Genomic DNA, 50837 nt, shown 5'->3' on the forward strand with positions numbered 1-50837 from the left:
GTAAGCGATTTGTTTGTTACTTTCACTACCGAACCCCGCGAGGGACCTATAGCGATCGCCAAACCGCAGAAATCAGACAGGAAGTACGGAATAATACTTGAGAAGGCTGTTGTTTCTCAATCTGCAAAGATTTCGGTAAAAACACCCGAACAGGTGCAAATTACCCTTATTATTTATGACAACATCGGCAATGTGGTGTTTGAATCCAAGAGCGGAAACAACAAAGAGATATTTTGGAATTTGACGAATAACGCGGGCAGAAACGTAGCGAACGGCACTTATCTGATAATCGCTGAAGCCAAAGGTGCAAGCGGAAAGACATATAAGTATTCAGTGAAATTAGGTGTGAAACGATAATGCGATGGCTGAATTGCTTCGCTGCGTTCGCAATGACGGAGAAAAAAGCGGGTGACGACAATTCGTCATTGCAAAAAGTGCAACGACTTTCCGCCTAAGGGCAAAAGTAGAGCAATCCATAAAACAAGCAATGGCGGATAGAAATATCCGGCTTTTAGCTTACTTTACTTCGACAATTTTGTTTTCGCTCAAATACCAAATATATCCGATAACTTTTTTATATCCCATTCTTTGCAAAATTTCGGCGTATTTTTTTACTTGACTTTTGTGCATTTCGTCTTGTTTCCCGGATTTATAATCGACGACGATAACAGAATCGCCGTTTTTATTCATCATAATTCTATCGGGACGATATACCGTTTTATCCGCTATAATGCAAGATTCGTTAAAAACCTCAAAATCTTTGGCAAACCACCGCTCTTTATTTTGCTCTTTTATGTAAGTTTCTATTTTTTCTATAGTTTTTATCTTTTCTTCAGCATCAATTTCTCCGCTTGAAACAAGTCTTTCCACCGCATTCTCAATGTCTGAAAATTCAATAACGTTTTCAAATATTTTATGTATTAAATTTCCCTCTTTCGTTTTTTGAGCGAAATTGCCGCCGACGGCAAGCGATTCGTTTATAGTTCGCGCAATAAATTCTTTATTATCCGAAGTTCTTTCTTTTTGCACAAAAGCGATATTGGAGATTTTTTCGCAGATTTCTTTGACTTCCGTTTGATTTTCATGCGGCGCGATATCGTCAACCGAACAACTTGCTTGGACATTCAGAAATTCTTTTACATTATTAGGAACGGTTTTCGGCTTATCGGACAATTTTTGGGCGATAACGCAGAGATTATTTTTGGCTCTGGTAAGCGCTACGTAAAGAATATTCAAATTATCCATCTGAGAATAAATTGTCTCTTGTGCGTATTCGTCCGCAAAGTCCGAATTTCCCATAATCGCGCTGTATTCAATAGGTAAAAGTGCGAAATTAAACGGCTTTTCTTTGTTTTCTCTTTCACACCAAACGATATTTTGCTTAATACCGTTTGAATGTTCTTTTAATTCCCAATCGCAAAACGGGATAATAACCGAATGAAATTCCAATCCTTTCGATTTATGAATAGTCATCGCCAGAATCTCATTGTCTTTTCTTTCTTTAGTCGGCAATGGAAGTGTTTTTTTTGATAACTTCTCTTCCCAGAAATCTATAAAAGCCCCGACATCAGAAACGTTTTTTGAAACAAAATCCAAAACATTATCCATGAACGCAAACAAAAACGCCGAGTTTTTTTCCGTCTCAAACTTAAAAAACGCACACAATTTGACAATTAAATCGTAAAGCGGCAAAGATGAAAATTCTTCTCTTATTTCCTTTGTTATTTCCAAACATTTTTCTGCATTGACGTCTTTTGCTTCCAATTTTCCCAAGTTTATACATAAATTAGCCATAGAGACGTAATCCTGCGGATTTAAAATAATTTTAAGCGCAAAAATAATCATTTTCAATTCTTTTGAATTGGCGAACAAATATGCATTTTCGGAGACGATTTTAACGCTTGACAATTTGTCCGGCAGTTTTTTCGGCAATTTTCTCGCAATCGTTTCTATCTGTTTATTTTTTCTGCACAAAATACAAATATCATTCGATTTGACGCCTTTATCCAAAAGCAGCTTTATCTTTTGGGCTATCATTTCCATAACAATATCGTCATAGTCCTTGTCGTTTTCTCCGTCTTTGGATTTTCCTTTGCCGCTTCTTTCCGTAAAATCTACAGAAAAAAAGCCTTTTTTTACACAATCGTTTTGGTATTTAATGCCTTTGATAACATCGCCGTAAGCTTTTTTGAAAGGTTTGGCGTCATTATCCTGTAAAATTTCCGCCGAATACGAAAAAACTCTATTGTTAAACTCTACGATATTTTTCAAACTCCTGTAATTCACGTCCAAAGATTTATATTCTATACGCTCATTCTCTTTATAGCCGCGTTTTTCAAATTCATCTTTAATATCGTTCAGGATTCTCCAATCTCCGTTTCTGAATCTGTATATCGACTGCTTAACATCGCCTACCAGCATTGCAAAATTCCCCTGCGGCAAAATAATCCCAAAAATTAAGTTTTTAAAAATTTCCCATTGTAATTGCGAAGTATCTTGAAATTCGTCGATAACAATACTGTGAATATTAGCGCCTATTTTTTCAAAAATAAAAGACGCGTCTTCTTCTTTTACAAATTTACTCAAAAGCTGATTTACATTCCCCAAAATAAATCGGTTCATATCTTTGCTTTGTTCGTTTATTTTATTGGAAATATCGCTCAAAAGTTGTAATTGATAAATAAATTTAAGAAAAAGTCTTGACGAGTTATACTTTTTTTCATTTGTGTATCTGTAATTTTCTGTTTTTTTTAGCAGATTAAAACACAACATATCCGCATCGTTACCGTTTTCACCGTTCAAAACCTTACCGACATAATTGTTAGGCGCGTTGAAATCTTTGTTTTTTATTTTTTTAAAGAAACTTGGAACGCCCCTTGTCTTCTGATAAAATTCTTCATCGGGTAATTCCATTTTAAAAAAATCATTTGCAAAATTTATCATAGTTTTTTCATATTGCGATATAAATTCCCTGCAATTTTTTATCGTTTCTTTAATTTCCCAGTTTCTTTCTTGTAAATCGGTATTTATTTTATTTTCATATTTTTGGAATTGTTCCTTGAAAATATTTTCGGCAAAATTTCTCAAATCTCTTTCAATAGACCATTTGCTGTTTTCTAATTTATACTCGACAAAATCTATAAGCCGTTCAAACGTTTCATCGCCGTCTTTCACTGAGTTTATCATCGTTTTTACGGCGTTTCTTATAGGAAATTCGCTGTCTATTTCTATATCGAATTTTGAACTTATACCTAATTCTACAGTTAAATTACGCAGAACTTTTTGCAAAAATCCGTCTATTGTGCATATGTTAAAATTTCCGTAATCAAGTAAAATAGCTTTTTGGGCGACTTTCGCCCTTTTGGCTATTTCATTTTCGTCAATATCTAATTTCTCAATTAAAGGTTTAAGATAATCGCTTGGTTTTTTGTTTGTATATTTCTTATGAGCCAACTCGTCGAGTTTTTGTAAAATCCTCTCTTTCATTTCATTTGCGGCGTCATTGGTAAAAGTTACCGCCAATATGTGGCGATAAGCGTATTCCGGCGTATTATTCGTTTCAAGCAATTGTGTTATATAATTAAGAGCAAGGGTAAACGTTTTTCCGCTTCCGGCGGACGCATGGTAAACCGTAATTTTTTTTCCGTTCATTTTGTCTTCTCCGTTATTTTCAAAAAATACGTCTCGCTGCAAGTAATTCCGCATTTTCCCGTCAATATATTGGAATTTACTTCGATACCGAATAAATTAAAGGAAAAGAATTTAGCGAGAGGGCGGGAGAAAGGTTTGAATCCGTTTTTGTTTGAGCAAAATATTATTTTATGGTAAAACGGAGAAAATTTATGATGGATATTTCACGCTCGCTTATTGATTTAACGCTGGATTTGGTCGCAACAAATTCCGTAATCGGAAACGAAAAAGAACTTGCCGACACGGTTTTTGATATTTTTTCAAAAAATGAATTAAAGATCGAACGGGTTGGAAATTCGATAACCGCACGGCTTGATATGAAAAAAGAAAAAACTATCGCGCTCGTAGGGCATTTGGATACCGTACCGCAAAATTGTAAACAAAGCGCGGTAAAAATCGAAAACGACAATCTGACAGGGCTTGGTTCTTGTGATATGAAAAGCGGAATCGCCTGCGCTTTAAAAATTTTATACGAAATAAAAACGGGAATTATAAAGCCGTCAAAAAATATCGTTTTTGTGTTTTACGACGGAGAAGAAGGACCTCTCCCAAATGGGATTACGCGGCTAATTTCTCAAAATAAACTTCAAAATATTGATTTTGCGTATGTTTTAGAGCCGACTTGCTCTAAATATTCCGTCGGATGTCTTGGAACATTGACCGTAAAAGTAGAGATTTGTGGAATTTCGGCGCATTCGGCAAATCCTAAAATCGGCGAAAACGCTTTGAGTAAGGCGGCTGAAATAATAAGAAAAATAGAAAAAATCGACGCAGGTTTGAGCAAGCCCCAGAAAATCGACAAAATGTCGTTTTATGAAACTATAAACGTAACGCAGATTTCCACCGAAAACGCTTCAAACGTTATTCCGCAGAAAGTGAATTTAACGATAAACTTTCGGTTTTCGCCAAAACGTTCGTCAGAAAACGCAAAAGAATTTATTTATTCAATAATCGACAAAAATTCCGTTTATTTTATGGACTGTGCAAATTCGTGTTCGGCTGATTTACAAAAAACAGCAGAGTTTCTGCAAAACGGAGTGGAAAGAGAAATTATGCAGGCGTGGACGGATATTGCACAATTGAATGCGGCTGGAATTTCGGCGGTTAATTTCGGTGCGGGCGACATAAAATTCGCTCACAAACCCGAAGAATTTGTGTCGATTTCTGCGCTTGAAAAATTTTACGAATTACTAAAATTACACGTTTGAGGAGGAAATATGAGTTTAAGCAAGACGCTTCAGTCTCCGGAAATTTTTTTGCAAACCGCAGGGAAATCCTTTGACGAAATAAAGAAAATCCTTACGGTTAAAGGCGGCGAATATTATACACAAAATCCGCAGGAAAGCGAATTGATAAAAAACAATCTTTTGAGTTTCGGACTGCCTTGCGACGCGAAAACGGTGAAAAAAGTACAGGAAAACATTATTTATCATTACGTCGAAAAAATATTTCCGTTTACCGGAACTCCGGCGCAGCTTGCAGAATTTATAGAAAAGCGAATTGATTTCTTTGATGCGAGAAATTTAATTTCGGCGGCGCTCAAAAACGGTTCGGTTTTAATCGCAACGCCGCACTTCGCAGGAGTGGAATGTATTACGCCTACTATCGCTTATATGAAATTTTTAGTGAATGCAGTACTGAAATTCAAAACGCAAAATTTATCCGATAAATCCCATAATTTTGCAAAATCAATGGAAGAAAGCGGCTTATTCGCGCCGATAAATTTTATAGAATTAGGCAAACCCGGTTCGCAAGGCGCGCTTTTGATGGCGAACGCCCTCAAAAAAAAGGAAGTTTTGTTCAGTGTTTTCGACGAAGAAACTCCATATTCGAAACCTGTAAAATTGTTTGGCAAGAACGTTTTGGGCGGTGCGGGACTTGATAAAATACTGAAATTTGTGGACGATAATTTTTCTGTTTTCACGGTATTTATGATAAGAAACGGAGAAAATTACGAAATGAAACTCCTGCCGATAGACGTAAAAAGTGAAAATCCTATTCAAAAAATGTATGAAAATTTGGAAAAAGTTTTAGAAAAAAACTTTGTTCAATGGTATTTTTTGCACGAAGAAATTCCGTTTGTCGATTAGCGTTTTGCTAATACGTTCAAATACGAAATCGCTTGCTGCGATGTTTGCATTTCTTCGTTATCGACTCCGGCAAAAGCTAAAATTACGGGAACGTCGTTATATACAACCCAACTTTTACACAATACGATTTCATCAATAAGTTGATTTATTCCCCAACTCGCATAACCCATAAAAAGCCGATTTTCATATTCGTCGGAATCCAGCATTTCGTCAAGTGTTTTCCAATGTCCGCCGAGACGTATTCCCTGAACTATCTCCCGTCCTCCTACAAGTGAAAACGAAATTATATTCAAATCGGATTCTTCAACAGGACCTCCGGCAAAAATTCGCCGCTTTGCAGAATGAAAACGCTTGTCGATATTATCAAATAATTCTTTAACCGGTACGATTATAGGACGGTTTATTATAAATCCCAATACCGAATCCGGAGATATTGCCGAAATTAAGATAAGTGAATTTTTGAAATACTCGTCGTCTATTTCCGGAGACGCCACAAGTATGGTTCCCAAATCTATTTTGAACGGATTTTCGCCTTTTACCCAAATCATTCGCTTCTCCTTTCAAAAAAACTACAATTTTTCTATAATTTCCCGCAAATTTTCAACGTCATAATTTTCAAAACAATACTCACTTTTGACAATATACGATTTAAGTCCGTCAATCAAAATCCTGTCCGATTTTTTATCGCCCACCATAACGGACCGCGAAAAGTCGATGTTGAAATCTCTTTGCGCTCGCAAAAGCATCCCCGGATTAGGTTTTCGGCAACCGCAGTCGGCTTTAAATTTGTCAATCGCCGCATTAGGATGGTGCGGACAAAAATAAAATTTCGATATTTCTATCTCTTTTTTCGCAAACTCTTCTCTTATGTAATTATGAACGTTACGCATCTCTTTTTCGCTATAATTTCCCATTGCAATTCCTCCCTGATTCGTAACGACAATTATCAAGAATCCTTTCTCTGTAGCAATTTTGCATAAATCGAAAATTCCGTCCACAAACTCCACGTTTTCAACTTTGTGCAAATACGCGGTGTCTTTGTTAATTACCCCGTCGCGGTCAAGAAATAACGCTTTGTTCATTTTTGCAAATCAAAATCAAAACCGCCCTTACCGTTGTCAAGAATCCTGCCCATCCCCGGCATAGGAATATGCATTCCCGCTATCAGCCATTTGTTATCCGCCGCCATTTGCATCAGTTTTTTACGTGTTTCGATCGATTTTTTTCTATCCAAATCATAAATAGCGCATTCGTCCGGATGAGAGAATTGCAACGCAGCCGCATGTAAAAAATCTCCGGCTATAAGCAATTTTGTTTTGCCCGTACCGATTAAAAAGGCGGTATGCCCTGGCGTATGTCCCGCCGCCTCAATAGCAATTATTTCAGGCGCCAGGGTTTCGCCGAAAGAAAATGTTTTATAACGTCCGGCATAAGCCTTTGCAACGTTTTTCTGCAAATCGGAATTTGGAGTTTTGGCATCCAGCCAATAATTATTTTCCTGCTTGGAAATGAATACCGGAGCGGAAAAATTCGCTTCGCCGTTCTCTTTTAAAAGTCCCGAAACATGGTCTGCGTGAGCATGGGTAAGAAAAATTGCGTCTATTTTTGAAACGTCTATTTTATTGTTTTTTACCGCGTTGCCGAAACCGGCGTCTATCAGGTAAGTTTTATTACCGGTTTTTACCAAGAAAACGTTCACGGAAGACGCCGCTTTGCCGTTAGGCATATAAACAAGTTTTTGCTCTTTTGAAAGTAAACCGCCGTCAAACAGTTCAATCCCCATTGTCCCGCCTGAAACTTCTTCAACTGCTAAAACCTCGATCGCTCCGTCCAAAATTACAAAATCAGCGCAAAAGCAGATACCCGCTATGAACAAAAATAAAAAAGCGGACGAAACCAAACGATTCATAAATTTTCCTTTTCTCAAACTTAAATAAAATAATTTGTGCGATAATAAAATGGGGACATATATACTATTTGTAAACGGAATATAGTATTTTATTAAAAAGGCAAAGAAAATGAGAAAACACTAAGTCTTTACGCTTAATTCATTAGGAAAAAATTAAAGTATGGAAATAAAAAATGCCGAATTTTAAGGAAGAAATAATTTTTTTTGCCATAAAACACAGAAAATTTTCTGCGCTTGTCATTTTGCTTATGACGGCGTTTTTTGCGTATAATCTCAAAAATATTTCGGTAGATAACAATGCGGCGCATGCGATTCCCGACACATTGCAGCAAGTACGCGATGTTGAAAATTTACGTTCGAAATTTAATTCGCCGTATTCAATTTTTCTTATGGCGCAGTTTGACAAAGATTCGCCTCTATACGAAAAAATAGAAATATTCGATTCATGGGCGCAAAAATTTTCCGAAATACAAATAGACGGCGTCAAAGGTTTTGAAAGCATCGTACATATAGGAACGCTTAAAGTCCCCGTAGAAGGCGGAATTATAGGCATAAAAAGCGCATCTATTTCCAAAGAAAAAAACGATGAAACGCTCCGTGAAATCATAAGAGATAATTTTGCACTGACCGGAAATTTTATTTCTACAGACGAGAAAACACTGTTAATGATTCTATATACCAACGACAATGCGGAACGTCCTAAAACGATTTCGGCGGCAATGAAAATATTGGATGGAATACGCGCCGACGGATATGAGCATACGTACATAACCGGTGCGACTACGACGAGTTGGTATATGAGCCGCGATATGAACCGTGATTTGTCTATTTTACTGCCGTTTTCAATACTTATAGCCGCTTTGCTTTTATTCTGGATGTTTGAGAATTTACGCTGCGTAGCCGCTCCTCTCGTCATTGTCGTATTTTCTGTTATTTGGACGTTGGGAATTATGGCGCTTGCCAACGTTCCTCTTAACGTTTTAACGTCTGTAATCCCGTTGATTTTACTGCCTGTCGGGCTTGCCGGTTCGCTTCACATAATAAAAAGTTATAGGCAGAACCGATTTAACGGTTTGGATTTTGACGACGCATTTGCAAAAACTTATCGAGATCTTTTAGGTCCGATTTTTATAGCGGCGGCGACAACTTTTTTCGGGTTTTCATCGTTTACCGTCTCTTCGCTTTCGTGGACCAGATATTTTGGTTTTTTCACAGGATTAGGTATTGTTATCGCTCTTTTTCTTTCAGTGTTTTTTCTGCCGATTTTCTTTACGCGTTTTGAAAAAGGTGCGACAGACAACGAACCGAAAAATTTAATTCCCCTTTCATTTTTCAACAACATGGTTTTCAAATATCCGTTTTCAAAGATATTGCTTTTACTTGTAATTGTTTTTTCGATTATTTTCGTTCCAAAAATAAAATTTGACAGCAATCCGATTAGTTTTTTTGACAAAAACCACGAACTCCGCAAAAGCGACGATATTGTTCAGGAACAGTTTGGCGGAACGCGCTTTTTCGATATAATGATAGAGTCGGATACGGAATTTTCGGATTCGGCGTCATGGCAAAACTTGTCTGATATTATTGATTGGATAAAAGAAATTCCTGAAATAGGTTCCGTAACCTCGGTCTTTCCGGTTTTGAATCGTGTCAGTGAAATTCTAAAAGGAACGCCGATAAGTCAGACGGCGGTTTCGTTAATGTTAAACGGAAACATGACGAAAAACGAGGACGGTTCAAATTTGCTGGACGCTTGGCTTACATCGGATAAAAAGGCGGTAAAAATTACTTTGGCTTGTAAAAATATCCCGCTGTATAATTATACAAATTTATCTAAAAAGATAACTTCGCGCATAAATCAAGAACATCCGAATTGGAAAATTACCGCGTCAGGCGAAGTTTTGCTTATGGATTCTATGATTGACTTGCTTATAAGAACGCAGACGTACAGTTTGTTAATTACGTTTTTGCTGATTGCATTGTCTCTTGTGATTTTATTCCGCAGTTTTTTTGTAGGTATTTTTTCATCGTTGCCTATAATAATCGGCGCTTGTTTTATTGCAGGAATCATGGCCGCTTCAGGAATAACTATCAATATCGTAACAGTTATCGTTGTGAATTGCTGCATAGGAATAGGCATTGATTACGCCATTCATTTTACTTCAAGTTTTTTGAGATTAAGAAAAAAAGGCGCTGTTTCCGTCGAAGCGCTGCTTGGCGCATTTCAAGACAAAAGCACGGTAATAATTTTCAATACGCTTGCGGTCGGAATAGGTTTTCTCGTTTTATGTCTCTCAAATTTTCCGCCGGTACGCGCACTTGGTTTTTTAATATTCCTGTCAATGACTGTCGGCTCTATTTTCTCGCTTCTGTTTCTTCCCGTGTTTTTGAATAGAAAAGGCAAGTAAAATTATAAAACTAAATACTTCTGCGGACTACCGGACTATTATATAGAATTATGCTTGAACACAAAACAATTCGTGAATTTCTTAAAGAAAAATTTGGAGAGAACGTACTTAAAATACCCGTGAATCCGGGATTTTCGTGCCCCAACAAAGAAAACGGCGATACGGGCTGTATTTTTTGTGACAACAATTCTTTTTCACCCGCCGCCTTAAAAACCGAAAACGTTGTTTCACAGTTTATTGAAAAACGCGACAAAATGAAGTATAAATTTAATTTATTTATGCCGTATTTACAGCCGAATACGAACACTTATGCGCCGGTTGAAAAACTACGGGAAATTTATGAACCGCTGATAATACAGGACGGCGCCGTTGGACTTGCAATCGGCACTCGCCCCGACGCCGTTTCAGATGAAACCATAAATTATTTGTCTTCAATAAATTCAAAAACTTATCTATCTTTGGAACTTGGACTGCAAAGCGCAAACAACAAAACCCTTGCGTTGATAAACCGCAGACACAGCGCCGAATGTTTTGCGGAAACCGTAAAAAAACTTGCTGAAAAAAATATAGAAATTGTAGCCCATGTAATGATTGGACTTATGCGGGAAACTAAAGAAGACGTTATAAATACCGCAAAATTTATTTCCGCTTTACCGGTAAAAGGCGTGAAAATTCACCAATTAATGATAATAAAAAATACACCGCTTGAGAAATTATTCGCCCAAAATGAAGTTTCGGTTTTGACTCTTGAAAAATACGCTGAAATTCTTAAAGAATTTCTGAGAAATTTGCGGCAAGACATCATAATTCATCGGCTTATGGCGGATTCTTCGGTTCGGAACGGATTAATCGCCCCGTTTTGGAGCTCAGAAAAAAACAAGTCGCTGAATTTTATAAAGAATTATTTGGGAAAATTGTAGTTGTTGCTGTGTAAATTTTTGACAATAAAGTATTTTTGCGTAAAATTTATAAAAGACGAAAGGGATTTATCTTGAGAATTTCCGTTGTCATTCCGTTATATAACGAAGAAAAAAGTTTAAAAGAACTTTTTGAATCAATTAAAAAAATAATGACGGAAAACGAATATGAATACGAAATTATTTTTGTCGATGACGGCAGCGACGACAACTCGCTTAGCGTAATAGAAGAAATGGCTGCAACAAACGCCGATACGGTTAAAGTAATAAGTTTTGGAAGAAATTATGGGAAATCTGCAGCTTTAAGCGTTGGGTTTGAAACGGCCGTCGGCGATTACATTGTTACAATAGACGCGGATTTACAAGACGACCCGTCGGCGATTCCCGAACTTATAAAAAAAATCGAGCAAGGATTCGACTTGGTTTCCGGATGGAAAAAAATACGTCAAGACCCTGTTTTCACCAAAAACATCCCGTCTAAAATATTTAACATTACAGTTTCTATGATGTCCGGATTAAAACTGCATGATTTTAACTGCGGACTTAAAATATACAAAAAAGAAACGGCGAAATCACTTGAAATATACGGTGAAAGGCATAGATTTCTTCCTGTCTTAGCTTATTGGAACGGATATAAAATCAGTGAATATCCGGTTCCTCATCATAAACGGCTATACGGAAAATCAAAATTCGGGTTAAATCGATTCTTTAACGGAGCGCTTGATTTCGCAACTCTTTTGTTTTTGAAAAAATATATGAGAAATCCAATGCATTTCTTTGGCATGATAAGTTTTTTCCTTATATTTCTTGGCTTTACAATCCTCACGTATTTCGGCATTATCTGGATAATAACTTTTGAACTGCATATACGTCCGCTTTTGCTTTTGGGAGCGACCTGTGTCATTGTAGGGGTGCAATTTTTTTCTATCGGGCTTTTAGGCGAAATGATAACAAACATGAACAGAGAAAGAAAATATGCGATAAAGAAAACGGCAGGTTTTAATAAATTATGAGAAAAAACGATGACGAAAAAATAAATATCCCTTTGAGCAAATTTCTGATGATAGGTTTCCTTTGTTTTTTTGCGTTTCATTTTTTTGAAAAAGGAAAAGAAAACAAAATGTCGTCGCAAAAAGACAGTACTGTCGTTTCGGTGAAAGAAAAACCTGTAAAAAAAATTTCTTCCGACGTAAAAATTCCGAAAATGAACTTTGATGATATATGCAAAACACTGCAGCAAAATCATCCCGACTTTACTCAAAATTGCGATACGGTAAAATGGCAAAAAAGTCAAATTATTCGTTATTTCAGTATAGACACCGCACTTCAAAAGAAAACATTGTCGCTTGTCAAACGCTCAAATCCAAAATACGGAGCGGCGATTGCCGTTAATCCGAAAACCGGACAGATCTTGGCTATGGTTTCTTACAACGACCCGGAACTTCCAAAAATCGCAGATAATTTATGTTTATCAAATAAATTCCCGGCCGCATCTATTTTCAAAACAATTACCGCCGAAGCGGTTTTTGAAACTACAAATATTACCTGTTCAACGCAAATATATTATGTAGGAGAAAATACGACTTTATACAAGCGGCAATTTCTTCCAGAGAAATTCCCTGAAAATTCAAACAGCGCATCTTTTGCCGAAGCCTATGCAAAATCAATAAATCCGGTTTTTGGCTGGCTCGCGATTCATGAAATAGGCCGTGATAATTTGTACAAATCAGTTCAAAAATTTGGATACAATACGAAAATTCCGTTTGAAATGCCTACAGATATTAGTTATTTCCCCGAAACGACAATATCAAATACAAACGATTCCATAAATCTTGCAGAGTTAGGATGCGGTTTCAACAGTGAAACGACATTGACGCCGCTTTTAGGCGGACTTATTGCGGCTACGATTTCCAACGGCGGAGTAATGATGACGCCTATGATTATTGACAGCGTGACCGATATGTCGGGTAAAAAATTGTATTCCGCCGCGCAAAAAAAATGGAGAATCTCCGCCGCTCCCGACATTTCAGACAGTATAAAGTATATTATGCGGCAGACGACAAAAATCGGTTCGGCGAGAAACGCGTTTTCTGCGATTAAAGATTTTTCAAAACAAAAAGATATAATTTTCGGCGGAAAAACAGGGACAAAGGACTCCGACCTTGGTAGAAACGAATGGTTTGTCGGATTTGCGCAAGACGTTGAAAACGATTTTTCAATAGCGACAAGTATATGTTTTGTGCAAAAACCAATGTTTATATTGCGACCTTCGCAAGTTTCTGCAGACATGATGCTTGAATACATAAGAAAAACAAGAAAACAAATAAATGAAACAAAGAGGCAAGAAAATGGATAATGAAAATAGTTATTCCGCATTTTTGGCTATTATAGGACGTCCGAACAGCGGAAAATCTACGCTTATGAATGCGGTTTTAGGTGAGAAACTCGCCATTGTTTCGCCTATGCCGCAAACAACTCAAAAAACTATGCGGGGAATTTACACTAAAGAAAATATGCAGATTATTCTCATGGATACGCCCGGAATTCATAAAGGGAAACATCTTTTGAATAAACTTCTTTACGAGCAAAGCGTCTCTATTCTCAAAGACGCCGGAATCGATATTATTTGCTATCTTGTCGATATGTCCAGAGATTTCGGCGAAGAAGAGGACGATATTGCACAAAAAATAGAAAAATCAAAAACTAATTCGAAAATACTGGTTATTTTCAATAAAGTCGATAGAATCGCCATAGAAAAAGGTATGAAGAAATTAGAAGAATTTAACAACCGTTATCCGTTTCTTTCGAACGCTCCAAAACTTCATCTGAGTGCGTTGGCGGAAAACGCCGCCGAAAAATTTATAGAATTTGTAAAACCGTTTGTTCCACAAAATCCAATGTTTTACCCGCCCGACGAAATAATCGACTGTAATATGCGTTTTATGGCGGCGGAATGCATAAGAAAGCAAATAATAGACTTGACCGAACAGGAAGTCCCGCACTCGGCGTTCGTATCGATTCTACAATATAAAGAATCTGAAAATTTACACGAAATCACCGCAGACATACACGTTGAAACAAGCGGGCAGAAAGCGATAATTATCGGTGAAAACGGGCGTATGATCTCGCAAATTCGGACAAACGCGCAAAAACGTATGAGAGGCATAAGCGGCATAAAAACAAAATTCTCGCTTTTTGTGAAAGTTACTCCGAATTGGCGCGAAAAAAAGGATTTTCTTGCCGATGCAGGATTCTGAGAAAATGAAGTTTTTATTCGTTTTTGTTTTTGTTTTCGTGTTGTCTGTTTTTGCCCAAAATTTTCGCGATAACGAAGTAAAAATTTCCGATTCGCTTTACCAAAAAACCGTTGAAAAAGAAAGCAAATATTTTTCTATAAATCAAACTGAAGCCGTAAACAGATATTTCGTTTGCAACTGTGAAAATTTTGAAATTTCATACGAAAACGGAATCAAAATTCTGAAAGATTACGAAAATTACGAAAATCGGTTCAAATATATTCTAAAATCGCAAAAATCAAGAGAAAGTTGGTTTTTCGTACTTGGAATCCCGCTTGTCAAAACTTGGCTTTGGGGAAACGTTTTGGAAAAAACCGGCGAAACTTTTGCCGAAATTTCATTTGTACAGACTAAATCCGAAATAAATTATTCCGATTCCGTAAAATCAATGGCAGTAATTGAGTTTGACAAGTTGGTTTTGCAATGGAATTTAATAAAAATAGACGAAGCGAATTCTCGATTTTGTTTGACTGCCGCAGCGCAACCGCAAAAGCCGGTTCCGCAGTGGCTTATAAAGACCGCGTTAAAAAAAATAATCCCTAAGACGCTGCGTGGAATAAAAAGCCGTGAGAAGTCGTAATTTCTCAAATTTAACCTGAAATACAAACAAATACTTTCTATGCAAAGAAAAATATTATTTTCAGAATAGAATTTATTTTTGGAACATATTTTGGACGATAAAAAACTAATCGAAAAACATTCTTGCGCGATAACGCTTTCCGATATGGAAATTTTTATCTTTCCTGAAATTTTATATGCTTTAGTTTTGGCTAATTCAATGTCAAGCGTTATTTGGGAGTGGAAAAAAGACGTTTGGTTTGCAGATTTGGCGTCAATGAACGAACACCGTAAAATTATGCGCGTAAAGCAGTTTATTATGGACAAATTTATTTTCAATTTAGATTTGGACACTTGGGGACTTACGACAAAACAGACGGAATTGTCAAGATTTTCGGAATTTATCGACAGAGACGTTTTGGCGAAGAGCAACGCACTTTTCGGCTATGAAGGCGACAAATATTATTTCGATATCGATATTCGTAAACACTTCGGGCTGGAAAAATACGACAACGACGTAATTCCATACTGGAAAACGGAAACCGTCGAAGCAATGGAGGCTTTTAAGTTTCGTAAAAACTTTTTGACGGGCGCCGGCGAATGTGTTTCGTTATCGACCATGTATGCGGCGGCGCTTTTTGTAATCGCCGACATCTCTTTAGAAAAAATCCACTTGCTCGCCACTCCGCTTCATTCGCAAAATTTCATAGATTTACACGACGGGATCATTACAAACAACCGAAGAACCATAACAAAAACTATGTGGTTTAACGGAACCGAACAATCGATTAAAGCGCGGCGAGCGATTGAAAATGAAAAGATTACTATTTTGGTGAATAATTACGGCTACGTACATACTATGTACGATACCGCCACGATGCCTAAAGAAAAATTTGAGGAAACGGCGAACGCTCTACGAAAATATCTGACCGTACAAATAAATTTTGAAATTTTTGTGAGTTTTTTGCGGGAAAATATCGACTATCAAAGACATTTTCAATTCTGTATAAAACATAAAGACAAGATTTTGTTTATAGAATCCGAGACGGTTTTTTCACAGGAATCTTTAAGTAAATCACGCGCCGGAACTACGTCTCATAAATCTCTTTTAGGTGAGATAGACGACGATAAATTCGTTGAAACCAAAATAGAAAATCGTTTGGTTTTGGAAGATTTCGAGGTTTTGCTCAAAAAGAATAAATTAGACCCAAAAAGCGCGCAAACAAAACGGTTCTTTATTGAAAATCTACAAAATTTTGTCGGGAATCCCCAAGTTTTTGCCGAAAAGATTGTAAACTTTTCTCATGTGGAACCGAAACTCCCCAATATTTCTAAAAAGAAGTTTGTGCAAACCGAGCCGATAATTTTGTCCGCCGCAAGCGGCAGACAAAATCTGATTTCGCAGATTTATGAGGCGGCGAAAACGAGTACGGTCGCAAATTTGGCGATAACCGCCTTTCGCGACATAAAAAACAGCGGATGGAAGCCGTTTTTGAAAGCGGCTTTCGAAAGAAATCCGGTTTGTTTTGACGGACTTAAATCGCATAATTTCGATGAGATTTACGAAATTCTCAAAAAATTTGAAAACGTTTCCATTTACAAAGAAGATTTTCGTCTCGCTCAACCAGACGAAGTCTGGAATTTTACACGCGGAGACGGTCTGGAAAAGGCGATTTTGCTCGCTTGCGTAATTTTCAGGAAGACGCGTGTCGTTGCGAAAATTAAAAATTATGATAAAACGGTCGAGGTCGCTTTTGAGCAAAAAATATTTTCCTTTGAAACAAATAAAAAAGTTTTGCCGATAGAAGATTTTTGCATCGGAGGATTTTTATGATAAAAAAAGCGATTAGGATTTTTCGCAAAACGGAAGACGTACTCATATTTTTGTGTATAATCGCAATGTTTATTCTTCCGGTTTCCGACATAATTTCACGGATATTGCGCACGACTGGAATAAAAGGTTCTGCAGATTTGCAGTATCACCTTGTTGTATGGATTACAATGCTTGGAGCGATGATTGCAAGCCGTCAAAAACAACATATATCGCTTTCGGCGCTTGCCGGCGTATTTCCCAAGAAAATAAAACGCATGAGTGATTTTTTTTGCGCGACAGTCTGCGGAAGCATAGCGTTTTCTATCGCATTCTCATCCGTCTCGTTCGTTCAAAACGCATTTTCTTCCTCGCATAAACTTGCCGGCATAATTCCCGTTCAAAATTTTATGGCGGTTATACCCGTAGGATTTTTCGTTATTGGGCTGCGAAGTATCGTACGTTCAAAAAAAATATTGACGGCGTTCGCATTTGCCGTATCTCTATGTGCGCCCGTTTTGCTGGCGTTTTGTCCGTTTGAATTGATAAATGGAATAACGATTCTCTTAATAGTCGTAATTCTTGCGGCGACTGTTTTGGGGTTGCCGATATTTGCGGCTCTTGGCGGAATTGCCGCACTTTTGTTTTTTGCAAGCGACGCTCAGACTTTCAAATTGTTCGGAATTTTGTCGCTTGCAGATTTCCCCGTAATCGCAAACGAAGCGTATTCGGTCTTAACCTCTCCGATTTTTCCGTCAATTCCACTCTTCACTATAGCGGGATTTATACTTTCAGAAAGCGACGCCGGCAAACGATTAGTCAATTTTTTCCGTTCTTTTTTGGGATCTATCCCCGGCGGAACGGCGATTATGGCGGTTTTGGTATGCGCCTTTTTTACCGCTTTTACCGGAGCGTCCGGCGTGACAATTTTAGCGCTCGGCGGAATATTGCACATAGTTTTGACAAAACAAAACTACGGTGAAAAATTTACTACCGGCTATCTTACCGCAAGCGGAAGTATCGGACTTTTATTCCCGCCGTCACTACCGATAATCCTTTACGGAGTTCAGTCGCATACTAACATAAAACACCTGTTTGCCGGAGGGATTTTTCCGGGTATAGTGTTTATTTCCGTCCTCGCCGCGTACGCGATAATATCGCAAAAGAAAAGTCTGCGGGAAAGAATTCCTTTCGACGCAAAAATTTTTGCAAAATCCTTATGCGACGCCGGCGGAGAAATAATTCTGCCGATTATTATTCTGCTTCTGTTTTTCAACGGAATCGCCGTAATTGTAGAAACAGGCGCGATTTCTGTACTTTACCTGCTTATCTTAATTGTTTTTATCCATAGAGATTTTTCACTGAAAGGATTTGCGAAAGTAATAATAAAATCCGCTCCGATAGCGGGAAGCGTACTTATTATTTTGGCGATGGCGAAAGGTTTGTCGTATTATATCGTAGATGCGCAAATTCCGGAAATCCTTACCGATTGGTGCAAAGAAAACATTCAATCGAAATTGATATTTTTGCTGATATTAAACATAGTTTTACTTATCGCCGGATTTTTTATGGATATATTTTCGGCGATTGTCGTTCTTGTTCCTCTAATTTTGCCGATAAGCCAAGCGTTTGGAATAGATTCGATTCATCTTGGAATAATTTTTCTTGCGAATATGGAATTAGGGTATTTAACACCGCCTGTCGGACTTAATTTATTTTTGGCGTCCGTGCGATTCAAAAAACCGCTAACCGAAATCTACAGGTCGGTTTTGCCCTTTATAGTCGTTATGTTGGCGGCTGTTTTACTTATAACTTACGTTCCGGAGATAACGCAATTCGGCGTGGATTTGTTTACAGGAAAATAAGTTCGTGGAAATTAAAATTAAAGGAGATTTTTATGCGTTTTAACGAAGCGTTTATTTATACACTGCGCGAAGATCCGTCAGAAGCGGAATTGGTAAGCCACAAACTTATGACGCGCGCCGGAATGATTATGAAAGTGTCGGCCGGAATTTACAATTACCTTCCGCTTGGGTATAGGGTGATTAAAAAAATTGAAAATATAATCCGCGAAGAATTGGCAAAAGAACATTGCGCAGAATTGCTTATGCCGACGGTTGTTCCGGCGGAACTTTGGCGGGAAAGCGGCAGATGGGGTTATTACGGAAAAGAATTGTTGCGTTTTAAAGATAGAAAAGAAAACGATTTTTGTCTTGGTCCGACTCACGAAGAAGTAATTACGGACATAGCGAGAAGGTCGATGAAATCGTATCGTGATTACCCGCGAAACTTATATCAGATTCAGGGTAAATTTCGTGACGAAACGCGTCCGCGATTCGGTCTCATGCGCGGTCGAGAATTTATTATGAAAGACGGATATTCTTTTCATACTAACGAAGAATGTTTGGACAAAACGTATTGGAATATGCATGCGGCATATACGAGAATCTTTACGAAATTGGGACTTAAATTTCGTTCGGTGGAAGCTGATTCCGGTGCGATCGGAGGAAGCGTTACGCACGAATTTCACGTGCTTGCCGACAGCGGAGAAGACAAAATAATATTCTGCACAAAATGCGATTATGCCGCCAATTCGGAAAAAGCGTCAAAACAAATAAACGATAATTTTGCGCAGGCAAATAACGAAATCGCACTTCCTCAAGACGTCGAAACGCCAAATAAAAAGTCAATTGAGGAAGTATCGCAGTTTCTGAAAATTCCGCAAGAGAAAACCATAAAGACGCTTCTTTACGTTATCGACGAAGATAAATTAGTTGCGGTTCTGATTCGCGGCGATTTGGAATGTAACGAAGTAAAATTGCGTAATTTCTTCAAAGGAAACATCATAGAAGCCGCCGACGAAAACCGTTTGCTTGCGGACGGATTCGCAGTAGGATTTTTGGGACCTGTAGGCTTTAAAAGCGATGTGAAAATAGCGGCGGATTATTCCGTTAAATCGGTAATTGACGGTGTTATCGGGGCAAACAAAAAAGATTTTCATACTATTCACATTTTGCCTAAACGCGACTTGCCCGATTTGGAATACGACGACTTTTCGTTTGCGGACAAGGGTGATTTGTGTCCTGTTTGCGGCGGCTTGTTAGACGTTTGCAGAGGAATTGAAGTCGGGCAGGTATTCAAATTAGGAACAAAATATTCCAAAGCGATGAATATGACGTATATTGACGAAAGCGGCGAAAACAAAACTCCTACGATGGGATGCTACGGCATCGGCGTCGGACGAACGGCGGCGGCGGCGATAGAGCAAAATCACGATGAAAACGGAATTATTTTTCCTATTGAAATAGCGCCTTTCTCTGTTTCGATTTTGCTTTTGGACGCCGAAGATAAACAAGCCGTAGAAATAGCCGAAAAATTGTATCTCGATATTGAAAACGCCGAAACGGGAATCGACGCGCTTTTTGACGATCGCCAAGAACGCCCGGGCGTAAAATTCAAAGACCACGATTTGATAGGAATACCGATACAAGTGATCGTAGGAACAAGGGGAATAAAAAGTGGAACCGTAGAGGTGAAAATCCGCGAAAACGCAACGAAAGAATCTGTCGCAATTGATAAAATTTTTGAATACGTCGTGAAAAAAATCGAAGAATTAAAAAGAAAGATTACATAAAATGCTTGTCGCCTTAATTGCACGACAAGCACGTATGTAATTTCCAGAAAACTTCTTTCTACAACACAAGCGATTTCAACGTCGTCTTCATCTGCTTGTTGTGAATGCGAATCATATACATTCCTTTCGCGACGTTGCCGAGAGAAAGAGTGTTGAGACCGGCGCGCAGATTCTCGTTCTTAAACGACTTAATAATACGTCCGTTTATGCCGATAACGTCAACGGTGTAAATTCCGGACGCCGAAAGATTGAGTTTAAGCGCGTTGCCCGACATCGCTTGAACCGAAATTCTCTGCATAACCGCTTTTTGTCCGTTTGCTATACCGACCTTTATTCCCTGCGTCTGTTCGCCGCTGTAAAGAGTAAAATCCTTTATAGAAAGCAAAGTTTTCGGGTCTATTTTCGGAAATTCTTTTCCGCTGGGTTCGGGAATTTGGATTGCGACCTCAATACCTGTAATCGTTTTTGTAAAATCGGTTCCTTGCGCGTGCAAACCGACCAAATCCGGATAATCCGTACCGACGTACTGATTTCTCTGGAAAGCGCTTATCGGAATTTGTCCGCTTTCGACTTCGCGGCTCAAATTACTCAAAGTTATTTCATACGGATAACCTTTATCGAACTCGTCGTTTGTAATCAAGCGAATCGTGAGCGGAGCGGTAGTTTTGTATGTTAAAGATATATGGTCAAATTCAAATTCACCGGCATCGCCGTAAATAGAGTAGCCTGCGTCTTCGGATTGATCCTTGATTAACGTCGTAGTGATTTCCGCATCTGTAATATTGCCGATAATTTTGGGCTTGTTTGTAATCGATTTATTTTCGTACGTAAAAAATTCCCAATCGCCGATATCGGTAATTTTTTTCTCGTCTTTACCGACTTTTACTTTCGCGACAAGCGATTTCACGTATTCGATAGTCTGTTTTCCACTGTAAAAAAACGCACCGTTATTAAGTCCGTGATCACGAATTTTTTCCCAAGTTTCAATCCTGTCCTCCCAACTATTCCAATTATTCTTTACTACTAAACCGTAAGCGTCTTTGTTGGCGTCGTTCATAAGCGTCGCGTAATCGTAAATCGGAGTAAAATAATCGGTGTGACAGCCGATTTGAAACGGCGCTTTCCCCCCTCTCATGCGTTGATCAAGCGAATATTCCATCGTTTTTATAGCGATGTTTTTCGGCGTCCCGTAAAGAATAAACAAATTGAAATCGAATCCGGTAATTTTCCCGTTTTTCATCCACTCGTCACGATCTTCCTGCGTAGGCGATTCACCCTCTCCTTCAGCGATTAGTTTGTGATTTTGCCAAACTTCTTCACGGTATGCCGGAGGAACGATCAAAACGGCGACCGGAATCTGCCAAACGCCGTAGGGAAGCGAATCGAAATTACTTTTGTTTTCACCCGCCATTCTCTGCCACGCGACATTCGGCGAACCGTTGTCCATAGTGTAGGGCCAAAGTTGATTAGTCCCGTCCATATTGTATTCGTAACCCTCTTCGTTGCCGCAGTCATACAAATATCCCAAATCTTTCAACGCGTAAAACAAACCGGAACTTACCTCCAAACGCGGAGCGCGGAAAGCGACACAAGTTCCTTTCGCCGCCGAAAGTCCGTAAGCGTCCGTCAATTCCCTTTCCGCAAGCGAAATAAGTCCTTTCCAAGCCTTTGCCGAAAGTACTTTGCCGGCATATCCTTTCCAACCCATATATTGCCAAATATTACCGTCTCTTTGACCGAAAGCCTCCGCTTCGTTTGTGATGAACGTTTCGCCGTCCGGCATAGTTACTGTATCTATTTTCGACGCGTCATAGCCCTCGCCGCCCCAAAGCCCAAACCCGTCGAGATAGGCTTCGCCGCCGTCAGGTAAGGACGATATCGGTTCTCCCTTTTTGTTTGGAAGCGGAGAGTTGGTTTCCATATGGTCGATAGTGTGATTGCCTATTTCATGTCCTAATTCTATCACCTCGGCAAATACTTCTTCAATGTAGCCGCGAGTGAAAAGTTTTGAATAATCCTTTGCCGCATCCGCCGCCTGATCGTTAAAAATCGCATATTCCCGTCCCCAAGTTACCGAAATTTTTGAATGTCTTGATCCCCAAGCGGTTCCCGAAGCGTAAAATTCTTCGTTGGGTACGTAATATCCGTATTTTGATTCTCTGGACTGCCAATCGATCGGAAACGCCGAAACGATAAGTCCCGTAATCACGTTGAAAGTCATCGTAATCGGGCTGCCGTCGCCAAGATTGTGTTTAAATATTTTATCCGTAAAAGGTCTTACCATAGTCCAAGCGTCCGAATTGTCGGGAGTTTGGTTGTTTGTCGCAGCGTCCGCAATCCAATCGGTGCAAGCATAAATTACGTCGTTATAAAGAACCGTGTCAGAATATCCGCCTGGCTTATTCGGGCTGTAATAAGGAGCGGCTCCTCTGCTTAAAAGCATAGGCGACGACGGATCCCATTTGGAACAACCGGGATTATTGCGTCCCGCAAGACTGTACGCGGCCCAGCCCATCCCGAAACCGCCCTCTTTAATTTTTAACTCGTTTTTATTTTGCGTAGTAACCCAGCCGCCTTCATCCCGCAAACCGCCGACCCAGTTTACAGAAGCAAATTGTCCCGCGGTCGTCGTAGGACCTTCGTAATTAGTGCCTTTTTTACCCGAATACGCGTTGTCGTCCCAAATAAAAGCGACGATTTGTTTTATGGTGTCTAACCCCCCCCGCCGGAAGGCGGAAGCGGAGATGGGAAATTGTAATTTTGAGCGCACACTAAAAAAGCGGATGCCAGCGCTAAAAGCGCCGACATCTTTATACTGTCCGATTTGAAAAAGAATTTTCTTAACATAGAAGTTTCCTTTGTTTTTGACTACAATACAAGCGATTTCAACGTTGTCTTCATCTGCTTGTTGTGAATGCGAATCATATACATTCCTTTCGCGACGTTGCCGAGAGAAAGAGTGTTGAGACCGGCGCGCAGATTCTCGTTCTTAAACGACTTAATAATACGACCGTTTATACCGATAACGTCAACGTTGTAAACTCCGGACGCCGCAAGATTGAGTTTAAGCGCGTTGGCCGACATCGCTTGAACCGTAATTCTCTGTACAGCGACTTTCTGTTTACCTGTTGCAATGCCAACCTCAATGTCTTGCGTCTGTTCGCCGCTATAAAGAGTAAAATCTTTTATCGAAAGCAAAGTTCTCTGCGATTTGTTTTCAGGAACCTGAACGGCGACCTCAATCGCAATAATATCTTTTGTAAAATCGGTTCCTTTCGCATGCAAACCGACCAAACTCGAATGATCGGCGCCGACATATTGATTTCTCTGAAAAGCGCTTATAGGAATTTGTCCGCTTTGCACAAAACGACTCATATTCGCTACGCTCGCGTCCCACCCGTTGAGATTGCCTAAGGTAATTTCATACGGATACGCCTCGTCAATCGGATCGTCGGTAATCAAGCGAATAGTTAACGGCGCACTGGTAGAATAAGAAAGCGAAATATGGTCGAATTCAAAATCGCCGGCATCACCGTAGATAGCGTAACCGGCGACCTCGGTTTCAGACGCTTCGGTATTTATTTCGGCGTTTACAATATCGCCGTCAAAATTATCTGAGATTGCCGTGGATTTATCTTCATGCGAGAAAAATTCCCACCCGCCGATATCGGTAATATTTTTTTTATCTTCGCCGACTTTTACCTTTGCGACAAGTTCTTTTACGTATTCAATCGTTTCTTTACCGCTTTTAAAAAGCGCGCCGTTTAAAATTCCGTAATCGCGAATATCTTCCCATACGTCTTTTCTGTCCGACCAACTGTTCATATTTTCTGTTATCACTAATCCGTAACTTTTTTTGTTTGCGTCGTTTAATAGCGTCGCGTTGTCATAGATCGGGGTGAAATAATCGGTGTGACAGCCGATTTGGAACGGCGCTTTTCCGCCGTTCATACGCTGGTCGAGCGAATAGCGCATCGTCGCTTTAGCCGCTTCTTTGCTCGCTCCGTAAAGAATGAACAAGTTAAAGTCAAAACCTGTGATTTTTCCGGTTTTCTTCCAATCCACTTCTTCTTCATCTGAAGGAGAATCGCCTTCTCCGGCTCTAACTTTTTTGTGATTTTGCCAAACTCCGTCGCGGTATAATTCCGGAACAATCAAAACGGCGACCGGAATTTCCCAAATACCGTACGGAAGCGAATCGAAATTACTCATGTCTTCACCTACCGCTCTCTGCCATGCTACGTTTGGAGAGCCGTTATCCGTCGTGTAGGGCCACAGATGGTTAGTTCCGTCCATATTGTATTCATAACCTTCTTCGTTACCGCAGTCGTACAAATATCCCAGATCTTTCAAAGCCCAGAACAAATCGGAATTAACTTCCAAACGAGGAGCGCGAAACGCTATACAATTTTTCGCCTGCGCCGATATATCGTAAGCCGCGGTCAACTCTGTTTCGGCAAGGGATATAAGACCTTTCCAGGCATTTTTCGAAAGTACTTTACCGGCGTAGCCTTTCCAACCCATATATTGCCAAACGTTACCTTTTCTTTGTCCAAAATCTTTTGCTTCGTCGGTGATAAATTTTTTTCCGCTTGGCAAAGTTACTGTGTCGATTTCGGCATTGTCCATCCCCTCGCCGTTCCATTTCGCAAAACCGTCCATATATGCCGTACCGCTGCCATTACCTGGCGCATTACCAATTGCGGGGTATGCGTTTCCCGCCGCATAAGGAAGCGGAGAGTTTGTTTCCATATGGTCGATTGTGTGGTTTCCTATCTCGTGACCTAATTGCATTGTTTCACGGAATACGTCTTCAAGAAAAGAAAAATAAGCGAGTTTTGACTGGTCTTTAGAGTTTGCCGCCGCCGCGTCGGTATAAATACCGTACTCTCTTCCCCAAGTTATCGAAATTTTTTGATGTCTTTCTTGCGGCAACGGTAAAGGATAAAATTCATCGTTAGGCACATAATATCCGTATTTGGACTCTCTTGCCAAATAATTAACAGGAAACGACGGAACTATAAGTCCAGTAATCACGTTAAAAGTCATCGTAATCGGACTGCCGTCATCATTGGTTTTTATCGGAGTAATACTTGAAAGGTCTCTAACTTTTTCCCAACCTGTATAATCTTCCGTAGAGGATTCAGGAGATGTTCCTTTCGACATCCATCCTTTCGCTCTCCATATAGCGTCTTTGTATATCACTTCATCGCCTGTACTCCAATTTTCTACGAGATAATTCCAATACATCGTTTGTAACGGTTCATAGCCGGCTAACGACTTTGCCGCCCACGCCATACCGTAATCGCCTTCTCTAAGGTTGTCGTTATTGAATGAGGTTTTACTATAAAGTCCTCCGGCCTCCAATCTTAAACCGCCCGTCCAACTATTATCGGCGAACGCCTTGTTTGACGTCGGGAAATTACTACCCTCGTAGTTTGTTCCGTTTTTACCGGAATACGAATTATCGTCCCAAATAAAAGTAACGTATTGCTTTACCCCCGCAGTGTCGCCCGTCGGCGGCATAGGAGACGGAAAAGCGTAATCATAAGGTCCGGCAAACGACAATACCGCTGCAAAAATAACGGCAAGCCCCCCCCCCCCCCCAATTAAACAAGTATTTTTTAACATACAAACCTCCATGAAAAATTTTTGTTTTATATCACGTTAAAGAATAATACTATATAAAAAATAATACAAAAAAGAAAAAATTGCTTAATTATCTTTGAAAATAATTTCTATTTATCCAATTTTTGTATTCGCCGCTTTTTATGTCCTCTACCCATTGTCTATTATTCAAATACCACCGCGCCGTTTTTTTCAGTCCGTCGTCAAACGAATATCTTTGTTTCCAGCCTAATTCCCTTTTTATTTTTGAACAGTCGATAGCGTATCTTCTGTCGTGTCCCGGGCGGTCTTTTACAAAAGTTATCAACTTTTTGTGGCAGTCTTTGTCTTTGCCTTGAATTTGCGCGACAGTTTCGCACAAAACGTTGACCAATTTAATGTTTTCCCATTCGTTTTCTCCGCCGATATTATAACTTTCACCCGTTTTTGCGTTGTTCATGATAGTCCAGACGGCGCCGTTGTGATCTTCGACAAAAAGCCAGTCGCGGATATTCTTTCCGTCGCCGTAAACGGGAAGCGGTTTTTCGTCAAGCATATTTTCAATCATCACGGGAATAAGTTTTTCAGGGAATTGATAATATCCGTAATTATTCGAGCAGTTTGAAAGCGTAACCGGAAGCCCGTAAGTATGAAAATACGCGTTTACCAAATGGTCGCTGCTCGCCTTTGAAGACGAGTAAGGACTTCTCGGCGAATATGGGGTGGTTTCGGTAAAATATCCGCTTTCGCCCAAACTTCCGAAAACCTCGTCGGTACTTACGTGATGGAACAGTTTACCGTCAAAATTCTTCCAAAAATTCTTTGCGCATTCCAACAGATTAAAAGTTCCCAAAATATTTGTATTTATAAAATCCGCAGGTCCCAAAATCGACCTGTCCACGTGGCTTTCCGCGGCAAAGTGAACGACGGTGTCGATACTGTACTTTTCAAACGCCCGCTTAACCGCGTCGATATCGCAAATATCGCCTTTGACAAAAATATAGCGCGTATCGTTTTGCAAATCCGCCAAATTTTGCAGATTTCCCGCATAAGTCAGTTTGTCGAAATTAACGATTTTTCCGTCAAAAGTCGTTTTTGTCAGCAAATATCTAATGAAATTCGAGCCGATAAATCCCGCGCCGCCCGTGACCATAATATTTTTCAGACTTCTCATTTTTACATCTCGATTGTTGCGGTGTATTTCAAAACGACATCCTGCCCGGACGGAATATTCAACTCAAATCTTGCCGTGTTCGCGTCGATTTTTTTGTATTTGTCGTCGCTTTTTATACTCCACTTCCCATAAAGATTTCTTTCGTCAAATATCAGCGTAACACTCTCTTTCTTATGGTTAGAAAAAGTTATCTCCTTGACGAATTCCGTCTTTTGTTCGCTTAATTTTCTGTCGGAAATCTTTTTCTCAAAACACGAAATATCGAAAGCGTTTCCGCTTTTCAACGTAATTTCTTCGTTAATCGGAGTATGATTTATATTGTCTTCACCCAAAAAAACGTTGTTTGCGCCGTCTTTTTTGTACATCCTTACGACGCCTTTTGGAAACGGCATATCCAAATTATTCTTCTTTCCGGTTTCAAAAACGATTTCCGTTTGAACGTTAAGAGGATTTCCTTTTTCCAAAATTCCCCGCATAGCGCCGTATGAGCCGCTTTGAATACGATAGCGCTTTTTCACATTTATATTTTGTGCGGAAAACATTTCGATTTGCTTTTTCTGTCTGTCGTTTATAGATACGGGACTATTCACCGAGTACATGTGGTATTCGTCAACGCTTTTTTCCTCGACTCTGGGGGCTTCCCTCATTTTCTGCATTCCTGCGCCGTTATACATAACCGCGTCTGCGGACGCGGCGAGAAATCCGCCGCTTTCTCTGACCATATTTACATCGCCCGCCACCAAAGACAGTTTGGCGTTCTCAAACGACGCGCCCGACTGATTGGTAAGCGTTATCCAGGAAGTAATGGAAGCGGATTTGTCATTATCGGCAAGCAGTAAAACATAGTCGGCGTTCCATGAAATTTCGTTTGTAAGATACGAAACGTCAACGTTAAAGTCGCCCGTTTTTTGCGCCTGCACAATCCAGTTCATCGTAGGTTTTGCGTACAAGTTTTCTGGAATCTGAGGAAGCAGTATCTTGCCGTCGAATCCAAGCAGGATTTTACCGTTGACCTCAAACACCGGAAGAAAATTATTTGCGACTATTTTAGCGGAAACGTTTTTCTTGTCGCTCAAAATTTTATCTTCGTCTATAAGAGTAACTTCTTTCCCGACGTATTTTTCCAAAAGTTTTTCACGCGAAATCAAATCAAATTCGTAATTCTGTTCCAAAACGTTTAATCCGTCCTTTGAAACGACAATAAGCGACTGCGGAATAATCGTCGCCGGCACGCCTTCAAACCGAATAGTCGAGATTCCTTTTGCAAGCGATATTTTACGGTTTTCCTGAACCAGCGCACGATTGCCGTTGTAAACCGTGAGATTAAGCGCCGTCCTGTTTTGCGGCAAAGACAACGCCTCCGTCGAAAAAACCGCGCCTGTAAAAACCACTAAAGCCAGCATCGCTTTTGTTTTCATACTTCTTCTCCTTAATAATAAATTACGGGATATGCCGCCGATCGTTCCCGCTAATTTGAATTTTACAAATATATTTTTACTTTATTGTTCCTAAAAATATTAAACGCCGCTTTATCGCTTATCTTCTTTTTTCTCGCCGCTTGAAAAATCTTATCAGCGGTTCAACGTACCCCGAAGCGGTTGAAAGCGAAATATTATCTATTTTTTTTGAAAAAAACAATCTTTCCAAATCTTCTTTCTTTTTTATGCGTTCGGATTTATAAAATTCGCGAAATTTTTTACTCCCCGTATCTACAAGCGCTCTTTCTCCGGTTTCGGCGTCATATAATTCCAAAAGTCCTACGTTTATCAATTCGTTTTCTCGGGGGTCGTCAACGGAAATCGCAATAAAATCGTGCCTTCTTGTCGTAACCGAAAGTAATTTTTCAAAATTTTGCTCGCACATAAAGTCCGAAATACAAAAAATCACCGCTTTCTTCCTTTGAATTTGATTTATGTGCGCCAGCGCTTTAGAAATATCGGTTTTTTTGCCGGTCGGTTTGAAATACAACAACTCGCGAATCAGCGCAAGAGTATGATTTTTGCCCTTTTGCGGCGGAATGAATTTCTCTATTCTGTCGGAAAACATTAAAAGCCCGACACGGTCGTTGTTTTTTATTGCGGAAAACGCCAAAAGAGCGGCAAGTTCGGCGGTCATTTCGCTCTTGAACTGTTTTCTTGTCCCGAAATCTCCCGACGCCGAAACGTCCACCATGAGAATTACCGTAAGTTCCCGTTCTTCAACGTTGCGCTTGACAAACGGCTCGCCGGTTCTTGCCGTCACATTCCAGTCAATCATACGAACGTCGTCGCCTTCAAAGTACTTTCGCACATCGGCAAATTCCATTCCGTTACCTCTGAAAACCGTGTGGTATTCGCCGCCCATAATTGAGTCGATTATATGTCTTGTTTTGATTTCAATCCGCTTAACAGCCGATAAAACTTCGTTTGGAATCATTTTTCCTCCTTGCTTTACCAAATCGGCGCTTTTATATCTTTTGGCGCTTTTAAACCGTATTAATTCTTTCGGTATAAGATATTTCACCCATTGCCGATTTACTATTTATAATATACTTTCTGCCGCATTAAGTTTTCCCCGTATGTCCGAATCCTCTTACGCCGCGATTGGTTTGAGACAAATCCTCTTTTTCAATATAGTTTGCGGCGACGGATCTTGCCAAAACCGCCTGCGCGATTCTTTCGCCTCGATTTATCCAAAACGGCTCGTCGCTCAAATTTATCAGCAGAACAAATACTTCGCCGCGATAGTCGGAGTCAACGGTTCCGGGTGAATTTAGAACGGTTATCCCGTTTTTATGCGCAAGACCGCTTCTTGGACGAATTTGCATTTCATAGCCGATAGGAATTTCAAAAACCAGCCCCGTCGGAATTAATTGACGCTGACCGGGTTCCAATATAATAGGGTCATGATTCGCCGCACGAATATCCGCCCCTGAAGAAAAAAGCGTCATTCTGCCTGGAAGCGGCAAATCAACATTATGCGCAAGTCGTTTAACGGAGACGGCAAGCGCGTTTTGCATAAACGAATATAATGTTTTTAAGTTATTTTCAAAGTTTTTATTATTAGTCCCGTTTAACTTAAAAAACGGCATTCCGACGGATTTCGCGCCTTCGCCGTCGGTATCGCCGCGATCCCCTACCATCAATGTTTGACTCGGTTCGACGCCCATTATTTTACAAACTTCGCTAAAAATCCGCGGGCACGGCTTAAACGCTCCGAAATCTTCCGAAGAAAAACGAAAATCAAACAAATTTTTATCAAACCCAAGCGCCTCAACCCGTTCTTCGACAATTCCGTAATCGGATAAAACGGCTGTTTTTAACCCGGCGCTTTTACAATATTTAACAAAATTTATCAACTGCGGGCGATTTTTGTGAATTTTTAACGTTTTTATAAACGCGGGATAGAAAACCTCTTTTTCATAAGTGTTAGGAACTCCCGCAGCCGTCAATAATTCGCTTATTTCAAACAGTAATTTTTCTTTTGTTTCGAAATCGCGTCCCTGTAAAGAATGACGGGTTTTAAGGTATTTAAAAAAATTAATATTATGCGGAAAACAATTCAATAAAGTCGTAATCCTTACGCTCTTTGTCATCGCGTACAACGTTCCGTCAACATCAAAAATTATTCCTGAAAAAGACATCTTTTATTCTCCCGCAAGTTGTATGCAAGATTTATAAACGCTTTCAAAAACTTCTTCAAGTTCGTTTATCGACGTAGAAGAAAACGCAATTCTCAATAATCCTTGCAGTTGAATTAAACCTATCAAATATTTTTCGGCAAGCAATACGCGCAATTTCTCGGCGTCTATGTTTTTTTTTGGGCAAACGCACATAAAATATCCGGAATTAAACGGCAGAGCGTAAAAATAATCGGCGTACTTTTTATTTTTATCCAAAATTTCCTTAACTTTTTCGTAACGTTTTTTCAACAAATCAAATTTTTCCGCCTTTTCGGCTCGGTAATTGGGATGCTTATACGCCCTAACCAAAAGCGATTGGCTCATTTTTGACGCCGATGAAATTTGTTCGCGTATAAAACCGGATACTTTTTCTTCAAGCGCACGGTATAATTCTTTATTTCCGCCTTTAACTCCAAAGGTTAAGAATCCTGTTCTAAGTCCCCAAGCATAATCTTCTTTTGTCGCCGCATCGGCTTTTATCGCCAGAATATTTTCATGTGCGTCCGCCAAAAGAGAGAAAAACGATTCGGTAAAAATTCCGTTTTCAAAAACCAATCCGAAATACGCATCGTCGATTATTACAGATATTGAACTGCCGCGCTGCGCTTCTTCTACCAAAATATCCCGTATTTTATTCGCCTCTTCGACGGTCGGAGTGTATCCTGTAGGATTGTTCGGAAAATTCAAAAGCAATACTTTTTTTCCTGCGCCGCCGTGAGATACCGCGTCGCGCAAACCTTCTATATTGTATTTTCCGTCTATAGTAAACGTCGGATAAGTATCGTATTTCGCACCGGTCGAACGGCAAAAAACCAATTCGTAATTTTCCCAGAAATAGTCCGACAAAATAATTCTGTCGCCGGTTTCCAAAAACATTTGTCCCGCTATATAAATTGCATGCGTAAGAGCGGAAGTAACTACCGGAAGCGAAATCGGCACGCCTTTGAGAGACGGATTTTTTTCAAACATCATTTCATGCCAGATATTACGTAACTCATCGATACCGGAAGACGGCGCATACTGAAACGTGGTATAGCCTTCAAGTCGAGTAAGTTCCGCAAGCGACGGAAGACAGGCGGTCGATTTATCTTCTTCAAGCGCAATTCCTATCGTAGCGTTTATTTTGCAGCCGGACGCCTGTAACGACTGAGACAAAATTCCATGTTTGGGGAAATACGCTTCTTTACCTTTTAACGATAAAACGTCAAGTATAGCGGGATTATTCTCTACTATTATTGCGTTTAGTTCCTGCGCCTGCAAATTAAAACTCATACGATCTCCGTTTTTTTATGAAAATAATATTTGCATACGATATATCGGCATACAATATAAAGAAGAAATTGATTAAGTGAAAGAATATCTTAAAATGGATAGTGCAATATATTATTTTCGTATAAAATATGTAATTATGTAAAAAAGAAAATCATGACCGCTGCAAAAATATATATAGTTGAAAACGATAAAAAAAACGCGTATAAATTATCGCTTGCCGTCAAAAATAATTTATCGATAGACACCGTCTGTTTCGATAATGCGGAAGACGCGATAAATTCGGCTAAAACCGAAAAAGAACAAGATGTTCAAGCGCTTGTACTCTCACTGAAACTTTCGATGGATAATTATACTCCGCTTGAAAACATTGCGACAATTCTGATTACAAATCACATTCCGCTTCAAAGCAAACAAATGCTTCTTGCAAATAATCTGGTCGATACGGTCGCCGGCTACGGCGGTAAAAACATTACTTATATTATAAATATTATCCGACATATTTCTATTATTAAAGAAATAAGCGTGCTTTTAATTGAAAACGAAAGCGTTGTCGGAAAATTAGTTTCAAGAACTCTTTCGGCGTTGGGTGTCAGTATTATTGAAACTCCAGACTGTAAATCTGCGCAAAAAATTCTTGACGGCAACGATAAAATCCGTATAATTTTTATTGACGGCGATTCTCATGACGCTATACCGTTTATACGTAAACAAAGAGATAAATTCGGAAAATCGGATTTACCGATAGTCGCTCTCATAAACGAAAGCGCCGAAACCGAGAAATCGCTTGAATTGCTTCGTTCGGGAGCGATGGATTGCGTCAAAAAAGAATTTGCGGCTCCGGGAGCGCTGGAATATTTTCACACGCGAATCAGACTTATTTTGCGGGCGGCGGTCTCATATTTTGAAATGGAAAAATCGGCAAATCTCGATATGCTTACAAATACGCTTAATCGCAGAAGTTTTTACGAAACAAGCGAGAATCTTTTTGCAAGTTTTGTACGCGGTAATATTTCTATTTCAATGATAGATATCGACGATTTTAAAAATATCAACGACATTTACGGACATTCGGCGGGCGACGCCGCACTTGTTTGTTTATGCGGCAAAATTAAGGAACAGATTCGTAAAACCGATGTTTTGGCAAGATTCGGGGGTGAAGAATTTTGTCTTTTACTTGTGGGAACAGACGGCGAAAATGCAATCTTTAAGCTAGATCGAATAAGAAAATCGATAGAAGAAACGAAAGTAAAATATGAAGACAAAGAATTCGGATTTACAATTTCAATCGGCTGTTGCTGTGAAACGAAATCTTCCATAAAAGACATGATGGAAATTGCCGATAAACGTCTTTATTACGCAAAAAGACACGGAAAAAATTGTGTCGTAGGAAACGATTGCGGCGGCGATAATTCTGAGAATTTGTTGAAATTTTAAGTGAAAATTTAAAATCTTTTTTCTATAAATAATTTATGTCGTTTTATTCCAAAACCTTTCATTCTTTTTACAAAAAAACCGGCCGTACGCAAATTTTGTTTGACGGCGCCCGCCGCCGTATAGGTCGCCGCCGTTGTGCCGATTTCGCTTTTTTCATAAAGTTTTTTGCAAATTTCTCCGCTCCACATTTCCGGATTTTTGTCAGGCGAATGTCCGTCAAGATACCAACAATCAATTTTTACGTCAAGTTCATTCAAGAAATCGTTTACATCGCCGAAATACATATTGAAAATTACTTTTATTTCTCCGAACCGCCATACAACACAGTTGAATCCGTTTTTAATATTGCAAAATAATTCGTCGTAATTCATTAGAAACTCCGCGTAAATTTCGGGAAAATTCTTTAGATATTCAAAAATCATTTCGTCTATTTTAGTTTTGGGTAAAATGTGCTTTTCTACCGAAAAATATAGAATTTCGGCGGCGATAACGTCGTTTTCTCTCAGGCGGCATAAGGTAGCAAGCAAGTTTAATCCTGTTCCAAACCCTAACTCTCCAATAGCCAAATTTGCCGATTTTTTGACTTTTTCTACAATGCCGCACGTATCAACGAAAACAGACTTTGATTCTTCAAAGCCGTTTTCGTTTGAAAAATAACAATCGCCGTAGATAGGGTTTAACGTCAATTACCCCATCACAACTTCAACGTTGACTTTTCCACCTTTCGCAAACGAAAGCGGAATAACGTTTCCATTAATTTCTTTGCCGTTAACTTTTACCGACTTTACGCCTTTTTCTATACCTTTAGGGTTGGAAAAATTAATGTTGAATATCGTATTTCTGAAAGTTCTAACGGCAGAGAATTTCTTCCATTTCGGAGAAACACAGGGGTCGATAAGAAGTCCGTCGTACTTTCTGCGAACACCGAAAATCCAATCTATAAGTACATTCAAACGAGTAGGTGCGGTTCCGGTAAGCCACGTATGTCCCGCTTTCCCGTGGTCGTTCGATGCAGGTCCGGAAACATATTCGGGATATACGAAACGTTCCGCCGCATATAGATACGGATCGTTTTCGCTAGTGACGGCCGGAAGCGTTTTCATATAAACTTCGTGCGCTTCTTTCCCGTAACCGAAAATACAGAGCGACGCGATATACCATGATTCCAAGTGTCTGAACTCGCCGCCGTTTTCTTTTTTGCCAGGAGCGTTGCGTTTCCAGCCTTGATCGTCTATGGGTAATTTCCCTTTAACCATCGTTTTATCGCCCTGACAAATTGCGATTCCGTATTTGTCGTCAAGTTCTTTTTCACAAACTTTTTTACAGGCGTCAAATCTTGCTTTGTCGGCAATCCCGCTGAATCCCGACCAAGCTATCGGTTCAAAAAACACTAATCCGTCCGTCTTACTGCATCCCAAATCGACCGGAACCGCCGTTTTTTCCATTTCACTTAGAATGTCGGACGCTTCAAGTCCGGTATGCCCGAAAGACATATTTTTTATAACCGCTTTGTAGTCGTTTGAGGCTACGGCGCGAATATAATTCCCGTTTTTATCAATACACCTTTTTTCAATTTCGTCCTTAACGGTTTTCGCCTTCTGAGCGTAATCCGCCGCCAAATCTTTTTCAATTCCTCTGGCGTTAAACAATTCAATCATATCGTTCAACGCTTTGTAAAGCTGTTGCGCCGCCATTGTAGAAACGCTTGTAAAATTACCCGACAAATCGTCGTTCCAATCAGCCATAAGCATATACGGCAAACCTTTATCGCTTTGCCCCCAAACTTTGTTTATCGCAACTTTCAAATGCTCAAGCACAGTACCTTTTTTAGCAGGCAAATCTTCTTTTTCATCGCAATACGAAACATTTTCGTCTAAAAGTTCAAAATCACCGCTTTCTTTAATATATTCGGCAACCGCATAAATAAGCCAAAGCGGGTCGTCGCAAGTCACGAAATCTTTGTTTCCGGCCGCCGTCACATAGAAATTGTGATACACAAATCCGTCGGAAAACATTTGCTGCGCCGTGAATTTAATCAATTCTTTCGCCGGTTTCGGGTCATACGGTAAAAGCGCCAAAATATCCTGTAATATGTCACGGAAACCGTATCCGTATTCAAAACCCGAATGGAAACGCGACTTCATTCTATTGAGCAGCGCAACCATAGCGCACTGATACTGAAGCCACTTGTAAGACGGATTAAGAATTTCGTCAACGCCGTCCACTTTAATAGACAACTTGCCTAATTCCGTCTTCCATTCTTTTTTCACTTCTTCAAGCATTTTTTTAGCGTTTTCCGGATTAAGCGCTTCTTTCAAAAATTTTCTTATTGATTTTTTGTCTTCGATATAATAATCTTCCGTAGAAGGCGTTGCGCCTATAACAACGATTTCCTTAGTTTCTCCGGCTTTTATTTCAAACGTGTTTTTTATCGACGACAGCGACGAACAACTTTCTTCGGCGTCGCGGTTCGGCAAATCCCAATTTTCAACTACCGCAGACGGATTTTCCATAGTGTTCGTATAATGTCCTACAAATTCGTCATAGCGAGTCGAAAACTGATTATTAGGAAGCGAATTCGTATGAACGAGAACTTTTCCGAACATCGATTTTATTTTTTCTTCGTTACTGTCAAAATCACGTCCGAAAGCGCATCTCCAAACAACCGCATTAAGCGTCTTATCGACTATCGCGCCGCCCATCATGAGCGTATTGAAACCGCTGAATTGTATTTGCCGCGCGTCTCCTATATTAACGGGATTGACATTAAACATTGTAACTTTACGATCTTTTTTATCATTGTTTTTTATTTTTATAATTTGCACCATGGCGTCATAATCATTGGGAATGAAATTCAGCGTTTCTACGTCAAATTTATTATATTTCGTTTTGAATTTTAGATAACCGAACCCAAAAGTCGTTTCAAGCGTTTGAGTTTTATTGAGAACGGGATACCAAGAATTTGAAAAATATTTTCCGTCTTGAGTACGAAAATATGTATAACTTCCAAGCAATCTGGTTTTATAAGGGTCTTCGTGAACAAACCCGTTAAGAATATCGCCTTCTTGAGTTCCGATTCTTGCAAAAGAAGTCCCGCTATTAGTTATCCCCCAGCAGAGAGTGTCTGTGGGTATTTGATTTCTTCTTGCCAAAAGCATAAGCCAAGGTTCGCGGGTCATATCTCCGAACTTTTCTTTAATCACGACTTCATTTTGCGAATTGAAGCCGAATTTTCCGTTGTTCCTCAAGTTTACCATGACAATAATCCCTTTCTTCTATTATATTTTATCAACATTCTTAACTAAAACGACAATACTTGATATGTGAAAATATAATATGGTATTAGGCTTGTGCATATTTTTCATGTAATGTAATAAAAAATCGCTTATTTTTTAACATTTTTATTTATACTTAAAGTATTTTTTGTTGAGCGTGTTTTTTTACAGTAAAACAGGAACTTTATGTTCGGTAAAAATGATAATCGTAACGATTTATCTCTGTTTAATTTGAAAATCCATGCTTTTGTAAACAATTTCAAATCATTGGAGGTTTTTCTATGTTAGACGCCAACATTCTTGCATTCATCGGATTCGGACTTATGCTTGGACTTTCAGGGGTCGGCTCGGCTATGGCGACAGGTATGACCGGTTCGGCGGTCGTAGGACTGCTGAAAAAACGTCCCGAGACTTTTGGCAACGCCTTGGTCTTGGCGGCTGTTCCTTCTACCCAAGCGCTTTATGGCTTTGTCGGATTTATTATTTTTCAAGGCGTCATAGGCGCAGGCACGGTTGACGACGTAGCTAAAGGCGCGGTTATTTTGGGAGCAGGACTCGCTTTAGGGCTTATTTGCTTCTTATCGGCGATTTATCAGGCAAAAGTTTGTTGCAGCGGCATTTCGGCGATTGCGAGCGGACACGACGTATTCGGAAATACGCTTATTTTGATTGCGTTTCCGGAATTTTTTGCGATTTTAGCGCTGGTTTCCGCCATTATGATTTCAACTATGATTCCACAATAATTCTTTATGATATAAAAGCAGAATTTAAACTCTGCTTTTATATCGATTTCAATCGGAAAAATTCATCTTTAAATTAAAATCTTCGTCAATTGATATTCTACCCGAAAATAACTTTCCGTTTGACGAAGACACAAAGTTATCGAAAAAATCCGAATATCCGAAAAAAAGCAGTTTTTCAATATCTTCCTGCAACATTTTTCTTCCGAAAAGCGTTTCGCCGACGGCAAAATCACACTTTGAACAACGCCACTTTTTTTTATCTTTATGGATCGTAGAACCGCAAACAGGACATTTTGCAGAAAGCGTTTTGGCTTCAAACGAGAGTCTGTTGTTCGACCAAGCGAGCCGTCCGCATAAAGTTCCTTTAAGATCTTTTCTTATCCATCCTTCGCACCAATCCGTTTTTCCCGTTTCGAAAAGTTTTTTAATTTCTTTTTCGGAAATTCTTCTTCCGCGATAAACAAAAGGCAAAGAAAACCTGCATTTTTCACAGTCATGTGAAATTTCGTTTTTTTTTAATTCAATTTTACAGTTCGGACAAATCATAATTTGGATTTCAGAATTTTCAACGATATTTCTTCGCATACTTTTTCAAAAAACGAATCTTTTGAGGGCGTGAATTTCGTCCAAGAAGAAAATCTGAATTGAGGCGATAATTTTTTTAGCTTTTCCGGGTCCATACCGCGTTTTAGCCATTTTGTAAAATCGTCTTTTGAAAACGGCGGTTCCGGTAAAACGTTCGGAATTTCAATTCCTTTCAGTTCGTTCGCAATCATAAAAACGGCAGATTCTTTACGCCAAAATTCAAGCAGGTTTTCAAATTGATTTTCTGTTGTTTCTTTAACAATTTTCACGTTCTGCCAACAAATTATTTCGGACGAAAAATCGCTTGGCAATTTTCTTTTATATTTATTTATCCCTTCGTTTACGTAAGCGGTAAACAAATTTGAACTCGTAATGAAAAATATTTTTTTTACCCCGGACGCACAAAGCGAGCGCACACAATCCGAAATTAATCCGCAAAATCCCCTATGGTGAGCGCCGATAAGCGCAAAAGGCTTAAACGGCGTTATTACCCCTTGTAAAATTGGCGCCGTGAGAAAAACACCCGTTTTTTGCGAAACGTTTTCCGCAATTTTATTGGTGATAAATTCATTCATATTAAGAGGAAGATTTTGTATGGGTTCGTTTGCACAAATACAACAAATCACCTGTGGATTCGCCGCAATAATTTCTTTTACTTTGTCAAAGCGGTAATCGCAAAGATAACTCACTAATTCTCCGTGGTTCCTTTTATTTCCGCAAGAATTTCTTCAAGCGTCGTAAGAAGTTTAAGCGTATTTTTCGCTATTCCCTTTATGTTTTTATTTCCCATACTCTTTGCTATTTCGGACAACGCCGAATTTTTTATGCTATAATTGCTTTCGATTTTGAACGCAAGTTCGCTTAAAGTAAAAGGAATTGATTGCGAACGTAAAAACAGCAACGCTTCAAACACAGAATATAGACGGTTAATAATTTCCATGATAAACAAATCGTCATAATTTTGCGATATATAAGCTATACGCAAACGCATTAAAACACCTTGCATTGAAGCCGTAACGGCATTATGAAGATTATCAAAATTCACGTTCATTTGACCTATAGGATCGTCTCCGTAACATTTTCTGTAGCGGTTTTTTATGTGTACCAATTCAATAGGAAAGTTCTGGGCTAACGCCGAAATCTCGTTGGATGTAATCAAGTAAATCGGAATTTCAATTTTCCCTTTAAGAACCTTAGAAATAGTTCTTTGATCGGCATAAACATCCGGTCTGTTAAATAATCTTACAAACGGTTCGTCTAAATGCACCAAAAGAACGGGCTTGAATCCGCTTTCGGATTGAAAAAACGACGAGACGCTTATAAGATGGCTGCCAAAAGCGTTAAGCAACTTGCTTAAAATTTTATCAATTAATCGATTATAATAATCATTATTTTTTTCTGCCATAAAACCACTTCGTCTCATCAAAATTACAATTAAAAAAAATCAATACCCGACATCCCTGTAAAAAAATACGAACGATTTAAATTCGCCGATCTTTTATTCTTTGCAAAAATCAAGTATAAAAATACGACAAGCGATATTAAAAGTCCGACTAAAAGAATATTTTTCCAATAATTTTTTGTTTTTTCCGTTAAACCGTCAACTTTTACGTCGGCTGCCGCGCTTTCGGTTTCTATAAACGTTTCGTCCAAATACGCTTTGTAATACTGAAGCGTTTCTTTGACATTCATAAGAATATATTCCGCCGCTTGTTCCGTTTTTCCACTTTTGAACAATTCGTTCGCTTCGGGAATTACTTCCGAAAAAAACAACGACGGGATGACGAAATTACTCTCGTCTGAAAAATTGCTTTGGTATATTTCAAAACATTGCAAAGAATTTTTATAAATTATCGTAATCGTCGGAATTTTTCGAACGACGTTAAATTCTTCGTCTAAAATCAAAAAATCGATTATCACCGAATAATTTTTTTCTACGTCCGAAAGAATTGAATTCCAGCGACGGACAAAAGAAGTATCCAACAAGTTTTTCCTGTCGATAATCTCCGCCGACGACAAACTTAAAAAAACAACCGAAACCGCAAATATAAATCTAAATAGTTTCATTATCGTCTTTCCTCGTACAATTTTTTTCTATCTGAACTAACGCTCTTATAGTTATTATGACCGCGCATACTAAAGAAATATCTGTCGTAAATAATATACCTTTTGCCGCCAAAAGAGAAACAGGCGTTATTATTAAATATGGAATCGCGGCGAACATAACAAGTTTAATCTTTCCGTTAAATTTTAATCTTTTGCCGAAAAACAATAAATAAATTAAAACAGGAAGCCATATATGAAAGAGCGATTTAAGCATTTCAAGACCTATTACGACAAATTCCGTACACAAAAAGCCAAACTTGTTTGAAACTTTTTTGAAATACGCTTTATAAAAATTTTCATCAGCCGTTACGTTTGGATTTTTCAAAATTTTTTTCCATCCTATACGCTGAATTTTTTGTGGTTTTCTTTCAAACAGAATAGACATAATATTTGTAGAAAATTCGTTCTTTCCGGCATGTAAAAACGGTTTCCCGTTATTTTTTACGCTGTCCGTTCCGATTGTGACCTCTATCGGATACGAAACGTTTTTGGGTAATTTTACTCCGGAAACAAGCGTACCCAATTCCGTAAGTTTCCAACTGTCGATTTGTTTTAACGTATCCGGATAAACTAAAACATAATTCTCAAATTTTACGGTTCCTAACGCCGAATACGCCAATCGGGGCGCTTCTTCGCTTATTTTTATTACTCTTGAAACGGAAGCCAAAACAAGCGATAAAAAGAAACAAATAGAAAAAAACGCGGCGACGTTTTTTAGATTAGAAACCAAAATTTCAGACGCAAGGAATCCGCTGTCAAAAACCGACAGATGGATTTTCATAAAAAACCGCGTTACTGCATTATCATTCATTTTTATCTACCGCCGACAAAAGGTGAGATTTCCCTAAGTTTGTCAATAATGCCGGGAAGTACTTCTATAACTTTATCGATGTCGCTTTCGTTGTTGTAGCGGCTTATGCTGAAACGAATCGACGAATGCGCCAAAACATAAGGGAGCCCCATTGCACGCATGACATGCGACGGTTCGAGAGATCCCGTCGTACAGGCTGACCCGGAAGACGCCGCAATCGCGTTTTCATTCAAATGGAGTAAAATCGCTTCGCCTTCTATATATTCAAACGAAATGTTGAGCGTATTCGGAAGACGGTTCTCTTTGTCGCCGTTAAGCGTCGCGCCTTTGCATTTGGCTAAAAGATTTATTTCCAATTTGTCGCGAAGTTTCCTAAGTTCTTTATTTTCGTATTCAAGTCCGGATTTCGCCAATTCGCACGCTTTTGCCAAACCGATAATATACGGAACGTTTTCCGTTCCCGCACGAAACCCTCGCTCCTGATGTCCGCCGTGAATAAGCGAATCGATTTTTACGCCTTCACGAACAAATATTACGCCTATTCCTTTCGGCGCATGGATTTTATGTCCTGAAAAACAAAGCATATCGATAGGCGTTTTATTCAAATCGACGTTTATTTTCCCGACCGCCTGAACAGCGTCCGTATGCATAACGGCGCCCAAAGAACGAACCCTTTCGGTTATTCTTTCAATTGGAAAAATAACGCCTGTTTCGTTATTCGCCCACATAACCGAAACAAGAGTGTTTTCATTTATTCCTTCGCAAACTTCGTCTATATTTAAGTTTCCTTTGTCGTCCACGCCTATTTCACGGGTAAATACGCCTTTTGACGCAAGATAGCGAGTTGTTTCCAAAACCGCCGGATGTTCGACAGCGGTAGTAATAATTCTGCATTTCTCATATCCCCGGTTTGCACAAAATCCTTTAAGAGCCGTATTGTCTCCTTCCGAACCGGAAGCGGTAAAAAATATTTCGTTTGGTTTGCAATTCAAAAAATCGGCGATTATTTCGCGGGCGGTTTTAATATCTTTTGAAACTTTCCCTCCGAAAGTATGGATGCTCGACGGATTTCCCCACTTGTGCGAAAAATATGGGCTCATCGCCTCTATAACTTCAGGAGCGACTTGAGTAGTGGCATTATTGTCAAGGTAAATATTATTTTTCATAAAAACCCTTTTATTCATGCGTGAAAATAATATTTGTAGAAATTACAGAGAAAAAGTTTTTTAGTTTAGCTTCTTTAATCGCTTATTTTCTTGCAAAAGAAAATCTTATCAAAATTCTGTGTTTATTACTTTTCGCCCGCAAGTTTTCTTGATTTGCCTGAACCAAATCAAATTTGTAATCGTAATCAACGCTTAAATATTGAGTTAAATGGAAAGAAAGCAAATTATTCAAACGAAGATCCGGGGTATCGAATCTTTCAATCGGCATAAAAAGTCTTACATCGCCGTACAACGAAACGAATTTTGTTATATAAGCGAAATAATTAATCATAAATTCAGGTCCGTAATCAAATCTTTCCCCGTCGTTCTTTTCAAGATTTATTCTATCGATATTCGAATTGTATATATTTTTGTAAATATCGCTGTTCGTGTCAAATTTCATGTTTTTTTCCGAAACTATCTGCCAAGAATCCCATTTTTTTTCATAATCGGCTCCGAACCCCGAAAGAAAATTCATATTAACTATATGGTTTTTCAGAATTTGCACATTAAACCCTCCTCCCGCTTTAATCATAATAGGAGAGAACGCCGGGGAAATTCTCATAGAAAACGACGTTTTATCGATTTGCACTTCTGCGCTGTCGTCAACAATATCGGGAATGTTTTCGTAAAGCAAAAACATATGGTCGTGATCGCCTAATTCCTTAAAATTCCATTTTTTTTGCTCATAACTGAAATCCGCCGTTTTTGAAAACATTGAAGAAATAAATTCGCCGCGCCAATAAGGACCTAATCTCTTAAAAATTCTATAAGTAAAAAGCGTGTTTATTCTCAATTCGTCGCTAACGCTTTTAATAGTGCTTCTTTTCATATCTTCAATCAAAAAACCGGCGTCAATACGCGCCAAAATCATCGTTTCTAATTTATTTCTGGAATAATTAAATCTGTCGTACAGTAACAGCGAGAAACTTGTAAGATTAGCGGCGGTATCAACGATATTGTCGCGATAACAATCAAAATCAACGCTTCCTCCGATATTCACGATATGTGTAAATTTTTTGCTTCTTTTCTCTGCGGCAATATCTTCAATAAGCATTCCGCCGCCGAGAATTCTATTTGTGTTTGGCTCTTGAACGATAGTAAAGCGAATAAATTCACCGCCGGAAGTTACTTTAAACGTCAAAAAGTTGCTTATGGAATTAAGCGCCGAACCGACTCTCAAAAGCTTATAATTTCCGACGGGAAGAAACCAAACGCGCAAATCTTCCGCCAAATCGATGTCACGCCCCCGCCCGCGTCCCATCGCCGTAAGCGGATTTAACATCGCCAAGTCGTATTCGCCTCTAATGGGTTTGCCGTTTTCGTCTATAACTTCAATCCTTACGCAAGACCACGGCGGAATAATCGACGTTATTTCATTTTCATTTATATAAAATTCTTCAGCGGCGTCAAAAGACGCGTTTTCTGAAATTTTCAGCATATATTTCCCCGGCATAAGATTTATTTTATTTCCAGTTTCTCCCGATTTTACCAACTCGTTTTTAGAATTGTAAATATAAAATGACGGTTCAATGTCGCTGGAAGAACTCATTTTAGGAACAAAAACTACGCCCATTCCATATTTTATCGACGTCGTATCTTCTGAAATTTGATCATGAATCGACGACGTTCCCCACGATAACGACAATTTATCCGCGTTCGTTCGCTCAAAACTCTCTTCTTCTCGTAACGCCGACTCGCCCTTCCATAACGTGTTTCTTGTTATGTAATCAAAGTATGTTTTATTGTCTAATTCTTCTCCGGGAACATCCGGCGGAGGAGACGGGTAAAGTGCAGAAATTACAATTATTATAACATATATAAACGTTTTTTTCATTATTTCACAATCCGTCCGTATTTTAGTAAATTGTTGTTCCCGTAGAATTTTCGCCCGTCTCGTTCAAAAGCGTTTTTTTACCGTTCCATCCGCAAATATGGACGCGCCTCACACCTCTGCTTATCGCCTGCGCCGCACCGCGAAGTTTTGGTATCATCCCGCCTGTTATTTCGCCGGTTTCTATAAGATTTTCTATCTCGCCGACTTTGATTTTTTGCGCGATTTTCCCGCCGATTTTTACGCCCGCGACATCGCTGACAAATATCAAATCGTCAACTTTTTGAGTCGCCGCTATTTCGCTTGCCGCTCCGTCGGCGTTTACGTTATAAATATTGCCTAAATCGTCTCGTGAAACGGGAGAAACCACCGCAACAAATCCGTTTTGAGAGAGCAAATCCAAAATTTTTGTATTCACGGACACAATTTTGCCGACTAAACCCAAATCGTTCCCGTTGTCCGAAAGCAATTTTTTTGCGGTCGCCGTATTACCGTCAACTCCGGATATTCCTACCGCGTTTATACCGTGAATAAGAAACTCGTTTACTATTTTCTTATTCACGCCGCCGGAAAGAACCCTTTGAACCGCCGACATCATTTCGTTGTCGGTTACTCTTTGTCCGTCCACAAACTTGAATTCTTTGTCGAGCCGTCCAAGTTCTTCGTTTATATCTTTTCCGCCGCCGTGAACAACGCAAACCGAACAGCCGATTTCTATCAATTCCAAAATTCCCGTTGACATTTCACTCAAAAATTTTTCGCTATTGACCGTTGAACCGCCGATTTTTATTAAAATTCTTCGCATATTTTTCCTTGTTTCGCATTTTAGACGGAAAATAATAAAATTTGCGGATAGTTTTCAAAACAATTCCAAAATCACTCAATCATTCTTTATAAAAACGGGACGGAGAATATTCTCCGTCCCGCCGTTCATTGTTTTTTATGGATTGTTATCTCTTAATTCCCAACTTTGTAGAATAATTATAAGTCTTACCGCTCACTCCCTTCGCCTCGACAAGCGCCAAGTAGCTCCCGTTCGCCGCCGGCCTTCCGGCGCTATTGGTCAAATCCCATAGAATCTCTTTGTCGTTTCCGCTCTTGGATTCAAACACGACATTGCCGATATTGTCATAAACTACAAGATTCGCCTGTGCAGGTTCCGGCGTCTTTACCGTAAATTTTGCAGATTGAGAAACAATTCCCTTCTCTAACAATATTCCGTACTTCTTGTCGGATTTTTTATCTTTAGAAATCGGATTTGAACCCTCTTGATCGGTTATTACATGTAAAGACAAAGAAGCGGCGCCCGTATTATAATTCGAGCTTTCAGCCGTGCGGGCGAATATGTAATAATCGGTTTTTGGAAGAAGTCCCGTAAATGTCAGGTCGGTTTTCCACGCATCCGTATTCACAGGAGGCGTATCGACGGTATTTATCGCATAATTCACCGTCTGTCCGTTTTCAGTGGCGGTTAACGCGCTTATAGTAACGCTGTTATGCGTTTTGCTTGACAAAACAGGAGCGGATGTCGATGCGCCGGACGCTTTCGCGACGTCAACGGTAATGCTGATATTGGGTACAACGTTGTAGTTATCCAAATCTTGCGGCGTAAATGTCGCTCTGTGATTCGTTCGTTTCCCAGCATTGCCTACCGACGTCGTTAAAGGACTATCCCACTTCCAGCCTTCGGGAAGAGCAGGCTCGACATCCGCTAAAGTTTGTCCGTATATAGCGGCAAATCCAATAGGTTTTGTATAAGGCGGAGTCGCTTTCGCCACCGTAACGGTTACGCTAATATTCGTCAAAGCGTTATAATTGTCGGCGTCTGTCGGCGTGAATTTTATTTTATGCGTCCGCTCTCCCGCGTTTCCTGCCGGCGTCGTTGTCGCACTTTCCCATTCCCAGCCTTCGGGAAGAGCAGGCTCGACATCCGCTAAAGTTTGTCCGTATATAGCGGTTAAACCGTTCGGCGCAGGTTCGTCTCTCTTTGCCACATTTACTGTAATATCGCCGTCTGCCGTGGAGTATTCGCCGCTTGGGTCGGTGAATGTCGCCGCAAAGATCTGGTTATCGCCCGCATTCAAATCGGTATTCGCATTAACCCATTTATAGCCGTCCTCCAAAGTTAAATCGCCTAGTTTTAATCCTTGCGAATAGGCTGCGTTTACCGGTTCGTGAGGCGTAAAAATTCCCGCTTGATTTGTCACCGTCAGCGATACGATTTGTTTAACGATCAGATAGTTATCCGCATCCGTCGGCGTAAATACGACATTGTAACCCGTATTATCTTTTTGCGGAACGATCGTGTTGTCTTCCCATGCAAAAGTTCCGTCCCCCGCAGCGCCGACAAGAGGAACGTCCGCAAGCGTAATTGTCGGATCGTAAACAATACTGTTTGTCGTCGGAAAGATAACTCCGTCAAGAGTCTTTTTGTTTACCTTGACGTTAAGCGATATGAAGCCGGTGTTCGCGCCGTTTGCATAACCGATGCCGGCATAGACGCCTTTGTTAATCCACATTGCCGTCGTCGTGGAAGGCGAGGCGGAAATTTTGGCGCTTGCGCCCGCATCGTATTCGTCGTCGTTGCCGCCGCTCCAAGCTATTATCGCCGGAGCGCCGCTTGACGCGTCGTAAGCGCCGCTTATAACGCTTGCCGCGCTTGCGCCGTGAGCGAAACAAACCCCGCCCGTTAAATTCAGTACGCCTTTTGTACCTGCTTTAGCGTATCCGGTAGTCGCTTGTATCGTCCCGCCGCCGATGTTGACCGTTCCGGCTCCGTCGTTATAAATGGCGTTGCCGCCTGCAACCGTATTTTTTACAGTTCCGCCCGTAATTACCAATCGTTCCTCGTCCGCCGCGCCGGAACCTAAAGAAATCGTGCCGGATGTCGCGCTAGCTTTTGTCGATGTAATATCCGCACTGCCCGATATGACGATTTTTCCATTGCTCCAACTTGAGATAGCGGAAGATCCGCCAAGTCCTGAAACGGTTCCGCCGCTGATTCTTAACTCGCCGATAGAATTGTGGTAAATAATATACACATTAGCTCCTCCCGGAGAAGCAGAAACGGTTCCGCCGCTGATTTCTAACTCGCCGGAACCATTAATTCTAATCGCAGTACCGCTAGAGGCATGGGTATTTGTAATATCCGCTTTGCTAATCGCATTAACACTGCCTGACAAAACTAAGGTACCGGCGTTCGGACCTGTTGCGGTCGCTGATTTTAATTTCCCCGTAATTGTTACGATCCCGCTAAAATTTGCGCCGTTAATCGTAGCGGATGTCGTACCATTGTCAAGCGCGTCGGTTCCGTCGCCGAATTGAATGGTACAGTTAGATCCCGCCGCCGCCGTACCTATGGCGGAAATAGCGTTTGAAAGCGTTACGCCGCTTCCGTCAATTACCGGATTACCGTCCTTTTCTGCGGTAAACGCTCCGTCTGTTCCTGTAATTATATAAGTATCCTGCGCCAAAACTTGCTGTAAAAATATCAACCCCATAGCGATACCGAGTATCGCCGTTTTCTTTCCTGTTGCGTTAAACAACTTCATAGGAACTCCTTTTTTAATTGTAAAAAAGCCACATTTCTTATTTCAGTCGATTATTCGGTTTGTCCGAGTGCGGGTAATTTTTGAATGTTTTTGTATGTTTGAATAGAGATATACGAGTATATTATATATTATTGTTTCAACTTCATAGGAACTCCTTTTTTAATTGTAAAAAAGCCACATTTCTTATTTCAGTCGATTATTCGGTTTGTTCGAGTGCGGGTAATTTTTGAATGTTTTTGTATGTTTGAATAGAGATATACAAGTACATTATATATTAATTTTGTCACAATATCAAGTACTTTTTTGCAAATTTGCGTTTTTTCTTTTAATTTGTTTATATGAAATTTGAGAAATATAAGTTTCTATGTTTACCGGCGCAAAAAATTTGTTATCATATTCTAATCCTATCTTTTTCATTACGAATGTAAAATTATATAATCTTATCATACCAAAACAAAAAAGGGGAGCCGAATTTCGACTCCCCTTTTATTACTGTCATCAAAACGTTATCTTACAAAACCAAAGCGGATTTGGTAAGTTGCTGTTTTGTGTCGATTCCCTGAACTTTAATCAAATAAACACCTTTTGCAAGATTGTTCAGTCTAAGCGTATTCAAACCGCTGCTAAGCGACTGTGCGCCGAATGACTGCAACAAACGTCCGTTTACACTGAATATCTTAACGTCGTATTTGCCTGCCTGACCGATATTAAGTCTAAGTGCATTGCTTGATACTCCCGCAAGCGAAAGAGTTCTTACATTGTTTTTTACAGGTGCAATTACAGATGTCGGCTGCTCAACAATATTACCTTGGTAATCAAACGGAGTTCCGCTATGAACTTTAAAGTCACGAAACTCAAATTTCGCAGCGTAATCGTTGCTTCTTGTATCATAAGTCCCTTTTTCTCCATACACAGGTGCATTATTTTCAGGAGCAAGCGGAGCAATTTCAATTCTAACGATTTTTGATACGTCGACCGCAGAATAATTCATCGTTCTATCGACATCGACAGGAAAGTCAAACGCCGACATCGGAATCATTCCCGAAAAACGCAAAGCCGCACCATTGTAATTTGTGTTGTCGCTGTGGTCCATACTAATCATCGGATAACGGTGTGCAAGCGTAACTTCACGAACGGTTTGGTCTTCCAATACCAAACGAATCGCCGACGCGCTAGTTTGTTTGTAATCAAGAGAAATATGAGTCGCGTTGGAAAGCGTCCCCGCATCAAAATTTATCGAAAATGCTGCGTATTCTTCATCTTTCTTGATATTTACGCTACCGGAAAGATTGTCTATGCTTGTGCTTGATGTAACATCTTCACTTCCTCCTTCGGAATCAAAAGTCCAACCACCTGCACTCGACAAGTCAATAGTTCCTTTGTCTGCCTTATCCTGACCGATTTTTACAAGGTCTTTCATTGCATCAATAAGTTGCTTGCCCGTTACAAATTCCGCGCCTTTACCTCTTGCATGAGTAACAAACCATTCCATTCCTTCCTGACGTGTTTTGTAGTCGTTCCAACCATTTTTTATACTCAATCCCCAACCGTTTTGATTGAAACCAGACATAAGCGTCGCTTGGTCATAAGTAATAGTATAGTAATTGGTATGCGCTCCGTAATGGAAAGGCGCTTTGTTTCCGTCCATACGCAATTTTAACGTATTTTCCATTGTCGCTTTCCAGTCTTGGGAAGTCATTCCATGAAGAATCCATATGTTAAAGTCAAACGCCGTTATTTTACCGTTTTTAAGCCATTCTTCTTTATCTCCGCTACCTACCGGAGTTCCTGCACCTTTCATTATATCTTCATAATGTTGCCATACGTTGCTACGATTGTTTTCGGGAACTACTACGCAGTTTACCGGAATTTCCCATACGCCTTCTGGCATTGAATCTACAAAACTTCTTTCGCCGCTGCTGTATTGAGTCCAGGAATTAATAATTCCGTTGTCTGTAGTGTAAGGCCAAACATAGTTTGCACCGTTTCTGTGTTCTTCATAACCTTCTTCCAGCCCGCAGTCATAAAGATATTCAAGGTCTTTAAGAGCGTAAAACATCCCCGAATTTACTTCCAAACGCGGAGCGCGGAAACCAAAAATGTCATTGGGATTCATTCCCAATCCGCCATTGTTGTCGTCCATACCGCTAGTTGTTTTCGTCAAAATATCTTCGGAAAGTTTAATGTATCCTTTCCAAGAATCCTTTTTTATCTGTTCTCCGGCATGCATAATCCAACCCATCGTTTGAGCGGAAGCCCCTTCTCTTTGTCCGAATTCTTTTGCTTCATCATATACCAAACCCCAAACCGTCGTATCTTTGGAGTAATAATCAAAACCGTCGTTGTTCCATTTTCCAAAACCGTTATTGGCAAACGGCGAACTTCCACCAGGAAGCGGAGAGTTTGATTCCATATGGTCGATGGTATGGTTGCCAAATTCCGCACCGTTTTCCATAAGCTCTTTGGATATGCGATAAATCTGATTGGATTGCTGCAATTGTCCGCCATCTTTATATGCATAATCTCTACCCCACATAACAGCAATCTTTGTGTGTTTACTCTCGGAAGGAGTGTTAACCTCATAATCATAATCGTTAGGGACATAATACCCAAGATACGATTCCCGATTATTCCATGGTCCCGAGCCATTAACATAAAGTCCCGTAATCATATTAAAAGTCATAGGCACTCCGCCGCCCGTTACTTTTCCACCCTTTGCAAGGTCATGCAACGCCCAAGCCATACCGTTCTTGTTTGGACCGGTTTCGCTGAGTTGTTCGGGATTTCCCATACTTGAAACGTTCCAAGAATTTACAGTCCCTTTACCTGTGCTATTATCAATGCCTTTCCCTGTCATACCGGACTTACTTCCTTTGTCATAGTTATATTCGGTACCATAAGCCCCCGAATATCCGTTATCGTCCCAAATGTAAAGCACATACTGCTTGATTCTCGGGTCGTTTGTCGGCAATCCCGCCGGATTCCACGGAGACGGGAAATTGTAGTTATCAGTCCCGTTCCTCGCTCCCATAGCCGTAGCGACAATCATTAAAGCCGCGCCTGCCGCCAAAATACTTTTTCTCATAAACACTCCTCTTTAAATATAATGTTAGAACATTTCGCTCCAAAGCGTATAAAAACAACCGCCGCATAAAAACGACCGTTTTTGTACGGCGAATTTGTTTTTATTAAATTTTTACGAAAGGACATTTATGTTATACGCTTATATTCGTGTCAGCACGGACACACAGACGGTTGAAAACCAAA

Annotated in this window: 37 protein-coding genes; 14 read left to right on the plus strand and 23 right to left on the minus strand. The window is 39.8% G+C overall.

Annotated elements, in window-relative coordinates:
- The coding region (locus LBH98_04690) for a hypothetical protein (GenBank protein MDR0304053.1) at positions 1–357 on the plus strand (357 nt) is incomplete at its 5' end.
- A gap of 159 nt (positions 358–516) precedes the next feature.
- Here LBH98_04690 and LBH98_04695 read toward each other — a convergent pair.
- Positions 517–3651, minus strand: coding sequence for a UvrD-helicase domain-containing protein (locus LBH98_04695; GenBank protein ID MDR0304054.1), 3135 nt, complete (start codon positions 3649–3651; stop codon positions 517–519).
- Between the two features lie 191 nt (positions 3652–3842).
- On the opposite strand from LBH98_04695, the gene LBH98_04700 reads away from it, so the two are divergent.
- Complete coding sequence (locus LBH98_04700) at positions 3843–4898, plus strand: M20/M25/M40 family metallo-hydrolase (protein MDR0304055.1); 1056 nt, start codon at positions 3843–3845, stop codon at positions 4896–4898.
- Positions 4899–4907: 9 nt separating this feature from the next.
- Positions 4908–5780, plus strand: coding sequence for a hypothetical protein (locus LBH98_04705; GenBank protein ID MDR0304056.1), 873 nt, complete (start codon positions 4908–4910; stop codon positions 5778–5780).
- On the opposite strand, the gene LBH98_04710 is transcribed toward LBH98_04705, so the two are convergent.
- Genes LBH98_04710 through LBH98_04720 form a run of 3 tightly spaced genes read right to left on the minus strand, consistent with a single transcriptional unit; the run spans position 5777 to position 7689 of the window.
- Positions 5777–6328 carry a YqgE/AlgH family protein gene (locus tag LBH98_04710; protein ID MDR0304057.1) on the minus strand — a complete coding sequence of 184 codons (552 nt, stop codon included), beginning with the start codon at positions 6326–6328 and terminating at the stop codon, positions 5777–5779. The genes LBH98_04705 and LBH98_04710 overlap by 4 nt on opposite strands.
- Before the next feature lie 21 nt (positions 6329–6349).
- Positions 6350–6862 (minus strand): HAD family hydrolase, encoded by a 513-nt coding sequence (locus tag LBH98_04715; GenBank protein MDR0304058.1) that lies wholly within the window; start codon positions 6860–6862, stop codon positions 6350–6352.
- Positions 6859–7689, minus strand: coding sequence for an MBL fold metallo-hydrolase (locus LBH98_04720; protein ID MDR0304059.1), 831 nt, complete (start codon positions 7687–7689; stop codon positions 6859–6861). The genes LBH98_04715 and LBH98_04720 overlap by 4 nt, the downstream gene beginning before the upstream one ends.
- Before the next feature lie 173 nt (positions 7690–7862).
- Here LBH98_04720 and LBH98_04725 point away from each other — a divergent pair, with 173 nt between their 5' ends.
- The 9 genes from LBH98_04725 to LBH98_04765 all read left to right on the plus strand — a co-directional run bounded on the left by LBH98_04725 (position 7863) and on the right by LBH98_04765 (position 20312).
- On the plus strand, positions 7863–10097 hold the full coding sequence (locus LBH98_04725; protein MDR0304060.1) for an MMPL family transporter: 2235 nt from the start codon (positions 7863–7865) through the stop codon (positions 10095–10097).
- Between the two features lie 50 nt (positions 10098–10147).
- A complete protein-coding gene (locus LBH98_04730) occupies positions 10148–11017 on the plus strand; it encodes a TIGR01212 family radical SAM protein (GenBank protein MDR0304061.1) in 870 nt (289 codons plus the stop codon).
- 71 nt (positions 11018–11088) lie between these two features.
- Entirely contained in the window at positions 11089–12027 is a 939-nt protein-coding gene (locus LBH98_04735) for a glycosyltransferase family 2 protein (GenBank protein MDR0304062.1), read from the plus strand.
- Positions 12024–13370: a hypothetical protein gene (locus LBH98_04740; protein ID MDR0304063.1), complete on the plus strand. Its 1347-nt coding sequence runs from the start codon at positions 12024–12026 to the stop codon at positions 13368–13370. Before LBH98_04735 ends, LBH98_04740 begins: the two co-directional genes overlap by 4 nt.
- A complete protein-coding gene (gene era / locus LBH98_04745; protein ID MDR0304064.1) occupies positions 13363–14271 on the plus strand; it encodes a GTPase Era in 909 nt (302 codons plus the stop codon). Before LBH98_04740 ends, era begins: the two co-directional genes overlap by 8 nt.
- A 4-nt stretch (positions 14272–14275) precedes the next feature.
- Positions 14276–14890 carry a hypothetical protein gene (locus tag LBH98_04750; protein MDR0304065.1) on the plus strand — a complete coding sequence of 205 codons (615 nt, stop codon included), beginning with the start codon at positions 14276–14278 and terminating at the stop codon, positions 14888–14890.
- A gap of 90 nt (positions 14891–14980) precedes the next feature.
- Positions 14981–16702, plus strand: coding sequence for a hypothetical protein (locus tag LBH98_04755; protein ID MDR0304066.1), 1722 nt, complete (start codon positions 14981–14983; stop codon positions 16700–16702).
- Positions 16699–18543, plus strand: coding sequence for a TRAP transporter large permease subunit (locus tag LBH98_04760; GenBank protein ID MDR0304067.1), 1845 nt, complete (start codon positions 16699–16701; stop codon positions 18541–18543). Before LBH98_04755 ends, LBH98_04760 begins: the two co-directional genes overlap by 4 nt.
- 32 nt (positions 18544–18575) lie before the next feature.
- Positions 18576–20312: a proline--tRNA ligase gene (locus tag LBH98_04765; protein ID MDR0304068.1), complete on the plus strand. Its 1737-nt coding sequence runs from the start codon at positions 18576–18578 to the stop codon at positions 20310–20312.
- Positions 20313–20370: 58 nt separating this feature from the next.
- On the opposite strand, the gene LBH98_04770 is transcribed toward LBH98_04765, so the two are convergent.
- The 7 genes from LBH98_04770 to LBH98_04800 all read right to left on the minus strand — a co-directional run bounded on the left by LBH98_04770 (position 20371) and on the right by LBH98_04800 (position 32026).
- Complete coding sequence (locus LBH98_04770) at positions 20371–23082, minus strand: T9SS type A sorting domain-containing protein (protein ID MDR0304069.1); 2712 nt, start codon at positions 23080–23082, stop codon at positions 20371–20373.
- A gap of 98 nt (positions 23083–23180) precedes the next feature.
- On the minus strand, positions 23181–25943 hold the full coding sequence (locus LBH98_04775; protein MDR0304070.1) for a hypothetical protein: 2763 nt from the start codon (positions 25941–25943) through the stop codon (positions 23181–23183).
- A gap of 88 nt (positions 25944–26031) precedes the next feature.
- Positions 26032–27093, minus strand: a complete 1062-nt coding sequence (gene rfbB / locus LBH98_04780; protein ID MDR0304071.1) for a dTDP-glucose 4,6-dehydratase — start codon at positions 27091–27093, stop codon at positions 26032–26034.
- A 2-nt stretch (positions 27094–27095) separates the two neighbouring features.
- A complete protein-coding gene (locus LBH98_04785; GenBank protein MDR0304072.1) occupies positions 27096–28511 on the minus strand; it encodes a hypothetical protein in 1416 nt (471 codons plus the stop codon).
- A gap of 118 nt (positions 28512–28629) precedes the next feature.
- Positions 28630–29508: a DUF58 domain-containing protein gene (locus LBH98_04790; protein MDR0304073.1), complete on the minus strand. Its 879-nt coding sequence runs from the start codon at positions 29506–29508 to the stop codon at positions 28630–28632.
- Between the two features lie 127 nt (positions 29509–29635).
- A complete protein-coding gene (dut, locus tag LBH98_04795) occupies positions 29636–30715 on the minus strand; it encodes a dUTP diphosphatase (protein ID MDR0304074.1) in 1080 nt (359 codons plus the stop codon).
- A gap of 3 nt (positions 30716–30718) precedes the next feature.
- Positions 30719–32026, minus strand: coding sequence for an aminotransferase class I/II-fold pyridoxal phosphate-dependent enzyme (locus LBH98_04800; GenBank protein ID MDR0304075.1), 1308 nt, complete (start codon positions 32024–32026; stop codon positions 30719–30721).
- Positions 32027–32179: 153 nt separating this feature from the next.
- Here LBH98_04800 and LBH98_04805 point away from each other — a divergent pair, with 153 nt between their 5' ends.
- A complete protein-coding gene (locus LBH98_04805) occupies positions 32180–33460 on the plus strand; it encodes a diguanylate cyclase (protein MDR0304076.1) in 1281 nt (426 codons plus the stop codon).
- 8 nt (positions 33461–33468) lie between these two features.
- Here the strand turns inward: LBH98_04805 and mnmD are convergent, their stop codons facing one another.
- Complete coding sequence (gene mnmD / locus LBH98_04810; GenBank protein ID MDR0304077.1) at positions 33469–34146, minus strand: tRNA (5-methylaminomethyl-2-thiouridine)(34)-methyltransferase MnmD; 678 nt, start codon at positions 34144–34146, stop codon at positions 33469–33471.
- The gene (locus LBH98_04815) at positions 34147–36717 is read right to left on the minus strand and encodes a hypothetical protein (GenBank protein MDR0304078.1); all 2571 of its coding nucleotides are present in this window, start codon (positions 36715–36717) and stop codon (positions 34147–34149) included.
- Positions 36718–37016: 299 nt separating this feature from the next.
- Between LBH98_04815 and LBH98_04820 the strand changes: the two genes are divergently transcribed.
- Positions 37017–37478 (plus strand): hypothetical protein, encoded by a 462-nt coding sequence (locus LBH98_04820; GenBank protein ID MDR0304079.1) that lies wholly within the window; start codon positions 37017–37019, stop codon positions 37476–37478.
- Positions 37479–37526: 48 nt separating this feature from the next.
- On the opposite strand, the gene LBH98_04825 is transcribed toward LBH98_04820, so the two are convergent.
- The 10 genes from LBH98_04825 to LBH98_04870 form a co-directional block, all read right to left on the minus strand.
- Positions 37527–38063 (minus strand): hypothetical protein, encoded by a 537-nt coding sequence (locus LBH98_04825; GenBank protein MDR0304080.1) that lies wholly within the window; start codon positions 38061–38063, stop codon positions 37527–37529.
- Positions 38021–38752, minus strand: coding sequence for a hypothetical protein (locus LBH98_04830; GenBank protein MDR0304081.1), 732 nt, complete (start codon positions 38750–38752; stop codon positions 38021–38023). The genes LBH98_04825 and LBH98_04830 overlap by 43 nt, the downstream gene beginning before the upstream one ends.
- On the minus strand, positions 38752–39468 hold the full coding sequence (locus LBH98_04835) for a hypothetical protein (protein ID MDR0304082.1): 717 nt from the start codon (positions 39466–39468) through the stop codon (positions 38752–38754). Before LBH98_04835 ends, LBH98_04830 begins: the two co-directional genes overlap by 1 nt.
- Positions 39469–39497: 29 nt before the next feature.
- Positions 39498–40130, minus strand: coding sequence for a hypothetical protein (locus LBH98_04840; protein MDR0304083.1), 633 nt, complete (start codon positions 40128–40130; stop codon positions 39498–39500).
- Positions 40117–40980: a hypothetical protein gene (locus LBH98_04845; GenBank protein ID MDR0304084.1), complete on the minus strand. Its 864-nt coding sequence runs from the start codon at positions 40978–40980 to the stop codon at positions 40117–40119. The genes LBH98_04840 and LBH98_04845 overlap by 14 nt, the downstream gene beginning before the upstream one ends.
- A gap of 2 nt (positions 40981–40982) precedes the next feature.
- Positions 40983–42146: a cysteine desulfurase NifS gene (nifS, locus tag LBH98_04850; GenBank protein MDR0304085.1), complete on the minus strand. Its 1164-nt coding sequence runs from the start codon at positions 42144–42146 to the stop codon at positions 40983–40985.
- Between the two features lie 82 nt (positions 42147–42228).
- On the minus strand, positions 42229–44022 hold the full coding sequence (locus LBH98_04855; GenBank protein ID MDR0304086.1) for a hypothetical protein: 1794 nt from the start codon (positions 44020–44022) through the stop codon (positions 42229–42231).
- Positions 44023–44044: 22 nt separating this feature from the next.
- Positions 44045–44824 (minus strand): acetylglutamate kinase, encoded by a 780-nt coding sequence (gene argB / locus LBH98_04860; protein MDR0304087.1) that lies wholly within the window; start codon positions 44822–44824, stop codon positions 44045–44047.
- 145 nt (positions 44825–44969) lie between these two features.
- Entirely contained in the window at positions 44970–47570 is a 2601-nt protein-coding gene (locus LBH98_04865) for a hypothetical protein (GenBank protein ID MDR0304088.1), read from the minus strand.
- Positions 47571–48081: 511 nt separating this feature from the next.
- On the minus strand, positions 48082–50655 hold the full coding sequence (locus LBH98_04870; GenBank protein MDR0304089.1) for a T9SS type A sorting domain-containing protein: 2574 nt from the start codon (positions 50653–50655) through the stop codon (positions 48082–48084).
- Positions 50656–50837 lie beyond the last annotated feature (182 nt).

Source organism: Chitinispirillales bacterium (assembly GCA_031254455.1).
Lineage (GTDB): Bacteria > Fibrobacterota > Chitinivibrionia > Chitinivibrionales > Chitinivibrionaceae > WRFX01.

What these genes read in the sequence shown, in the direction of transcription:
- LBH98_04695 (MDR0304054.1), bottom strand. Translation starts at nt 3,651, where the DNA reads ATGAACGGAAAAAAAATTACGGTTTACCATGCGTCCGCCGGAAGCGGA.
- LBH98_04700 (MDR0304055.1), top strand. Translation starts at nt 3,843, where the DNA reads ATGATGGATATTTCACGCTCGCTTATTGATTTAACGCTGGATTTGGTC.
- LBH98_04705 (MDR0304056.1), top strand. Translation starts at nt 4,908, where the DNA reads ATGAGTTTAAGCAAGACGCTTCAGTCTCCGGAAATTTTTTTGCAAACC.
- LBH98_04710 (MDR0304057.1), bottom strand. Translation starts at nt 6,328, where the DNA reads ATGATTTGGGTAAAAGGCGAAAATCCGTTCAAAATAGATTTGGGAACC.
- LBH98_04715 (MDR0304058.1), bottom strand. Translation starts at nt 6,862, where the DNA reads ATGAACAAAGCGTTATTTCTTGACCGCGACGGGGTAATTAACAAAGAC.
- LBH98_04720 (MDR0304059.1), bottom strand. Translation starts at nt 7,689, where the DNA reads ATGAATCGTTTGGTTTCGTCCGCTTTTTTATTTTTGTTCATAGCGGGT.
- LBH98_04725 (MDR0304060.1), top strand. Translation starts at nt 7,863, where the DNA reads ATGCCGAATTTTAAGGAAGAAATAATTTTTTTTGCCATAAAACACAGA.
- LBH98_04730 (MDR0304061.1), top strand. Translation starts at nt 10,148, where the DNA reads ATGCTTGAACACAAAACAATTCGTGAATTTCTTAAAGAAAAATTTGGA.
- LBH98_04740 (MDR0304063.1), top strand. Translation starts at nt 12,024, where the DNA reads ATGAGAAAAAACGATGACGAAAAAATAAATATCCCTTTGAGCAAATTT.
- era (MDR0304064.1), top strand. Translation starts at nt 13,363, where the DNA reads ATGGATAATGAAAATAGTTATTCCGCATTTTTGGCTATTATAGGACGT.
- LBH98_04750 (MDR0304065.1), top strand. Translation starts at nt 14,276, where the DNA reads ATGAAGTTTTTATTCGTTTTTGTTTTTGTTTTCGTGTTGTCTGTTTTT.
- LBH98_04760 (MDR0304067.1), top strand. Translation starts at nt 16,699, where the DNA reads ATGATAAAAAAAGCGATTAGGATTTTTCGCAAAACGGAAGACGTACTC.
- LBH98_04765 (MDR0304068.1), top strand. Translation starts at nt 18,576, where the DNA reads ATGCGTTTTAACGAAGCGTTTATTTATACACTGCGCGAAGATCCGTCA.
- LBH98_04775 (MDR0304070.1), bottom strand. Translation starts at nt 25,943, where the DNA reads ATGTTAAAAAATACTTGTTTAATTGGGGGGGGGGGGGGGCTTGCCGTT.
- rfbB (MDR0304071.1), bottom strand. Translation starts at nt 27,093, where the DNA reads ATGAGAAGTCTGAAAAATATTATGGTCACGGGCGGCGCGGGATTTATC.
- LBH98_04785 (MDR0304072.1), bottom strand. Translation starts at nt 28,511, where the DNA reads ATGAAAACAAAAGCGATGCTGGCTTTAGTGGTTTTTACAGGCGCGGTT.
- LBH98_04790 (MDR0304073.1), bottom strand. Translation starts at nt 29,508, where the DNA reads ATGATTCCAAACGAAGTTTTATCGGCTGTTAAGCGGATTGAAATCAAA.
- dut (MDR0304074.1), bottom strand. Translation starts at nt 30,715, where the DNA reads ATGTCTTTTTCAGGAATAATTTTTGATGTTGACGGAACGTTGTACGCG.
- LBH98_04800 (MDR0304075.1), bottom strand. Translation starts at nt 32,026, where the DNA reads ATGAGTTTTAATTTGCAGGCGCAGGAACTAAACGCAATAATAGTAGAG.
- LBH98_04805 (MDR0304076.1), top strand. Translation starts at nt 32,180, where the DNA reads ATGACCGCTGCAAAAATATATATAGTTGAAAACGATAAAAAAAACGCG.
- LBH98_04815 (MDR0304078.1), bottom strand. Translation starts at nt 36,717, where the DNA reads ATGGTAAACTTGAGGAACAACGGAAAATTCGGCTTCAATTCGCAAAAT.
- LBH98_04820 (MDR0304079.1), top strand. Translation starts at nt 37,017, where the DNA reads ATGTTAGACGCCAACATTCTTGCATTCATCGGATTCGGACTTATGCTT.
- LBH98_04825 (MDR0304080.1), bottom strand. Translation starts at nt 38,063, where the DNA reads ATGCGAAGAAATATCGTTGAAAATTCTGAAATCCAAATTATGATTTGT.
- LBH98_04835 (MDR0304082.1), bottom strand. Translation starts at nt 39,468, where the DNA reads ATGGCAGAAAAAAATAATGATTATTATAATCGATTAATTGATAAAATT.
- LBH98_04840 (MDR0304083.1), bottom strand. Translation starts at nt 40,130, where the DNA reads ATGAAACTATTTAGATTTATATTTGCGGTTTCGGTTGTTTTTTTAAGT.
- LBH98_04845 (MDR0304084.1), bottom strand. Translation starts at nt 40,980, where the DNA reads ATGAATGATAATGCAGTAACGCGGTTTTTTATGAAAATCCATCTGTCG.
- nifS (MDR0304085.1), bottom strand. Translation starts at nt 42,146, where the DNA reads ATGAAAAATAATATTTACCTTGACAATAATGCCACTACTCAAGTCGCT.
- LBH98_04855 (MDR0304086.1), bottom strand. Translation starts at nt 44,022, where the DNA reads ATGAAAAAAACGTTTATATATGTTATAATAATTGTAATTTCTGCACTT.
- argB (MDR0304087.1), bottom strand. Translation starts at nt 44,824, where the DNA reads ATGCGAAGAATTTTAATAAAAATCGGCGGTTCAACGGTCAATAGCGAA.
- LBH98_04865 (MDR0304088.1), bottom strand. Translation starts at nt 47,570, where the DNA reads ATGAAGTTGTTTAACGCAACAGGAAAGAAAACGGCGATACTCGGTATC.
- LBH98_04870 (MDR0304089.1), bottom strand. Translation starts at nt 50,655, where the DNA reads ATGAGAAAAAGTATTTTGGCGGCAGGCGCGGCTTTAATGATTGTCGCT.